Below are 54,643 nucleotides of genomic sequence, written 5' to 3' on the forward strand. Positions count from 1 at the left end.
GCTCGCGGTGAGGATCAGCACCGCGCGGCCGTCGGGCAGTTGAAAGGCGGCCTGCCGCTGGTGCAGCGCCTGGCCGTTCTGCCTGAAGCGGGTGGCGATCTCGATGGCAGCCAGGCTGCGCATCGCGGGGCCCACGCCGATGGGGTTGCGCGAGGTCTCCTGCAGCTGGCTCACCTGGCGCTTGAGGTCGTTCATCTGGCGCTCGACGAACTGCGCCAGGGTTTCGTGCGCGCGCAAGGCGTCGCGGCTGACGATGAAGGTGACGCCGCTGCCGTCGGGCATGGCGAGCACGTTCATCGAGCGGTCGATGCGGCCGTCGTCGGGGAGGTCGAAGTGGCCTTCTTGGATGTGATAGCGCATGGGCGTCCTGCAGTTCAGTGGGGCGCGAAGACGATGTAGGCCAGGCAGTCGCGGCGGCGTTCCTTGAAGCCGAACGACAGCCGTCCCCATGTCGTCTCGGCGCTGAGGGTGATCGCCTCCTCGGGCGAACGGCCGCGCGGCACGCCGGTGAGCGACAGCAGCTGATGGCGCGCCCTCACCTCCTCGAGCGGGACGCAGCGGCCCTGCAGCTCGATGACGAGAAATCCGGGGTGCCCGGGTTCACGCCGGATCCTCAGGTCGACGCTCGATATCTCGACACCATCGCCGAGGCGGATCGGCCCGCCCTCGAAGAAGCGGAACGGTTCGTCTTCGGCCGACGAGGCTTCTGCCAAGGGCGCCGACAGCAGGCTCGCCACGGCCGGCGCCGAGAACGGAATCTGCGCGGACAAGGCATCGACCATGCTCCACAACGACAACGCAGACGACGGACCGTTCATCGCCGCGCTCACTTCGGGCCCTTCGGATTGCTTTGAGACATGGCCTTGAGGGCCTGGGGGTAGCCCTTGGCGTAGTAGTCGTAGTAGGACTCCTGGGTCGTCGAAGTCTTCCCGGTGCCGTAGATCGTGCCCATGGTCCGGATCGCCGATTCGGTGTCGCCCGTTTTCAAGGCGTTGTCGTAGGCGCCGTTGTAGATGGCCATGTGAATGGGATTGGTCGTCGCCTTGATGTCGTCCGCGCCCATCGCCAGCAGTTCGCGTTGCACCGTGATCTCGTTCATCTGTGCCGCGCCCTCCGACATCAGCATGCTGTCGATGTAGCTCTCCTTCGATTGAAGATCGATTTTTCCCGGATACAGCGCATGCCCGAGCTCGTGGGCGAGGTGCTCGTGGAACATCGCCGGGTTCGTCTTGACGTCGCTGTCGAGCGTGATCCGTTTGGTCTGCAGATTGGTGTGCGAGCCCTTGCCGTTCGGCCCATAGACGATCTTCCAGTTCGCATCCTTCAGCCTCTTCATCTGCTCGGCGAGAACCTTGGACTTGATGGGCGAACCGGAGGTGGCCGCGCTCTGCGGTGTCGCCGGCGCGGCCGCCGCGGGCAAGGCGGGCGCCTGTTCCTCTTCGGTGGCCTCGGGCGGCGCCGCCCCCACCGGCGCCTCGCAGTTCAGGAAGATCTTCCCGCCCCGCTGATCCAGATCCTCCGTGAAGTTCACCAGCCCCTTCACGCCACTGATCCGGATCGTCCCGTCCTCGAGCAGCACGATCGACGACTTGCCGCAGATCAGCGAGATGCTGGTCTTGCCCATCACGAACACGTCCTGGTCCACCGCCTGCACCAGCACCGACTTGCGGCCCACGAGGTTGGCGTTGCTCTCGGTCGAGGTCACCGAGGCATCGGTCTTGGCCACGAGGTTGATCGCGCCCTCGCTCGCATGCGAGACGATGTCGCCGCCCGAGACCACGTTGACCTGCCCGCCCTTGGCGATCTGCGTCAGCATGCCACCCGCCACCAGTTGCGTGAGCTGCGCGCCGGTGGTGAGCGTCATGGCCGACTGCGAGCGCATCGACACGCTCTGGCCCGAGCTCACGACGATGGGCTTGGGGCTGATCATGGTCTGGCCCTCGGGGCTCACGATCGAGACCACGGGCTTGTCGATCCTGCGCGAGAGGTCGAGCATGCGCTGCGCATCCGCCATGGCGGGGTCGGCATCGCCCGAGACGCCGGCCTCGTCGGAAGCATCGCCCCCAGCCAGCGCGCTCACGGCCTGCGCCGCGCCGGCCAGCGACTGCACGCCCTGCACCAGTCCCATGAGCTGCTGGCCCTTGCCCTTGGCCATGGCGCCGACCAGCGCCTTGGTGGCGGCGATGGCCTGGCCGGCCGACTGCATCAGCGCGCCGCTCTGCGCGAGCGCGGCGCCCATGTGCTCGTGGCCGTCGGGGTTGTCGCGCGACACGCGCTGCGTGAAGTCCTGCGTGTAGGTGGTCAACAGCAGGCCCTTGTCGGCGCGGATCGAACCCCACTCGTTGGTGCGCAGCTCGAAGCCGTAGCTGCGCTGCACCTCCGAGCCCTGGTTCATCAGGTAGCCCATGTGCAGGTGGGTGGCGCCATGGTCGGTCGACAGTTCGATGTGCTCGCTGCCGCGCTGGTCCTCGAAGCGCAGCATGTGCTTGCCGCCGCCGCCCTTGCTCCAGTGCGTCTGGATGCCCGACTGCGTCTTGTGGCGCGGCAGCTCCCAGGCCGGCATCTGCGCGGCGTTGTAGACGCAGCCCGTGACGATCGGGTGGTCGGGATCGCCGTTGAGGAAGTCGACGATCACCTCCTGGCCGATGCGCGGGATCTGCATGCTGCCGTAGCCGCCGCCGGCCCAGGTCTGCGAGACGCGGATCCAGCACGAGGCGTTCTCGTCGCGCTGGCCGTAGCGGTCCCAGTGGAACTGCACCTTGATGCGGCCGTACTCGTCGGTGTAAATCTCCTCGCCCGCGGGGCCCACCACCACCGCGGTCTGCGGGCCGGTGGTGCGCGGGCGCGGCGTGAGGCGCGGCACGCGGTAGGGCGCGCTGTCGGGCACCACCGCGAAGGCCTGGCGGTAGCTGGTGCTGCTGGTCGATTCGCCGTAGGCGGCACCGGCGGCGGCCACGCGCAGCGCGTTCTCCTGGAAGTCGTGGCTCGCGGCCTCGATCAGGTAGCGGCGGTTGTCCTCGGCATCGGGATGGCGCGCGAGGTCGAACAGGTAGCCGGGCGCGATGTGGCGCAGGTTGCCTTCGGCCTCGATCGATTCGCGTCGGCCGATCTGCTGTTCGAGCCGCAGCCGTGCGTAGTTCTCGCCGTCGCCGAGTTCGGTGTAGCCGCCGGGCCAGTCGTAGCGCTCGTAGCTGTCGTGGTCATGGCCCGCGGGCTGGCGGCGCAGCGTGTCGATCTCGGCGTGGGGCTTCCTGAAGTCGTAGTCGTCGGTCGCGAAATGGCCCGAGGCGATATCCTCGGCGTGGTGCCAGCTGTCGATGAAGTCCTGCTCGAGGATCTGCGCTGCGAGCACGCCCGCGTGGTAGGGCACCTTCACCGGGCCCGCGGGCAGCGGCGCATGCGAGCCCGGTCCGTCGCACAGCACGAGCTGATGGCTGCCTTTTGCATGCGCGAAGAAGTAGTAGATGCCCTCGGACTCCATGAGCCGGCTCACGAAGTCGAAGTCGGTCTCGCCGTACTGCACGCAGTAGTCCCAGCTGCGGTAGCTGCCACTCAGCCGCGCATCGATGCCGAAGCCGTAGGGCGCGAGCACCTCCTGCACGATGTCGGGCACGGACTTGAACTGGAAGATCTTGAAATCCGAGCGCCGCGTCGCGTACCAGAGCCAGGGGCGCAGCACGGCTTCGTAGACGTGCATGTCGCCGTCGTCCTTGCCCACGCGCGCGAAGCGCGTGACCTGGCCGCTGATGAAGCGCTGCCCCGCGCCGCCGAGCTCGGTGGCGAGGTTGACCTCGATCGTCATGTCCTCGCCGAGCATCTGCCTGGCCGAGATGCCGGGCAGCTCGCTGACCAGCCGCACGCGCGATTCGAACAGCGTGGAGATGCGCTCCTGCCCCGTCATCGAACGGAACTTGAGGCGCTCGCCCAGGGCACTGTGGGCGATGAAGCTGCGGGTCATGGGGGCGGGGACCTTGCGACGAAGCGAATGCAACGCACAGGCGCACGCGGGCCGGCGCACCTCGCGCGCCGGCCCGCACGCGCGGTGCTCAGGCTTCCCTGTTTTCCTTGATGTTCCAGCCGAGCTGGGTTTCGGCGCCCTTGCCGCCCTTGTCGGTCTGTTCCCAGTACTGCTGCTTGACCTTGGCGGCCTGGAACGCGTACTGCACGAACACCGCGTCGCTGCCCTGCTCGGCCGTGTACTGCACCGAGGTGACCAGCACTTCCTCGAGCGTCACGCGCGTGTATTCGATCTGACCGCCACCGGCCTTGCAGACCGAGACCTCGACCTTGCTCAGGTGCTTGCCGCTGGCGCAGTTCTTCATGACGGACGGCGCCGCCTTGTCGATGCGCGCGAGCACCTGCAGGTCGTTGAAGCTGGCCTTGCCCACGCCACCGCCGCCACCGCTGACCATGTTGCCGGGCTGGGTCGCGCCCCATGCGAAGGACTTGATGTCCGTCCAGTCCTTGTGGTTCGCGTCCTTCGATTCGCCATTCGCGCCTTCGACGCGCATGAACATGTCTACCGCCATGAGCTGCTCCCGTGTTGCGTTGAAACCGCCCGAACGGTAGGTGAAGCGCGGCGAGCTCGCCAGTGCAGAAGGTCACGGCGAAAAAAGCACTACGCGGCCCGCACCTTAGGAACAATCGGTTCTTTCAGGGTCTCGGCGCACGGGCGCCGAAACAAGGCGACACAAAAAAGCCCGTCATCTCTCGACGACGGGCCTTGCCTGGCAGGCGCCACCTATCGTCGCGGCGCTTCCGCGAGCCATCGCGCGACCAGCGCCGGCACCTGCTCGGTCGCCTTGCCGCGCATGAAGTCGAAGCCGCGCGGCACCTCCTCCATCTCGAGCGACACCAGCACCTTCTCGGCACTGTGGTGCGCATAGCGCGCGAGCGAGGCGGCCGGCTGCACCGCGAGCGAAGTGCCCACCACCAGCACGCGCGCGGCGCTGGCGACGTGCATCAGCGCCTCGTCGAAGTGCTGCACCGATTCGCCGAACCACACGATGTCGGGCCGCAGCTGCGTGCCGTCCTCGCACAGCTGGCCCATCTCGATCGCCGCGCCGTCGATGCGGTAGCGATGACGCCGCTCCGAGGTGCCGCGCGCATAGGCGAGCTCGCCGTGGATGTGAAGCACCTGCGTGGAGCCCGCGCGCTCGTGCAGCGCATCGACGTTCTGCGTGACGATGACCACCTCGTAGGCCGGCTCGAGCGAAGCGATGGCCGCGTGCGCCGCGTTGGGCTGGGCGGCCCAGGCCTTCTGGCGGCGCTCGTTGTAGAAGGCCTGCACGGTCTCGGGATGGCGCTGCCAGCCCTCGGGACTCGCGAGCTCCTGCCACGGATGGTTGTTCCACAGGCCCTTGGCATCGCGGAAGGTGGGCAGGCCGCTTTCGGCGCTCACGCCCGAGCCCGAGAGCACGACGATCTTGCGGGGTTGAACGGTGGTTGTCATGAAGAGGACTCCGAAGGGAACAAGAAACCCGGGGCGGCGTCGAACGCACACCCCGACCGACCCCGCCATGCGGGATTCTTTCGAGCGGCGACCGAGCGCCGCGAGAATGCCAGAAGCCCGCCGCGGCCCTTTACGCGACCGCGCGCACGCACCCGACCACGAGCCATGAACAGCACCACCACCTCCAACCGACCGCTGCAGCGCGCCTACCTTCTCGCCGTCGCCCTCGTGGTGTTCCTCGGTTGCTGGGTCGCGCCGATCGACACGCCCGCGCGCGCGCAGGTCGAGGACGGACTCAAGCGCGCCCTGACCACCTTCGCCGCGGCACGCGCGCTCGGCGCGGTGGTGTCGGTGGCGCAGGGCACGCAGGTCGACGCCACGCCCGGCGGTATCGGCGTGAGCCTTGCGCCGGGCCAGGCGCTCAAGCCGCTCAACGAACTGATCGAACAGTTCGCGGCCATCATGCTGGCGGCCAGCGTGTCCTTCGGCATCCAGCTCGTGCTGCTCAAGATCGGCGCGCATGCCTGGATGTCGGTGCTGGTCTGCGCGGTGGCGCTGGCGTGGATCGCCTGGCGCTGGCACAGCGGCCGTTCGCCGCGCTGGCTGCAGTCGCTGTTGATCGGGCTGCTGCTGGTGCGCTTCGCGGTGCCGCTGTCGGCCATGGCCAACGAGGCGCTGTACCGCGTCTTCATGGCCGACGAGTACCAGTCGGCCCTCGCGCTGATCGAGAAGTCGCCAGCCGCTGTGGTCGACACCGCGCAGGAGGCACAGCCGAATGCGCAGGAGGGCTGGAAGGAACGCATCGAGCGCTGGCTGCCGAAGCTGCCGAATCTCAAGGCCACCTACGACCAGATCATCCGCTCGGCCTCGGACTGGGCCGAGCGCATCGTGAAGCTGATCGCGCTGTTCGCGCTGCAGACCGTGGTGCTGCCGATCGCGCTGTTGTGGATGGCGTGGCGGGTGGCGCGGGCGCTGGTGCGCGAGCCGGCCAGGCCTGCATGAATGGCCCCACGTGCACGACTCGAACGTACAACCCCCTGCTTCGTAGGCAGGTGCTCTGATCCATTGAGCTAACGCGGGATGGCGATGGTCTGGGTGGCAGGATTCGAACCTGCAGCCTCCTGCTTCCAGGGCAGGCCGTCTACCTGATTGACACTACACCCAGAGAAATTTGGTGCCTCGGGGGAGACTCGAACTCCCAGAATTCCGCTTCTAAGGCGGACACGTCTACCAATTGCGTCACCGAGGCTGAATGTGTTTTCTCTTGCTTGCCGAGGCGAGGGGCCGCGCCATCGCGGCCCCGCCTCGGCGTTTCGAATTTTGAAGGAGCGTGCATGAGGCTTATGGCTTCATGCGCTGCAGCACGATCGCTGCATGGGTCAAGGGTTCGGTGATGAGGCGCCAAAGCAAAAAGGCCCGGAACCTTTCGGTGTCCGGGCCTCTTGGTGAAGAGCGCTTGGGAGGTCGTCGCCTAAGCGCGCCCTCCACCCGGATGCAGCCTGTGGTTCTCGTTCAGCCATGCAGCGACCGTGACGGCCAGCAGAGCGCGCACGAGCGGCCGGACCGGCATGGGTCGGAGGCTGTCGATGCAAATGCGGGCTGCGGTGGTCACGATGGGTCCTGTGGTGCTGTGTGTGGAATCGAAAATGCGCAGTCTGCTGCGCGAAGGAGTCGGACTGTAAATAGTCTTTACGCCGCCGTCAACATGCCGGCTGAAAAAATTTTGAAGTAAGGTTGCCCGCATGGCCGCACCCCATCCCACCACCTCCCATCCGCACTACGACCGCCTGATCGCCACCGCGCGCGGCCTGCCGCCGCTGCGCGTGGCGGTGGTGCATCCGGCCAATGCCGTGTCGCTCGAGGCAGCGCTCGCCTCGGCCGCGCTGGGGCTGATCGCGCCCACGCTGGTGGGCCCGCGCGCGAAGATCGAAGCGGCAGCGCACGAGATCGGCATCGACCTCTCGGGCATTGCCATCGTCGATGCGCCGCACAGCCATGCCGCGGCCGACGCGGCCGTGGCGATGGCCCTGCGCGGCGAGGTCGATGCATTGATGAAGGGCAGCCTGCACACCGACGAACTCATGGGCGCGGTGGTGCGCCGCGAAGGCGGCCTGCGCACCTCGCGCCGCATCAGCCATTGCTTCGTGATGGACGTGCCCGGCCATGCGCAGCCGCTGGTGATTTCCGATGCCGCGATCAACATCGCACCCACGCTCGAGGAGAAGGTCGACATCGTGCAGAACGCGATCGACCTCGCGCATGCGCTGCTGATGCCGGCCGTGCGCGTGGCCATCCTCTCGGCGACCGAAACGGTCAATGCCAAGGTGCCCTCCACGCTCGACGCGGCCGTGCTCTGCAAGATGGCCGACCGCGGCCAGATCACGGGCGCGCAGCTCGACGGCCCGCTCGCGATGGACAACGCGATCGATGCCGAGGCCGCGCGCATCAAGGGCATCGTCTCGCCCGTGGCGGGCCGCGCCAACGTGCTGATCGTGCCCGACCTCGATGCCGGCAACATGCTCGCGAAGAGCCTGACCTTCCTCGGCGGCGCCTATGCGGCCGGCATCGTGCTCGGCACCAAGGTACCGGTGATCCTCACGAGCCGCGCCGATTCGGAAGCGGCACGGCTGGCCTCCTGCGCCGTCGCGTCGATGCTCGCGAAGGCGGGACGCGACCGGCTCATCAAGGCCGTGGGGTAGCCTTCGCCGATGACCATCGCACGCGAAACGCCCGACCAGCCCGAGGTGATCGCCCTGATCGCCGAGCTCGATGCCTACCAGGACAAGCTCTATCCACCCGAAAGCCGGCACCTGCTCGACCTCGCATCGTTGAAGCAGCCCCATGTGCTGTTCTTCGTCGCGCGCGATGAGGCGGGTCAGGCCATGGGTTGCGGCGCGGTGGTGCTCGGCGCCGCGCAGGGTGAGATCAAGCGCATGTACGTCGCGCCCGACTACCGCGGCCGGGGCATCGCGCGCCAGTTGCTGCAGGCGCTGGAGTCCGCATCCATCGACGCGGGCTGCAAGCTGCTTCTGCTCGAAACGGGTCCGTTCCAGCCCGAGGCCCTCGCCCTCTATGCCTCGCTTGGCTACGAGCGGCGCGGCCCCTTCGGCGGCTACACCGACGACCCGCTCAGCGTCTTCATGCAGAAGACGCTCTACGCGTAGTTCAGCAGGATCTTCGCGAAGGCCTCGGGCGCGAGCCGCGGAATGTCGTGCGCGCAGTCGAGGCGGTGCGTGATCCATTCGGGGTCCTGCCGCAGCGCTTCGTACAGCGCGATGAACGGGCTGCCTTCCCAGCCGAAGGCGGCCACGTAGGCCTTGCAGCGGACCTGGCGCCAGTCGCCCGTCAACGCGATCGCCTGCAGGAAGGTGGCCATGGGATGGGCACGGCAGCGCTTGTCCATGTGCCCCGGCGCCGCGCAGCTCAGGCCATCGGCCGCCACGCCTGCGATGAAGCGGTCGCGATAGGACTGACTGGTGAGCGACCACACCGAGTCGCCATGCGCGGGCACATAGGCATCGGCATAGACCAGCGCGCCGACGCGCGACGGCGCCCGGTCCGCCGCGCCCGTGATGACCATGCCCGCATACGAATGGCCGACGAGCACGGCGGGCGCATCGCCTTCGTGCAACACCTGCACCACCTCGTCGACATGGCTGTCGAGGTTGGCGCCGCGCGCGGGCTCGTCGCCCAGCCCCGACAGCGTGAGCGCGCGCACCTCGTGCCCTTCGCCCGCCAGCAGTTGGCCGACGGCCTCGAAGGCCCAGCCTCCGTGCCAGCCGCCCGGCACCAGAACGAATTTCGCCATTCGACGTGTCCTCCATCGCAGCATGCGTTCGACAGGCTCTCATTGTCGCGTCGCGGCCCCGACCGCACAATGAAGCCGGCTCGCCGTCCACGCCCTCCAGGAGACACACGATGAAGATCCGAGAACTCGCCAGCGGCCTGCAGTTTCCCGAAGGACCGATCGCCCTGCGCGACGGCTCGGTGCTGCTGGTGGAGATCGCGCGCGGCACGCTCACGCGCGTGCGGCCCGATGGCCTGGTGCAGGTGGTGGCCGACCTCGGCGGCGGCCCGAACGGTGCCGCGATCGGCCCCGACGGCGCGGTCTACGTCTGCAACAACGGCGGCTTCAAGTGGCACACCGAGGCCGATGGCAGCGTGCGGCCCGTGGGCCAGGCCGAGGACTACTCGGGCGGGCGCATCGAGCGCGTGAACCTCGCGACCGGCCGCGCGGAGCGGATCTACGACACGGTCGAGGGCGGCGCGCTGTGCGGGCCCAACGACATCGTGTTCGACGCGCATGGCGGCTTCTACTTCACCGACCTCGGCAAGGTGCGCGAGCGCGACATGGACCGCGGCGGCCTGTTCTACGGCCATGCCGACGGCGCCGCCGCGCAGGCGATCGCGCGGCCCGTGATGACGCCCAACGGCATCGCGCTGTCGCCCGATGGCCAGACGCTCTACTACGCCGAAACCGAGGGCGCGCGCGTCTGGGCCTTCGACATCGTGGCGCCGGGCCGCGTGCGCAAGGATGGCTGGCCCTCGCCGCATGGCGGGCGCATGCTCTGCGCCTCGCCGGGCGGGCACTACCAGCGCTTCGACTCGATGGCGGTCGATGCGCTCGGCAATCTCTGCGTGGCGACGCTGCTGCATGGCGGCATCAGCATCGTGGCACCCGACGGCGGCCAGGTCGAGCACCTGTCGCTGCCCGACCGCTACACCACCAACATCTGCTTCGGCGGCCCCGGCCTGCGCACCGCCTTCGTCACGCTGTCGGGCAGCGGGCGGCTGATCGCGATCGACGATTGGCCCACGCCCGGGCTGGCGTTGAACAACGAGGCCTGAACCTCCGCGCGCGGCGCGCGCCGCGCAAGCACATTCCCGCCGCTCGCGCTTGTACCGAGTTGCTGTTGTCGCGCCCGCGTCAGCACAGCATCTCGGTACAAGCGTGCGCGCACCTGCGTTCCTACGATGCCGGCTCACTCAACAACCAGGTGCGGAGACATGAAACGTCAGGACAGAGGTACGGGGATCAGGTGGCTGGCGGCCCTCGCTTTGAGCGCGGGCCTCGTGGCATGCGGCGGTGGTGGTGGCGGCGGCGGCGGTGGCTTCATACCGCTGCCGCCGGCATCGGGCGGCGGCGGCAATCCACCGCCGCCCGCGGTGGACGCGAACGCCTACGCCGATCCGATCCAGACCGCATCGGGCAAGGTCTCGGGCGAAACGGTCGGCGACGGCGACACGCGGGTGCACCAGTACAAGGGCATCCCCTACGGCGCGCCGCCGGTCGGCAACCTGCGCTGGAAGCCGCCGCAGCCGCCGGCCTCGTGGGACGGCGTCTATGCCGCCACCAGCTACAGCAAGATGGCGCCGCAGCCCTTCCCCGCGTCGCCCGTCTACGACGCCGTGCCCGAGTCGGGCATGGGCGAGGACGTGCTGCGCCTCAACATCACCACGCCCGCGAAGAAGAAGGGCGAGAAGCTGCCGGTGATGGTGCTGTTCCATGGCGGCGGCCTCACCACCGGCTCGGTGAACCGCGCGAGCGACAACCTGCCGAACCTGCCCAATCACGGCGTGGTGTCGGTCACGGTGCAGCACCGCATCGGCGCGCTCGGCTACATGGCGCATCCGGCGCTCACGGCCGAGTCGGCCAACAAGTCCTCGGGCAACTACGGCCAGCTCGACCTGGTCGCGGCGCTCAAGTGGGTGCAGGCGAACATCGAGGGCTTCGGCGGCGATCCGGGCAACGTCACCATCTGGGGCCACTCGGGCGGCGGCATGAAGACCAACTGGCTCGTGGCCTCGCCGCTGGCCAAGGGGCTGTTCCACCGTGCCATCGCCGAAGCCGGCTGGACCACCGCCGGCACGCCGCTCGCGCAGACCGAGCAGTACGGCGTGAAGCTGATGGCCAAGGTGGGCGCGGCCACCATCGACGAGCTGCGCAAGAAGCCGTGGCAGGACATCGTCGCGGCCTCGTTCGCGAGCGGCAGCGGCTACACCACGGCCTTCACGGTCGACGACTGGTCGCTGCCCGACACCATCGGCAACCTGATCCTCGACAACAAGCACAGCGACGTGCCCTTCATGGTGGGCAACGGCGGCGCCGAGATCACGGCCGCCAACCCGCTGCGCGGCAACTTCCTCAAGCAGATGGTGAAGGTGCAGAAGTCGCCGATCTACACCTACATCTTCACGCACGTGCCGGTGAACTGGGCCAACGCGGGCGTGGCGGCCTACCACGGGCTCGAGGTGTCCTACCAGTACGGCTCGCTCGCCACGGTCGGGCGCATCTACGGCACCTCGCTGCTGCCCGCGAGCCCCGACATCCCGCCCGATCCGGGCGTGAGCGATCGCGACTACAAGCTCAGCGACGAGGTGATGAGCATGTGGACCCGCTTCGCGACCACGGGCGATCCCAACGTCGCCAAGATCGGTGTCACCTGGCCGGAGTACGACGATGCCGACCAGTACCTCGACATCGGCATTCCCTCGATCGTGAAGACCGGCTTCTCGACCGTGACGACGAAGCAGATGCCGCGCTGAACGCGCCGCCATGAAGAAGAAAGCCGCCGCGGGTTTCGCCCCGCGGCGGCTTTTTTGGTGGGCGCGTTCAGGAGAAGAACTTCACCGACTCGCGGTCGCGCGAGTACGACGGGCTCTGCCCATACCAGTGCCGGTAGAAGTGCGAGAGATGGGCCGAGTCGCTCAGGCCCGCCTCGTGCGCGATGTCGGTGAGCGAGCGGCCCGAGTACAAGAGCTTGCACACGCGCACCTGCTTGCGCCAGCCCTGGTAGGCACGGAACGACAGCCCGAGCGAATCGGAGATCAGGTGCGACATGCGGTACGGCGAAAGCTCGAAGGCACGCGCGAGTTCGACCAGCGTGGCCTCGGGTTCCTCGTCGAGGTAGCGCAGCACCTGCAGCACGCGCGTGTCGATGCGCTGCGTGCACGGCAACTGCTCCACCGCCGTCGAGACCAGGTCGCGAAAGATCTCCTCGGCCTGCGCGGGCTTGCGCGCGCCCTCGTACATGCCCGCGAGAAAGCCGTCGAAGGGCCTGAAGGCCCTGCGCTCGAGCACATGCGCGCCCAGCGGCACGATGCCGCTGAAGGCGCTGAAGAAGGGCGAGGACGGCGGCAGGTTGATGCTCACCAGGCCCGCGTTCGACACGCTCAGCGTGCGCACCGTCTGCGGCGCCACCGCGATCGCGCCGCCCACGAACTGACGCCGCGGCGTGCGCAGCGTGAGCGGCGTGCCGTCGACGGAGAACAGCAGCACCGCATGGGGCCTGGAGGTGGCGGGGAAGTCGTCCTTGCGCGAGGCGTAGACGTAGGAATTCGCACTGAAGAAATACAGGTGGTCGGTCATCGGAGGGGGCAACCTGTCGTTCGGAAAGCAACGCGTGTTTGTGCATCACCACCCGGCATCCGGCCAGCGTGCTAACCCCTAGCGAGCCCGACGACGGGCGCTGGTCCTACGACACGACCTGGTAGTACAGGTTCTGCGGATGCCGTGCCTGCGCGAAGAAGAACCAGCGCTCGGCCAGCAAACCCGGCGCCTGCACCAGCACCGCGAGCAGCCACGGCAGCGCGGCCGCGCTCGCGAGGCCCCAGGCCAGCAGCAGCGCGGGCAGCGCGAAGGCCAGCAGCAGGAAGCCCAGCTTGACCTGGCGCAGCGCGAGCTGCGAGGCGCCATGGAAGAACTCGCGCGTGTTGAACGAGCCCGCCGACATGCCCATCGACTTCTGCACCAGCTTGTGCGTGCGGATGCCGGTGGCCGACTGCAGGGTCGAGCGCGGGCGCAGCCGCGCATTGCGGCGCAGCGTGAACGCGCGCACGGCCCAGGCCACGAGCGTGAAGGCCAGCGCCCACGGGCCGAAGGCCTGCACGAAGCGCGCCTCGCCGGCCACGGCGGCGAGCGCGCAGGCCAGCACCAGGCCCGACGACAGCCCGATCAGCATGAAGTTGGCGATGGTCAGCGGATGCGCCCACTCCTGGATGAAGCGCAGGCAGGCATAGATCATCGCGGTGCAGTACCACAGCGCGACGGCGCCCCCCAGCACCAGCACGGGCAGCAGCACCGACCACGGCGCGGCGACCCCGAGCCGCAGCGCGAGCCACCACAGCGCGACCAGCGCGATGAAGGCCGGCAGCACGATCACCTCGCGCGACATCCACGAGGTGCGCCACATCAGCACCGCGCGCCAGGCGCGCGTCTTGCGGCCCAGGTGCATGAACGAGGCCGCGAGGCCCGCGACCAGCAGCAGCTCGGCCAGCGCCAGCGCGCCGCCGATAAAGCCCGGCGACAGCCCGAGGCCGAACAGCACCGCCAGCGCGAGCGCGGCCACCAGGCCCTGCGCGGCACCGGCCAGCGTGGTGAAGAAGAGGATCGAGAAGGCGGGATGCATGCGCGCTACTCCGGCGTGCCCTGCGCGGGCGCGGCCATGTTGCGGCGCGGCAGGTAGCGGTTGGCGGGGTTGGTCTCCCACTCGGGCATCAGCGGATAGCCGCCGCGCTCGCGGATCGCGCGCGAGACCTCGGAGTCGGGATCCTTCACGTCGCCGAACAGGCGCGCGCCGGTGGGGCAGGCCTTCACGCAGGCGGGCTTGCGGTCTTCCTGGGGCAGCTGCTCGTCGTAGATGCGGTCGACGCACAGCGTGCACTTGGTCATGACCTGGCGTTCCTCGTCGAGCTCGCGCGCGCCGTAGGGACAGGCCCAGGCGCAGTACTTGCAGCCGATGCACTTGTCGTAGTCGACCAGCACGATGCCGTCTTCCTTGCGCTTGTAGCTCGCGCCGGTCGGACAGACCGGCACGCAGGGCGGGTCCTCGCAGTGCAGGCAGCTCTTGGGGAAGTGCACGGTGTCGGTGCCGGGGAACGAACCGGCCTCGTAGGTCTGCACGCGATTGAAGAAGGTGCCCGTGGGGTTGGCGCCATAGGGCTCGAAGTCCGCGAGCGGGCCCGCGCTGCCCGAGGTGTTCCACTGCTTGCACGAGGTGACGCAGGCATGGCAGCCGACGCAGACGTTGAGGTCGATCACGAGGGCGAGCTGCCTGGCGAGGGTTTCGCCGGGCTCGGCGCGCTGGCTCGTCGCCGCCCCGCCCGTGGAGGCCGGCAGGAATGCACCGGAGGCGCCGGCCACTGCCTGGGGCTGCGCGGCCCCCGCCACCAGGTCCTTCAACCACTGCATCATTTCCGCCCCCTCCCCGCAAAGTACGTCAACACCTGCGCCGCCTTGCCCCGCACCCCGGGCGCGCTCGGCATGCTCGCGAACTGCGGATAGCTCTGCTCGGGCTCGCCGGGCTCGGCCGGCCGGATGCGCACGCGCACGTCGTACCAGCCGGCCTGGCCGGTGATCGGATCCGAATTGCTGATGCGCCCGCTGGCCGTGCCCGCGCACGGCAGCTCCTCGCTGATCAGGTGGTTGAGCAGGAAGCCCTTGCGCGCCTCGTCGGCGCCCGGTGCGAGCTGCCATGCGCCGTCGGCCTTGCCGATGGCATTCCAGGTCCACACCGTGCCGGGCTCCACCGCCTCGCTGTAGCGCAGCATGCAGCGCACCTTGCCCCACTGGCTCTCGACCCAGCACCAGCCGCCATCGGCAATGCCCGCGGCTTCGGCCGTCACGGGATTCACGTGCAGGTAGTTGTGGCTGTGGACCTGCCGCAGCCACGCGTTCTGCGAATCCCACGAGTGGTACATCGCCATCGGCCGCTGCGTGAGCGCATTGAGCGGATAGGCCGCGGTGTCGGTCGCGGCCTCCTCGAGCGGCGCATACCAGAAGGGCAGCGGATCGAAGTAGGTGGCGATGCGCTCGCGCAGGCCCTCGGGCGGCTGACGGCCCGGGCTCTTGCCCTGCGCGGCGAGGCGGAAGCTCTGCAGCGTGTCGGAGTACAGCGCGAGCTGCACCGGGTCGTTGCGCTGGCGCCAGCCCTTGTCCTTCGCGAAGTCGAGGTACTCGCGGTTCCAGTTGCGCATGTAGTGCATGGTCTCGGGCATGTGGTACTGGAACACGCAGTTGTTCTGCGCATAGGCCTCCCACTGCCTGGGATTGGGTTCGCCGCGCAGGTGCTCGGTGCCGTCCTTGCCGCGCCATCCCATCAGGAAGCCGATGCCCGGCTGCGGCTGGAAGTTGACGACGAAGTCGGGATAGTCTGCGTACTTGCGGCCACCCTCGGCCGTGGTGAAGGCCGGAAACTTGAGCCGCGAGGCCAGCTCGATCAGCACCTCCTGGAAGGGCTTGCACTGCCCCGCGGGCGGCACCACCGGAATGCGCACCGAATCCACCGGCCCGTCGAACTCCGAGATCGGCCGGTCGAGCATGCTCATCGCGTCGTGGCGCTCGAGGTAGGTGGTGTCGGGCAGCACCAGGTCGGCAAAGGCCACGGTCTCGCTCTGGAAGGCGTCGCACACCACCAGGAACGGGATCATGTACTCGCCCTGCTCGTCCTTGCGGTTGAGCATCTCGCGCACGGCCATCGTGTTCATGCTCGAGTTCCAGGCCATGTTGGCCATGAAGATCAGCAGCGTGTCGATGCGGTAGGGATCGCCCTTCACCGCGTTGGTGATGACGTTGTGCATCAGCCCGTGGGCCGACAGCGGATGCTCCCACGAGAAGGCATGGTCGATGCGGATCGGCGAACCGTCGGGGTTGATCGCGAGCTCGTCGGGGCTGGCCGGAAAGCCCAGCGGCGCCGCATTGAGCGGCGTGTTCGGCTGGATCATCCCGGGATCGTTGAAGGCCCGGTAGTTGGGCACGATGTGGCGCGGGTACGGCGCCTTGTGGCGAAAGCCGCCGGGCGCATCGATGGTGCCGAGCACGCTCATGAGGATCGCGAGCGCGCGCACGGTCTGGAAGCCGTTCGAATGCGCCGCCAGCCCGCGCATCGCATGGAAGGCCACGGGCCGCGCCTGCGTGGTCTCGTGCCGCTTGCCCCAGGCATCGGTCCAGGCGATCGGCAGCTCGAAGGCCTGGCGCAGCGCGGTCTCGCCCATCTCGCGCGCGAGCTTGCGGATGCGCGCCGCATCGATGCCGGTGATGGCCTGCGCCCATTCGGGCGTGCAGCTGGCCACGCGCTCGCGCAGCAGCTGGAACGAGGGCGCGACGCGCGTGCCGTCGGCCAGCGTGTAGTGGCCCTCGAGCGCGGGATCGCAGCCATCGGCGATGCCTTCGGGATAGGCGGGCTTCACCGTGCCGCTGGCCTTGTCCCACACCAGCTTGTTGTGCGGGTTGCGGCCGTCGCCCGGCGGGCCGCGCTCGGGGTCGAAGGCGAACAGGCCCTCGCGCTCGCAGTCGTCGAGCACCACCAGCTGCGGCGCATTGGTGAAGCGCTTGAGGAAGGCATGGTCGATCAGCTCGCTCGCGATCAGCTCGTGCAGCAGCGCCATCAGCAGCGCGCCGTCGGTGCCGGGCTTGATCGGGATCCATTCGTCGGCGATGGCCGAGTAGCCGGTGCGCACCGGGTTGATCGAGATGAAGCGCCCGCCATCGCGCTTGAACTTGCTGATGGCGATCTTCATCGGGTTGCTGTGGTGGTCCTCGGCGGTGCCGATCATCACGAACAGCCTGGCGCGCTCGAGGTCGGGGCCGCCGAATTCCCAGAAGCTGCCGCCGATGGTGTAGATCATGCCCGCGGCCATGTTGACCGAGCAGAAGCCGCCGTGCGCCGCGTAGTTGGGCGTGCCGAACTGGCGCGCGAACAGGCCGGTGAGCGCCTGCATCTGGTCGCGGCCGGTGAACAGCGCGAACTTCTTCGGATCGGTGGCGCGGATCTTCGCGAGCCGCTCGGTCAGGATCTCGAAGGCGCGGTCCCAGCCGATCGGCTCGAACTCGCCGGCGCCGCGTTCGCTGCCGGGCTTGCGCAGCAGCGGCTGCGTGAGCCGCGCGGGCGACACCTGTTTCATGATCCCCGAGGAACCCTTGGCGCAGATCACGCCCTTGTTGAGCGGATGGTCGGGGTTGCCGTCGATGTAGCGCACCTCGGGCCCGTTCTCGCCCTCGCGCAGGTGCACGCGGATGCCGCAGCGGCAGGCGCACATGTAGCAGGTGGTGGTCTTGACCTCGGTCCGGTCGGTCGGCGTGGGCGCCGCCAGCGGGTCGTGCACGGGCTCGCGGGACAGGAAACTGAACACTGGCGGTCCTTTGTTTTCAAGCGTGGCCCGGTCGATGGTAGGCAGCATCGATCGAACGGAAAAGCGCAGAATATTGCTCACGATGACCGGAAAATCAGATCAGCAAAGCTCGACCCGCCTGCGCCTCAACCTGCGCCAGCTCGAGGTCTTCGTGGCCACCGCGCGCGGCGGCAGCACGCGTGCCGCGGCCGACCGCATCGCGCGTTCGCAGTCGGCCGCCAGCAGCGCGCTGGCCGACCTCGAGGGCTCGGTCGGCGCCCTGCTGTTCGACCGCATCGGCCGCCGGTTGGTGCTCAACGAGAACGGCCGCGCACTGCTGCCCAAGGCGCAGGCGCTGCTCGACCAGGCCGCGGAAGTGCAGGCCCTGTTCAGCGGCGAGCATGCGGCGCCGCTGCGCGTGGCGGCCAGCTTCACCATCGGCGAATACCTGCTGCCCGAGCGGGTGTCGGCCTGGACCGCGCTGCATCCGCAGAGCCAGGTGCACCTGCACATCGCCAACACGCGCGACGTGATCGACGCGGTGGCGGGCTTCGACGTCGACGTCGGCTTCATCGAGGGGCCGCAGACCCATCCCGACCTGGTGGTGCGCGCCTGGCGCACCGACGAGCTCGTGATCGTGGCCGCGCCCGGCCATGCGCTGGCCGGCCGCGTTGCCACGCACCGGCAGCTGTCGCAGGCCACCTGGGTGCTGCGCGAGCACGGCTCGGGCACGCGCCAGGTCACCGATGCCTGGCTGATCCAGAACCTCGAGCAGGTGCAGGTGGGTTTCGAGCTCGGCAGCACCGAGGCCATCAAGCGCGTGGTGGCCTCGGGCACGGGGCTGGCGTGCCTCTCGCGCTACACGGTGGCGCAGGCGCTGGAGGACGGGCACCTGATCGAGCTGCGCACGAGGCTGCCCGCGGGCACGCGCCGGCTCGCGACCGTGATGCACCGCGACAAGCTGCTGGGCCGCGCGACCGCGGACTTCCTGCGCCATTGCGGCGCGAGCGTGCCGCGCGGGGCGGTGGTGCCGCTGCCGGCTTAGGCGAGCACACGCGCCGTGTGGCGCGCAATCACCGCTTCCTCGTCGGTGCGCAGCACCCACGCGCCGACGCGACTGCTATTCGTCGAGATCCGCGCCCGCCCCCCGGCATTGGCGCCAGCATCGAGCTCCACCCCCATCCAGGCGCAGTCCTCGAGCACCCGCGCGCGCAACCCGGCACCGTTCTCGCCGATGCCGCCCGTGAACACGATCGCATCGACACCGCGCAGGGCCGCCGCGAGGCTGCCCATGTGCTGCACCACCTGCTCGACGAAATGGTCGATGGCCTCGGCGGCCGCGGGTGCGTCCGATGCTTCGAGCGCGCGCATGTCGCTCGACACGCCCGAGAGCCCGAGCAGGCCCGATTCGCGGAACAGCAGCTTCTCGACCGCGTCGGCCGACATGCCGCGCGAGCGCATCAGGTAGAGCACCACGGCCGCATCGAGCCGGCCGCAGCGCGTGCCCATGGTGAGACCGTCGAGCGGCGAGAAGCTCATGGTGGTGGCGACCGAGCGCCCCTGCGCGATGGCGCACATGGAGGCGCCGTTGCCCAGGTGCGCGACGATCACGCGGCCATTCGCCACCTCGGGCGCCTGCCGCGCGAGCTGGTGCGCGATCGATTCGTACGAGAGCCCGTGGAAGCCGTAGCGCCGCACGCCCGCGTCGTGCAGTTCGCGCGGCAGCGCGAAGCGCCGGTTGAGTTCGGGCTGCACCGCGTGGAAGGCGGTGTCGAAGCAGGCCACCTGCGGCACGCCGGCGAAGGCCTGCATCGCGGCGCGCACGCCCGCGAGGTTGTGCGGCTGGTGCAGCGGCGCGAGCGGCTCGAGCGCGGCCAGGTCCTCGAGCACGGCGTCGTCGATGCGCACCGGCGCCACGAAGTCCATGCCGCCATGCACGATGCGGTGGCCCACGCCCGCGATGCGGCCGGCACCGCCCTGTTGCGCATGCCAGTCGAGCAGCGCGGCCAGCGCGCCGCGGTGCGAGCGCGCATCGCCCTCAAGCTTCGCGTCGTGCAGCGTGCGGCCCTGCGCATCGCGGATGCGCAGCCGCGCATCGAGGCCCGCGCCCAGGCCATCGGCCTGGCCCGACCAGTGCGCGGCGGGCAGCGCGCCGTCGGCACCGGCCGCGTCGAACAGCGCGACCTTGATCGACGACGAGCCCGCGTTGAGCGTGAGCAGCTGGTCGGTCATGCGCGGCGCCGCCCGATCAGACGTAGTCCTTGTACTTGTCGAGGAAGCGCACGGGCTTCGACAGCGCATCGCGGCGGAACGGATCGCCGAGCTCGCGCGTGCACATGATCTCGATCACGCAGGTCTTGCGCTGGTTCATCTGCAGGTCGATGGCCTTCTTGAGCGCCGGGCCCACGTCCTCGAGGCGGTCGACCACGATGCCCTCGGCGCCCATGGCCTTGGCGATGCCCGCGAAGCTCTCGCTCTCGAGCTCGCCCGCGACGAAGCGGCGGTTGTAGAAGTCGACCTGGTTCTTCTTCTCGGCGCCCCACTGGCGGTTGTGGAACACGACCGCGGTCACGGGAATGTCGTGCCGCACGGCGGTCATGATCTCGACCATGCTCATGCCCCAGGCGCCGTCGCCCGCATAGGCCACGGCCGGGCGGTCGGGCGCGGCGCACTTGGCGCCGATCATGGTGGGCAGCGAGTAGCCGCAGTTGCCGAAGCTCATCGGCGCGAAGAAGGAGCGCGGCTCCTCGAAGCGCAGGTAGCTGTTCGATACCGCATTGATGTTGCCGATGTCGGTCGAGACCATCACGCGCGGCGGCATCGCCTTCTCGAGTTCGCGCAGCACCTGGCGCGGATGCAGGTAGGTGCCGCCGGTGGGCGTCTTCTCGCCCTTGGCTTCCTCGATGACGTCGAGGCTGAACTGGTCGCGCTCGTGGGTCCAGGCGTCGAGCTCCTTCTCCCAGGCCTCCTTCTCGGCCTTGATCTTCGCGGCGCGCTCGGCCTTGGTGGCGTCGCAGGCCAGGGTCTTGGCCGCGAGGCGCTCGAGCAGGGCCTTGGCCGTGGCCTTGGCGTCGCCGTGGATGCCGACGGTGATCTTCTTCACCAGGCCCAGGTTGGTGTGGTCGGCCTCGACCTGGATGATCTTCGCCTCCTTGGGCCAGTAGTCCATGCCGTGCTGCGGCAGCGTGCCGAAGGGGCCCATGCGCGAACCGAGCGCGAGCACCACGTCGGCCTGCGCGATCAGCTTCATCGCGGCCTTGCTGCCCTGGTAGCCCAGCGGGCCGGCCCACAGCGGATGGCTCGCGGGGAAGGAGTCGTTGCGCAGGTAGCCGTTGGCCACCGGCGCGCCCAGGCGCTCGGCGAGCGCCTTGCACTCTTCCACGGCATCGCCCATGACCACGCCGCCGCCCGAGAGGATGACGGGGAATTTCGCGGTGGCCAGCAGCTCGACCGCGGCGTTGAGGCTGTTCTCGCCGCCGGCGCCGCGCTCCACGCGCATCGGCTTCGGGATCTCGGTCGTGATCTCGCCGTAGAAGTAGTCGCGCGGGATGTTGAGCTGGGTCGGGCCCATCTCGGAGATGGCGCGGTCGAAGCAGCGCGCGGTGTACTCGGCCATGCGCTTGGGGTTGTTCACATGGCCCTGGTACTTGGTGAACTCCTGGAACATCGGCAGCTGGTTGGCCTCCTGGAAGCCGCCCAGGCCCATGCCCATGGTGCCGGTCTCGGGCGTGATCATCACCACCGGGCTGTGCGCCCAGTAGGCGGCCGCGATCGCGGTCACGCAGTTGCTGATGCCGGGGCCGTTCTGGCCGATCACCACGCCGTGGCGGCCCGACACGCGGGCGTAGCCGTCGGCCATGTGGGCCGCGCCCTGCTCGTGCACCACGGGCACGAGGCGGATGCCGGCGGGCGCGAAGATGTCCATCGCGTCCATGAAGGCCGAGCCCATGATGCCGAAGATGTCGGTCACGCCATTGGCGACCATGGTCTCGACGAAGGCCTCGGAGGGCGTCATCTTCTGCACGCCGGTGACGGCTTCGCGGGTGGGTTGCTTGCTCATGGGTCGGTGTCTCCTGCGGATGAAGGGCTGGACGGCGGACTGCAAAAAGCCGGAACGGGAAGTTCCGTATTTCGGGGTTGGCGAATCGGGCGGACTATAGGACGGGTGCCGGGCGGCGTCAAACAAATTCCGAAAATCGGTACGTAATGTTCTATTTTTTGCAAAAGGACTATGATCCGCCGCCATGAAGATCGTCAAGTCGCTTCCGCCCGCCACCGAGGCCACGGGCGCCGACACCCCGGCGATGCGGTTGTTCGCGCTGCTCGAGGTGATCGCCGCCAAGGACCAGCGCTACTCGCTGCAGGGCCTGGTGGAGGAGACCGGTCTGCCCAAGCCCACGCTGCACCGCATGCTGCAGCAGATGGAGGGCGCGGGCCTCTTGCAGCGCGAGGGCGACGGGCGCCACTACGGCATGGGCACGCGGCTGCGCCGGCTGGCCGAGAACCTGCTGTTCAACGACAGCCTGCACGGCGCGCGCCACACGGTGCTGCGCCGGCTGGTCGAGGAAATCGGCGAGAGCTGCAACCTCACGGCCCTCTCGGGCAGCGAGGTGGTCTACCTCGACCGCGTGGAGACCGCGGCGCCGCTGCGCTTCTACCTGCACCCGGGCTCGCGCGTTCCGGTGCACTGCTCGGCCAGCGGCAAGATGTTCCTCGCGCAGATGGGCCAGGCGCAGCGCCGCCGGCTGCTGGCGAATGCCTCGCTCGAGGCCTACACGGCGAGCACGCTGACCGATGCCGCGGCGCTCGAGGCCGAGATCCAGCGCGTGCGAAAGAACGGCTTCGCGATCGACAACGAGGAGTTCCTGCCCGGCCTGCTGTGCATCGCCGCGCTGGTGCCGGCCACGGGCGACAGCCCGTCGAACCTCTGCATCGCGGTGCAGGCGCCCGTGATGCGGCTCGACATCGCGAAGGCGAAGACGCTGCTGCCCGCGCTGCAGCGCGCGGCGCTGGCGCTGAGCCGCATCGATGCCGATGCGGCGCCCGCGCGCCGTGCGCAGGCCTGACACCCCCACACCCACCCGCCCCATGAACGACATCGCCGCCCTCCACCCCACGCGCCTCATCGGCGTGCGCGAGACCTTCGGCATCGACGCCGACCTGCAGGTGCCCGCCTTCGCCGAACGCGACCCGCACGTGCCCGAGATCGACGCGGTCTACCGCTTCAACCCCGACGTGACGCTCGCGATCCTCGCGGGCTTCATGCGCGACCGGCGCGTGATGGTGCAGGGGCTGCACGGCACCGGCAAGTCGACCCACATCGAGCAGGTGGCGGCACGGCTGAACTGGCCCTGCGTGCGGCTCAACCTCGACGGCCACATCAGCCGGCTCGACCTGGTCGGCAAGGACGCGGTGGTGCTGCGCGACGGCAAGCAGGTCACCGAGTTCCAGGAAGGCATGGTGCCCTGGGCGCTGCAGCGGCCGGTGGCGCTGATCTTCGACGAGTACGACGCGGGCCGGCCCGACGTGATGTTCGTGATCCAGCGCATCCTCGAGCGCGACGGCCAGTTCACGCTGCTCGACCAGAACAAGGTGCTGCGCCCGCACCCCTTCTTCCGGCTGTTCGCCACCGCCAACACGGTCGGCCTGGGCAACCTCAACGGCCTGTATCACGGCGCGCAGCGGCTCAACCATGCGCAGATCGACCGCTGGAACATCGTCGCCTCGCTCGACTACCTGCCCACGGCCGAGGAGATCGCGATCGTGCAGGCGCGCGTGCCCTCGCTGGCCGACGCGGCGGGCCGCGCCACGGTCGCGGCGATGGTGGCGGTGGCCGACCTCACGCGCAAGGGCTTCGCGGCCGGCGACCTGTCGACGCTGATGTCGCCGCGCACCGTGATCACCTGGGCCGAGAACCTCGAGATCTTCAAGGACGTGGCGCTGGCCTTCCGCCTCTCGTTCGCCAACAAGTGCGACGAGGCCGAGCGGCCGCTGGTGGCCGAGTACTTCCAGCGCTGCTTCGACCGCGAGCTCGCCGAATCGCACCGGCTCGCGGACGGCTGAGCCCGGCGCGCCATGACGCAGCAGGACATCCGCAAGGTTCGGCAGGAGGAACGCGTCGCCGAGCTCTGCGCGGGCGTGGTGCGCGCCTTCAGCGGCGAGCGCGACCTGCACTTCCGCGGCCGGCGCCTGCACCGCGGCCGCATGCCGCTGCCGTGGTTCGCGCCGCACCTGCATCCCTCGCCCGAGACCGACGACTTCGAATCGTTCCGCGGCGTGGCCGATGGCCTGGCGCTGCGCATCGCCGGCTCCGATGCCGCGCTGCACCGCACGCTGCAGCCCGAGGAACCGGTGGAGCGCATGCTGTTCGAGATGCTCGAGCAGTTCCGCGCCGAGGCACTGGTGCCCGAGGCCATGGCCGGCATGCGGCGCAACCTGCGCCATCGCCACGAGCAATGGTCGCTGGCCTTCCACCACTCGGGCCTGACCGAGACCGCGCGCGGCCTGCTGCTGTACGCGGTGGCGCAGATCTGCCGTGCACGCGTGAGCGGCGAGCAGGTGGTCGAGGAGACAGAGGACATGCTCGAGGCCACGCGCTTCGCGCTGGCGCCGCGCATCGGCCATGCGCTGGGCGGGCTGCGGCGCGATCGCTTCGACCAGGCCGCTTATGCCGTGCATGCACTGGCGATCGCGCGCACGGTCGCCGCGATGCTGCACGAAGCCGGCGGCGATGACGAAGCACCCGATGCGCGCCAGAACGACACCGACGACAAGCGCAGCGTGTTCAGCCTGGTCGCAGAGATGGACCGCGAGATCGTCGAGCAGCATGTCAGCGCGCAGTCGGGGCGCAGCCGGCTGCTCGAGGAGGCCGGCGCCGCCTACCGCGTGTTCACCACCGAGCACGACCGCGAGCACGAGGCCGCCACGCTGGTGCGCCGCGAGCTGCTGGCCGAGCTGCGCGAACGGCTCGACCGCCGCATCGCGGCGCAGGGCGTGAACCTGGCGCGGCTCGCGCGCGAACTGCGCGCGCTGCTGGCCGAGCCCGTGCGCGAGGGCTGGGACGGCGGCCAGGAGGAAGGCCGCATCGACGGCCGCCGGCTCGCCCGGCTCGTGGCCTCGCCGGCCGAGCGGCGGCTGTTCCGCATCGAGCGCGAGGAGCCGCTGGCCGATTGCGTGGTCAGCTTCCTCATCGATTGCTCGGGCTCGATGAAGGAGCATGCCGAATCGGTCGCGATGCTGGTCGACGTGCTCGCGCGCGCCCTCGAGCAGGCCGGCGTGGCCAGCGAGGTGCTGGGCTTCACCACCGGCGCCTGGAATGGCGGCCGCGCGCAGCGCGACTGGCTGCGCGCGGGCCGGCCCGCGCACCCGGGCCGGCTCAACGAACGCTGCCACCTGGTGTTCAAGGCCGCGGGCACGCCCTGGCGCCGCGCGCGCGCGCCGATGGCCGCGCTGCTGCGGCCCGAGCTGTTCCGCGAAGGCATCGACGGCGAGGCCGTGGACTGGGCCTGCGCGCGGCTGCGCGCGCGCGGCGAGGAGCGCAAGCTGCTGCTCGTGATCTCCGACGGCTCGCCGATGGACAGCGCGACCCATCTCGCCAACGATCCGCACTACCTAGACCACCACCTGCGCGAGGTGCTGGCGCACCAGGAGCAGCAGCGCGACATCGCGATCGCGGGCATCGGCGTGGGGCTGGACCTGAGCCCCTACTACAGTCACAGCCACGTGCTGGACCTCGCGGCCTCGACGGGCAATGCGATCTTCCGCGAGGTGATCGGGTTGATGGCGGGGCGGCATAGGCACTGAATACGGGAGCGGACTTCCGGACGCAGAGGACGCGAAGGTTTCGCGAAGGACGCAAAAGGAACGCAAGAAAATTTTTGAAATTCTCTTTCGCGCTCTTCGCGAAACCTTCGCGTCCTCTGCGTCCGGCTACCCGCATTCGACAGCCTCCCAGAGCCCATGTCAGCCGAAAGTGTCGCGTTGACAAGCGTCATCGGCGTTTGTACATTGAGTTTCAATTATCCGAACGCTGTTCCAACATTTGGAACAAGCAAGAAATCGGACGAACGGAGACGCATGGATTCCACGCTCGCCAAAGGCCTCGCCGTCATGGAGTGGATGGCGCGCCAGGCACGCGCCTGCCGCGTGACCGACGTCGCCAATGCCTTCGGCATGGCGCGCAGCAATGCCCATCGCACGCTGCAGACGCTGGTGGAATGCGGCTGGGCAGTGCAGGACGCCGACACCAGCGCCTACCGGCCGAGCCTGCGCCTGTTCGAGCTCGGCGCCATGGTCTCCGAGGCGGCCGACATCGGCGCGCTGCTGCGCCCGCACCTCGCGGCACTGGCGCAGGCCAGCGGCGAGACCATCCATCTCGCGGTGCTCGACGGCGCCGAGATCGTCTACCTCGACAAGTTCGACAGCCCGCTGCCCGTGGCCGCCTATTCGCGCATCGGCGGCCGCGCGCCGGCCTGCTGCGTGGCCTCGGGCAAGGCGATGCTGGCGGCCGCGCGGCTCGATGCCGCCGCGCTCAGGGCGCTGTTCGGCACGCTGCAGCCCCACACGCCGCACAGCATCGTCGACTTCGATGCGCTGCAGGCCGAGCTGGAGCGCAGCCGCGCGCGCGGCTATGCCGAGAACCGCGAGGAATGGCGCCTGGGCGTCTGCGGCCTCGGCGTGCCGGTGTTCGACGCGCGCGGCACGGCCGTGGCCGCCGTCGGCATGAGCGTGCCCTCCATCCGCTTCGCGCGCACCCAGGCGCGCGAACTCTCCGAACGCATCATGGCCTGCGCGCGCGACGCCAGCGCCACGCTGGGCTACCGCCCCGCCACCGCCCCCGCCACCACAACGAGAAGGAGACCCGCATGAGACTGTCCTTGTTCGCCCCCTGGTTGCGCGCGGGGCTGCTGGCCGCCGCGACGCTGGCATCGCCGCTGGCCGCGTTCGCGCAGAACGGGAGCGACTACCCCAGCAAGCCGATCAAGCTGATCGTGCCCTACCCGCCCGGCGGCGGCACCGACGTGATCGCGCGCATCGTGCAGGAGCGCTTCCAGGCGCTGCTGGGCCAGCCGGTCGTGATCGACAACCGCGGCGGCGCGGCCGGCTCGATCGGCACCGAACTCGTCGCCAAGTCGCCGGCCGACGGCTACACGGTCCTGTTCACGCTGTCCTCGCACACCATCAACCCCGCGATCTACGCCAAGCTCTCGTTCGACACCGCGAAGGACTTCGCACCCGTGGGCCTGGTGGCCTCGCTGCCGCAGATCCTGGTGGCGAATCCGCAGTTCCCGGCCAGCACGGTGGCCGAGCTGGTCGCGCTGGCCAAGGCCAGGCCCGACAGCATCTCCTTCGCCTCGGTGGGCAACGGCTCGCCCGGCCATCTGGCGGGCGAGCTGCTGAAGTTGCGCACCGGCACGCAGATGACGCACGTGCCCTACCGCGGTGGCGGCCCGGCGGTCGTCGACGTGATGGGCGGGCAGGTGCCGCTGTTGTGGGTGTCCATTCCCGCCGCGGCGCAGTTCGTGAAGGCCGGCAAGCTCAAGGCGCTGGCCGTGTCGACCACCAAGCGCAGCGCCGCCTTTCCCGAGGTGCCGACGATGCAGGAGGCCGGCGTCCCCGACTTCGACGTCGACTCCTGGTACGCGGTGTTCGTGCCCGCGAAGACGCCGCAACCCGCGATCGACCGGCTCAACCGCGTGATCAACACGGTGGTGAAGGAACCCGATATCCGCGACAAGCTGCTGGCCCAGGGCAGCGAAGGCGTGGGCGGCACGCCCGAGCAGCTCGGCAAGGTGGTCTCCACGGAACTCGTGCGCTGGAGCAAGCTCGCCAAGGAAGCGAACATCCGCGTCGACTAGTTTTTCTTCTTCATGCCATGAATCCCTCCGCATCCTCCTCAGAAGCCTCCAGCCCCATCGTCGACCTCGTGGCACGTGCCCGCGCGGCACAGCGCATCTACGAGACCTGGTCGCAGGCCCAGGTCGACATGGCGGTGACGGCCGCCGGCTGGGCCATCATCGAACCCGCGCGCAACCGCGAGCTGGCCGAGCTGGCGGTGGCCGACACGGGCGTGGGCAACGTCGAGGACAAGGTGCGCAAGAACCACCGCAAGACCTTCGGCCTGCTGCGCGACCTGCAGGGCGCGCGCTCGGTCGGTGTGATCGCCGAGGACCCGGCGCGCGGCATCGTCGAGATCGCGCGGCCGGTCGGCGTGGTGTGCGCGATCACGCCCTCGACCAACCCGGGCGCGACGCCGGCCAACAAGATCATCAACGCGCTCAAGGGCCGCAACGCGGTGATCGTCGCGCCCTCGCCCAAGGGCTGGAGCACCGCGGCGCGGCTCATCGAATTCATCCACCAGCAGTTCGACCGCATCGGCGCCCCGCGCGACCTGGTGCAGTTGCTGTCCGCGCCGGTCAACAAGCAGTCGACGGCCGAGCTGATGCGGCTGTGCGACCTGGTGGTGGCCACCGGCTCGCAGGCCAACGTGCGCGCCGCCTATGCGAGCGGCACGCCGGCCTTCGGCGTGGGCGCCGGCAATGTCGCGGGCATCGTCGACGAAACGGCCGACACCGAAGCCGCGGCCGATCGCATCGTGCGCTCGAAGACCTTCGACAACGCGACCAGCTGCTCGTCGGAGAACAGCCTGGTGGTCGTCGACGCGGTGCGCGCGCGCCTGCTCGCCGCCCTCAAGGACCGTGGTGCCGTGATGCTCGGCGAGGCGCAGAAGGCCACGCTGCAGCAGTTGATGTGGCCCGGGGGCAAACTCTCGCCCGCGGTCATCGGCCAGTCGGCGCGCGCCATCGCCGAGCGCGCCGCCGAGGTCGACGGCGCCAACCGCGCGGCCTGGCAGGCGATCGCCGAGGCCGATCCGCGCATCCTGATGGTGGCCGAGGACGGCGTGGGCCACGACCATCCGTTCTCGGGCGAGAAGCTCAGCCCGGTGCTCGCGGTCTATGCGGCGCGCGACTTCGCGCAGGCGGCCTCGATCGTCGAGCGCATCTACGGCTACGAGGGCGCGGGCCATTCGGTGGGCCTGCATTCGGCCGTGCCCGAGCGCGCGCTCGAGCTCGGCCTCACGCTGCCGGTGTCGCGCGTGATCGTCGACCAGGCGCACTGCATCGCCACCGGCGGCAGCTTCGACAACGGCCTGCCGTTCTCGCTCTCGATGGGCTGCGGCACCTGGGGCCGCAACAACTTCTCCGACAACATGAACTACCGGCACTACCTCAACATCACGCGCGTGTCGCGGCCGATCGCCGAGCAGGTGCCGAGCGAGGAACAGATCTTCGGCGCCTTCTTCGCGCGGCACGGAGCGCACTGAGCATGGCGGCGGGCGACGGCGAGACCGTCCATGGCCTGATCGAGCAGGTCGCCGCGCGCCAGCCGGGCGCGGTGTATGCGCTGTCCACCGAGAGCGAGGCGCGCATCGACTGCGCCGCGCTCGCGCTCGGTTGCCGCCGCGTGGCCGGCGCGCTGCAGGCGGCCGGCGCGCGGCCCGGCGACACCATCTCGGTCGTGATGCCCAACGGCCTTCAGACGCTGCGGCTGCTGCTGGGCGCCATGCATGCGGGCATGGTCGTGAACCCGGTCAACCTGCTGTCGCAGCCCGAGCAGATGCGCTACGTGCTCGCGCACTCCGACTGCCGCGTCGTCTGCGTGGCGCCCGAGTGGGAAGAACGCGTGCGCGCGATGCTCGCGGACATCGGCCGGCCGGTGTCGGTGCTGGTGGCCGATCCCGACGGGCTCGCGCTGCCGGGAGAAGGCGAAGCGAAGGAATATCCCGCGCCCTCGCCCGACGCGGTCGCGCTGCTGATGTACACCTCGGGCACCACGGGGCAGCCCAAGGGCGTGATGCTCACGCAGCGCAACCTCGCGGCCAACGCGCATGCCATCAGCGCCGAGCATGAACTGGGAAGCGCCGACCGCGTGCTCGCGGTGCTGCCGCTCTATCACATCAACGCCTTCTGCGTGACCATGCTGGCGCCGCTCGCGCACGGCGGCAGCCTCGCGATGCCGCCGAAGTTCTCGGCCGGCCGCTTCTGGGAGCAGGCGGCGCAGGCCGGCTGCAGCTGGATCAACGTGGTGCCGACCATGATCTCGTACCTGCTCGAGGGCGAGGCACCGGCGCGCGAACGCACGGCCGCGATCCGCTTCTGCCGCTCGGCCTCGGCCGCGCTGCCGCCCGAGCACCACCGCGCCTTCGAGCGCCTGTTCGGCATCGGCATCGTCGAGACCATGGGCCTCACCGAGACCGCCGCGCCCTCGTTCTCGAACCCGCTCGACCCGGCGCGGCGCAAGCTGGGCTCGGTCGGCCGCGCCTCGGGCTGCGAGGCGCGCGTGATCGACGCGTCACTCGCCGAAGTGCCCGACGGCAGCACCGGCGAGCTCGCGATCCGCGGGCCCAACGTGATGCGCGGCTACTACAAGAACGAGGAGGCCACGCGCGCCAGCTTCACGCCCGACGGCTGGCTGCGCACCGGCGACCTCGGCCACCGCGATGCCGACGGCTTCTTCTTCGTCACCGGACGCATCAAGGAACTGATCATCAAGGGCGGCGAGAACATCGCGCCGCGCGAGATCGACGAGGCCCTGCTGCGGCATCCCGCCGTGCTCGAGGCCGCGGCCGTCGGCGTGCCCGACCGCCACTACGGCCAGGAGGTCGGCGTGTGCATCGTGCTGCGCGAAGGCTGCGCCTGCGGCGAGGACGAGCTGCGCGCCTTCAGCGCCGAGGCGCTCGGTCGCTACAAGGCGCCGGGCCACTACCGCTTCGTGACCGACCTGCCGCGCGGGCCCTCGGGCAAGGTGCAGCGGCTCAAGCTGCTGCCGCTGTTCGCGGCATGAACCCGGCCGACCTGCTGACGCCGCCGCTGGCGCCGCTGCTGCTCGCCTACAGCCTGTGCGTGGTGTTCGCGGCCGGCGTGGTGCGCGGCTTCGCGGGCTTCGGCTTCTCGGCCATCACGGTGGCCGGCATGTCGCTCGTGGTCTCGCCCGCGCTGGTGGTGCCCGCGATCTTCATGCTCGAGATCCTCGCGAGCCTGAGCCAGCTGCGCGGCATCGCGCGCGACGTCGACATGCCCTGGCTGGGCTGGCTGATGCTCGGCAACCTGCTGTTCATCCCGCTCGGCGTGGCGTTGCTGGCCTGGCTGCCCGAGACGCCGCTGCGGCTTCTGATCGGCGCGCTGCTGATGGCCGCCGCGCTGCTGCTGCGCAGCGGCGCGCGCGCCACGCTGGTGCCCACGCGCGCGGTACGCTTCGGCGCCGGCCTGGCCTCGGGCTTCATCAACGGCGTGGCGGCCATCGGCGGCATCGCCATCGCGGTCCTGCTGAGCACCACCGCGATGGCACCGGCCGCCCTGCGCGCCACGCTGATCGCACTGCTGCTGTTCAGCGACGTGGTGTCGCTCGCGAGCGCCGCGCTGATGCCGGCCGCGCATGCCACCGGCAGGCTGCTCGGGCCCGACACCTTCAAGTGGGCGCTGTGGCTCGCGCCCGCGATGCTGGCCGGCATCTGGTGGGGGCAGCGCTCGTTCAAGGGGGTGTCGCCCGAGCAGTTCAGGCGGCATGTGCTGAACCTGCTGATCGTGCTGGCGGCGGTCAGCGTGGTGCGCTCGGTGGTCGGGCTGGTCGGCTGAGCAGCGCGCCCGCGTCGTAGGCCTCGCAGTACAGCGCCCAGTCCGTCGCCACCTGCGCGGCGCACTGCTGCGCGGCGTCGAGCAGGTCCGCGCGCCACGACTTCGCCGAAGCGCCGAAGTCGACCAGGGCGTCCGCGATGGCCGAGCCCTGCCGGCCCGCGCTGCGCAGTTGCGCCCAGGCCATGAGCTGCCCCATGTCGTCGATCACCGCGCGGATGTCGGCGGGCCGCGTGCGGTGCGCGTCGAGGCTCACGCGGTCCTCGCTGGGCTGCAGGCCGCGCAGCACATACGAGCTCTTGCGCGTCACGATGGGATGCAGGAAGGCCATCGACACGGCCTGCATGCGGCGCTGCAGCGCGACCACGCGGTGCGCCTCCGATTCCCAGGCGGGCTGCGCCGTCTTCCTCAGGTGCGGCGCGAGCGAGGACGGCAGCGCCTGCTTCAGGTCGAGCAGGTAGTTGGCATCGGGCGAGCCCTTGCCCTCGACCAGCACGATGTAGCGCTCCACGCCCAGGCTGCCGGTGCCGGCGATGCGCCGCGCCACGTCGAGCACCTTGAAGAAATCCGGATTCGGCTGCGAGGCCGCGAAGCGGTCGACCAGCTTGACGACGCGCTCGCGCTGCGCGTCGCTCGCCGGCAGCGCATGCTTGCCATCGCAGCGGATCAGGCGCCGGCGGCCCTTGCGCTCGGTGCGCCGGTCGAGGAAGGCGGGACGGGTGCGCGCCTTGAGGGTGTCGAGCAGTTCGCGCACGAGGCCGGTCGCGGTGTCGCGCTCGACCCAGCGGGCCTTGCCGAGTGCGAGCGCGCCCGCATAGGCGTCGACGAAGACCCTGCACAGCGCGGCGGACTCGGCGGCGCCGCGGCCCAGGCCATCGCCGGCCACGAGGATGCTCGTGAGGAAGCGCACCAGTTCCCAGGTCACGGGCGCGAGCGCGGCCTCGTCGAAATCGTTGAGGTCGAAATAGACCAGCCGGTTGTCGCCCTTGTAGCTGCCGAAGTTCTCGAGGTGCGCGTCGCCGCAGAGCCAGGCCGGCGGCGCCTTGGCGAACAGCGCGCCCGAGGGCAGGCGGTCGTAGAACAGGTGGCAGGTGCCGCGCAGGAAGACGAAGGGGCTCGAGCGCAGGTTGGCGTATTTCATCGCCAGGCGCTCGGGGTCGCGGTCGGCGTTGAAGGCGCGGATGGTCTTGACGGCATTGGGCATGGTGCTTTGCTTCCCGCATTCTTGGTGACGGGATTCTGCGGCCCCCATGCCCAGCCGAAGCTGACCGGCGCGTCACACCTTGTCAGGCGATGCCGGCGGCCGTGAGCGGGTCGTAGTCGGCCGCGCGCAGCAGCGCATGCAGTTGCCGCCGGCGCACGCCCATGTTGCCGCCGTCGAACAGCGGCAGCGCGATCGCGTCCTGCAGCAGGCCCGCGAGCGGCAGCTCGTGGTCGTAGCTGTCGATGCCCACCACGCGCATCAGGTCGGTGATCACGCGCACGGCCGCCTCGGAGCCGAAGATCTTCGACTGCAGCGCGAGCTCGAGCGCGCCGGGCAGCTGGCGGTCGATCGCATCGCAGGCCTTCCAGCCCAGATAACGCGCGGCCTCGATGGTGGTCTTGGCATCGGCCAGCGCATAGCCCACGGCCTGGTGCTCGACGATGGGCAGCGCGCCGCCGCGGCATTCGGTCTTCGCGAAGCGCAACGCCACGTCGAAGGCCGCGCGCATCAGGCCCACGCCCATGATGCCGACCAGCGCCGCCGTGCCCGAGAAGCTGGCCTCGACGATGTCGCGCGCCCCGCCCACCGGGCCCACCACGTCGGCATCGGGCACGGCCACGCCGTCGAGCCGGAAGCGCGGCACGAGGTGCGCGCGGTGGCCCATGGCATCGATGTCGTGCAGCGGCACCAGGCCCGGGGCGCCGCGCCGCACCACGAGGATCGAGAGCGCGGCCTCGGGCGGTGCCTCGGGGTCGGTGCGGCAGACCACGCTGAGCAGGTCGGCGCCCTCGCCGTCCCAACCGGTGGCGGCCGACACCCACTGCTTGGTGCCGTGGATGCGCCAGCCGCCCTCGCCACCTTGGTCTCTGACAGCCGTCGTGCGCACGCCCTCGCCAGGGCGCGGCGCGGCGAAGTTCGCGCTGCCGCCCGGCTCGCTGTTGGCCAGCGCGGCCAGCGGCGCGCCCTCGCAGGCGAGGAAGGGCGCGAGCAGGCGCCGGTGCTGCTCGGGCGTGCCCGCGATGAACAGCGGCGCCAGGCCCAGCAGGTTGGCGAACAGCGTCAGCGAGACATTGCAGTCGACCGCATGGAACTCCTCGGCCACGATCGCGAGGTCGACCATGCCCGTGCCCTCGCCGCCGAAGGGCTGCGGCATGAGCCGGCGCAGGAAGCCGCGGCGGATGATCTCCTCGTACATCGGCCGCGTGGCGCGAAAGCGCTCGCCGGGCGTGTGCAACTCGCGCGTGGCGCCGCGCACCTGCGAGAGCACCTCGCTGGCGGCACGCCGCGCATCGAGCTGGAGCGCGCGGCGCGCGGGGTCGAGGGTGAAGTCGATGGTCATGGGAAATCCGGTCGGGTGATGGGTGGGGCCGCAGTCTGGCCGCGCCACCCCCGGTCGGCCTTGTCGTTTCGTGCACGGCGCCTTGCCGGAACGCGCAGCACGGGCGCGCGGCTTGCAAGGCCCGCGTGCCGTCGCGATGATGGGTGTCCCAACCGCCCGCCCACAGGTGCGCACATGAAGTCCTGGTCCACCGAAGCCGTCGCCGCGCCCGAGCAGTTCGCCTACTGGCGCGAGGTGGTGTGCGAAGCCTTCGCGGCGCTCGATCCGCGCTCGGCCGAGCGCGGCGCGGGCTTCGCGAGCCGTGTCGACATGGAAGGCATCGGCGCTATCAACGTGGCGCGCATCCGCGCCGAGGCCCACACCGTGGTGCGCGACTTCTCGCAGATCCGGCGCGATCCGCAGGACCGGCTGTTCGTCAACCTGCAGGTCGCGGGCCAGGGCATCGTGTGCCAGGGCCACCGCGAGACGCGCGTGACGCCCGGCGCCTTCAGCATCGTCGACACGGCGCGGCCCTACACGCTGCATTTCGACGAGCGCTTCGAAGTGCTGTCGCTGCGCGTGCCGCGCGAGCTGCTGCTGCCGCGCGTCAGCGAGCCGCGCGCCCTGTTCGCGCGCGCGCTCGGCGGGCCGGCCGGCATCGGGCGCGCGGCCTCGGGCTTCATGCAGTCGCTGATGGACGGCGGCGGGCTGCCCGCGGGGCCGGCGGCCGAGCGGCTGGCGGCGCTGCTGTGCGAACTCGTGGCCGAGTCGGCACGCGCGGCGGATGCCGGCGTGGCGCCTGCGCCGCCGATGCGCGATGCGCACCGCCAGCTGCTGGTGCGCCGGGTCAAGGCCCACGTGCTCGAGGCGCTCGATTCACCCGAACTCGACGTGCCCTCGATCGCGCGGCGCTTCGGTGTCTCGGTGCGCTACCTGCACCTGGCCTTCGCGCACGAAGGCAGCACGCCGGCCGCATGGATCCGCGCGCAACGCATGGCGCGCTGCGCGCAGGACCTCGCGAACCCCGCGGACCGGCGGCCGGTCTCGGCCATCGCGCTGCGCTGGGGCTTCCAGGACATTCCGCATTTCACGCGCGCGTTCGGCGCGGCCTTCGGCTGCACGCCCTCGGCCTATCGCCTGCGGCACGGAGGCAGCCCCCCCGGCGACGAAAGCAGCGTGCGCCTCAGGGCAGGTTGAGCTGCCACGAGACGCCGAAGCGGTCCTGCACCCAGCCGTAGAGGCGGCTGAACGGATAGGCATCGACCGGCATCAGCACCTGGCCACCCTCGGCCAGCCCGTCGAACAGGCGCCGCAGCTGCGCCTCGTCGTCGCAGTCGATGAACAGCGAGATCGACGGCGTGAAGCCGAAGGCATGCACGGGCGGGCTGTCGATGCACAGCAGGCTGTGGCCGCCGAGCTCGAAGCGCGCCTTGAGCACCGTGCCCTCGGCGCCCGGGCCCGCGGGGCCGTAGCGCTCGATCTCGGTGATGCGTGCCTCGGGAAACAGCGAGAGGTAGAAGTCCATCGCGGCCTGGGCCTGGCCGGTGAACATCAGGAAGGGCGTGAGCCGCATGGCGGGTCTCCTCGAAGAAGGTCAATAGGGCGGTGCCTTGCGCGCGCGCTGTTCGCGCGCCGCTTCGGTCCACCACGCGAGGTCGTCGGCGAAGCGGCCGAAGGCCCGGTCGAGCGAGGCGCCGGGCGCGCCGGTGGGCTGGCCCTGCGCGTCGAGCGTCTGCGAGATCGGGCCGACCGAGAGCGTGCTCGACACCACGATCATGCCCATCTCGGAGAGGATCGAATGCCACACCGTGCCCGAGCGCACGCCCGAGAAGCGGCCGGCCGAATAGCTCGCGATCGCCGCGGGCCGCCAGAACCACTCCTCGAGGAAGTGGTCGGTGAGGTTCTTGAGGCCGGGCTGCGGGCCCCAGTTGTATTCGCCGGTCACGAAGACGAAGGCGTCGGCCACGCGGATCTTGCGCGCCAGCGTCTCCATCGCCTCGGGCGCCGTGCCCGCCGGGTACTCCTTGTACATGCGGTCGAGCATCGGCAGGTCGACGGCCTTGGCATCGATCAGCTCCACCTCGGCGCCGCGCGCGGCCAGCCGCTCGACCAGATAGTCCGCGAGCCGCACGCCCATGCGGTCGGCGCGGTAGGAACCGTAGAACACCAGGATCTTGTCTGCCATCGTTGCTCCGTTTCGCAGGGCCGCCGGGGTGCGGCCTCGGAGCGAAGGGTAACGCGCCGAGGTGGCAGCTCGATGCTTCGCCCACCCGCATGCCGGGCTATGCTTGCCCGGCATGCCGCTGCCTCGCCGCCCTTCTCCTTCGATGCGCTCCTGGCTGCTGGCCGCGTGCCTGTTCGTCGGTGCGCCCGCCTTCGCCGCGACATCCTGCCTGGCCACGGCCGAGGCCCCGTCGCCGCCACGCGCCCTCGCGATGGCCGCCGCCGCGCAGCGCGAGCACGAGGCCTTCGGCGCGCAGACCCTCGATGCCGAAGGCCGCATGGTCGATGCGGGCAGTTCCGAGGCCGAGGACGGACGCGTCTCGCGCTTCGCGCCCGCGCCGTGGCAGCGCGTGCTCGGCTACTGGGACGCGGTGGACCAGCCGCGCGTGAAGCTGCCCTCGCTGGTGCGCTTCGGTGCCCTGCGGCCGGCCGATCGCACGCTGCTGCTGGAGGCGCTGAACCAGGCCAGCGCCTCGCGCCTGATGGGGCTGGGCGTCGGGCCCGACCAGGGCCTCGACGCGGCCGAGCTGCATGCGATGGCGACGGCCGTGAACCGGGTCGCTGTGATCGACACGCCCTGGTCGGCCGCCTTCATCAGCTGGCTCGCGCGGCAGGCGGGCCTGGGCGCGGACGAGTTCGTGTTCTCCGAGGCGCACGTGGACTACGCGGGCGCGGCCTGGAAGGCCGGCGCCGACGAAGCGGCGGGCCGCGCCACGCGCTTCGCGCTGCGGGCCTGCGATCTCGCACGCACGCCGCCGCGCGTGGGCGACCTGGTGTGCCAGACGCGCGGCGCGCGTTCGGCGCTCGACAGCTTCGCCAAGATCGGCACGGTGCTCGCGACGCGGCCCACGGGCGGCGCGGCGCTGCCGATGCATTGCGACGTGGTGACGGCCGTCGACGCACGCGGCTTCGACGCGGTCGGCGGCAATGTGCTGCAGTCGGTCACCTTGCGCCGGCTGGACTTCGCGCCGGGCACGCGAACGCTCGATCCGAGCTACCTGCCCGAAGGCTGCGCGACGGACGCGGCGGGATGCATCGATCGGCACATGAGCCGGCAACCCTGGTCGCTGCTGCTGCAGTGGCGCTGAAGCGGGCGCCTCAGCAGTTGTTTCGGCGCAGCCCCGCCATGTGGGCGCAGGGCCGGCGACCCGGACCGGGGTCGTGCACATGCGGGGGCGGAGGCTGCACGCGCCGCCTCGGCGGCGGGTAGGCGTACGGATCGGGGCCCCAGAGATAGACCGGCTCGGGATCGGCCTGTGCCGCGCGCCCTTCGTCGGGATAGCGCGGAATGATCGACAGCCCCGGGTTCGAGGGCGGCGCCGGCGCGGCGGCGGCAGGCGGCGGCGCGTAGTCGGGCGCGCGCGCGGGCGGGGCCGGCTGCAGGGCCGAAGGCGGCGGCGGCTCGGCGATCTGCACGGGCCGCGACGAACGCGTGCCGCTCGGGCAGGCACCGTCGGTGTAGACGGTGGCGCCATTGGCATCGAGGCAGCGCACCACCTCGGCCGAGCTCGCCGATGCGCCCAGCACGAAGACGGCCGAGACGATCAGCGTGCGCAACGGGGTGGCGGCGAGCAGAGGGGTTCGCATGAAGATGAGAGGAAGACCGTGCCGGAACGACGCACGGACAGGTTCATTCTGTGCGCTTTGTCGCGGCCCGCCAAGCGCCCCAGGCCCCGTCGCTCACAGCAAGCCGCCCATGCGCAGCGCCGCGGCCTTCAGCGCATCGATGCGCCGCTCGGCATCGGCCATCGACATGCGCGCGGTCGGCGCATGCACGGCGAGCGCGGCGCGCACCGCGCCGGCCGCGTCGCGCACCGGCACGGCCACGGCCACCAGGCCGGCCATGAACTCCTCGCGGTCGCGCGAGAAGCCGTCCTGCGCGATCGCGTCGCACTCGGCGCGCAATGCGGCGGGGTCGGTGAGGGTGCTGGCCGTCATGCGCGGCAGCGGCAGGCCGTCGATCATCGCGTCGCGCGCCTTCTTCGGCATCTGCGCGAGAAAGAGCTTGCCGCTCGCGGTGCAGTGCAGCGGCACGTGCGAGCCCACGTCGAGCGTGAGGCGCAGCGGCCACTGGGCCTCGACGCGGTCGAGGTAGAGCACGCGCGCGCCGTCGAGCGTGGTGAGGTTGCAGGTCTCGCCGACCTCCTGCACCAGCGCGGCCAGCACCTCGTGGCGCAGGCCGCGCACGCTGCCGTGGTTCAGCGTGTCGAAGGCGAGCTGGCGCAGCGCGGGGCCGACGACGAAGGAGCGCTCGTCGAGGTCGCGCGCGAGAAAGCCGGTGGCCAGCAGCTGGGTGCAGATGCGGTGCGCGGTGCCCTTGGGCAGGCCCAGCTGCGCCGCGAGATCGGCCAGCGACAGCGCGCGGCCCTCGTGGGCCAGCAGCGCGAGCAGGCGCAGGCTGCGCTCGGCCGAGGAACCGGAAACGGGCTCCTCGACAGGGGCAACCACGGGCGCGGCAACAGGGGCGGCAGCGGAACGCGCGGGACGGGGCATGCGGGTAAACCTCTAAAGTGGAACATTGCGTTCCGAAAATCAATAACCTAGGATGCGACGGACCGAGGCCATTGTTCCATCGCCGGACCGCACGCATGCCTGACTCTCGCAGTGAAGAAGTCTTCGACTACATCGTGGTGGGCGCCGGCTCGGCCGGCTGCGTGCTGGCCGCGCGCCTGAGCGAGGACCCGGCCACGCGCGTGCTGCTGCTCGAGGCCGGGCCGCGCGACAGCTCGCCGTGGATCCACCTGCCGATCGGCTACGGCAAGACCATGTGGAGCCCGGTCTACAACTGGCGCTTCGAGACCGATCCCGATCCCAACATGAACGGCCGCCGCATCTACTGGCCGCGCGGCAAGACGCTGGGCGGCTCGAGCTCGATCAACGGCCTGATCTACATCCGCGGCCAGCGCGAGGACTACGACCACTGGGCCGCGCTCGGCAACCCGGGCTGGGGCTACGACGAGGTGCTGCCCTACTTCGTGCGTTCCGAGGGCAACCAGCGCGGCGCGAGCCAGTTCCACGGCGGCGACGGGCCGCTCAAGGTGTCGGACATCGGCGCGCGGCACGAGCTGATCGAGGCTTTCATCGAAGGCGCCCGGCAGACCGGCGTACCGCGCACCGAGGACTTCAACGGCGCGGTGCAGGAAGGCGCGGGCTACTACCAGCTCACCACGCACCGCGGCCTGCGCTGCAGCACCGCCAAGGCCTACCTCGCGCCGGCGCGCCACCGCCCCAACCTGCGCATCGAGACCGAGGCGCTGGCCACCGGCCTCGTGTTCGAGGGCCGGCGCGCGGCCGGCGTGCGCTATCGGCAGGGCGGCGTGGAGAAGACCGCGCGCTGCCGCGCCGAGGTGCTGCTTTCCGCAGGCTCGATCCAGTCGCCGCAACTGCTGCAGCTCTCGGGCGTGGGCCCGCGCGCGCTGCTCGACCGCTTCGGCATCGCGCCGGTGCACGAACTGCCGGGCGTGGGCGAGAACCTGCAGGACCATCTGCAGATCCGTCTCGGCTACGAGTGCACCAAGCCCATCACCACCAACGACCAGCTCAACTCCTGGGTCGGCCAGCTCGGCCTGGGCCTCGAATGGCTGCTGCACCGCAGCGGCGCGCTCGCGATCGGCATCAACCAGGGCGGCTGCTTCATGCGCGCGCTCAAGGACGAGGCGGGCCGCCCCGTGGCCGCCACGCCCGACATCCAGTTCCACGTGGCCACGCTCTCGGCCGACATGGCCGGCGGCAAGGTGCATCCCTACTCGGGCTTCACCTTCTCGGTGTGCCAGCTGCGGCCCGAGTCGCGCGGCCACATCCGCATCCGCTCGACCGACGCCGCCGAGCCGCCCGAGATGCAGCCCAACTACCTCGCGACCGAACTCGACCGCGCCACCGCGGTGGCCGGCGTGAAGGCCGCGCGCGCCATCGCCGAGGCGCCCGCGATGCGCCCCTACGTCAAGCGCGAGGTGAAGCCCGGCGCGCAGGCCGCGAGCGATGCCGAGCTGCTCGAGTTCTGCCGCAACAACGGCGCCACCATCTTCCATCCCACCGGCACCTGCCGCATGGGGCACGACCCGCTCGCGGTGGTCGATGCGCGGCTGCGCGTGCACGGCATCGGCGGCCTGCGCGTGGTCGACTGCTCGGCCATGCCCACGCTGGTGTCGGGCAACACCAACGCCCCCGCGGTGATGATGGCCGAGAAGGCCGTCGACATGATCAGAGAGGACCACAGGGCGGCTTCGGCCGCGCACTAGCAGCAACGCATCCCGCACGGCCCGCCGAGAGCGAAGACCAAGAGGCCGCCACGACAACACTCATCGGAGACAACACATGAGCAGTGCACGCGACGACGAGAAAACGATTCGCAGGGTGGTGATTTCGGCGCTGGTGGGCGCCACCATCGAGTGGTACGACTTCTTCCTCTACGGGGTGGTGGCCGGCATCGTGTTCAACAAGCTCTACTTCCCGGGCAGCGACCCGGTGGTGGCGACCTTGCTGGCCTACACCACCTTCGCCGTGGGCTTCGTCACGCGGCCGCTGGGCGGCGTGATCTTCGGCCACTTCGGCGACAAGATCGGGCGCAAGAGCATGCTGATCATCACGCTGATGATCATGGGCGTGGCCACCTTCCTGATCGGCCTGGTGCCCACCTACGCGCAAATCGGCATCGCGGCGCCGCTGCTGCTGCTGGTGCTGCGCGTGGCGCAGGGCATCGGCCTGGGCGGCGAATGGGGCGGCGCGGTGCTCATGGCCTACGAATACGCACCGAAGGAGAAGCGCGGCTTCTATGCCTCGCTGCCGCAGATCGGGCTGGCCATCGGCCTGTGCCTGGCTTCAGGCGTGGTCGCGCTGCTGTCGTGGCTGCTGACCGACGAGCAGTTCATGGCCTGGGGCTGGCGCATCGCCTTCCTGATCTCGGGGCTGATGGTGGCGGTGGGCATGTACATCCGGCTGCACGTGAAGGAAACGCCCGAGTTCGCCGCGGTGAAGGCGCGCAACGCCGAGCTGCGCATCCCGTTCATGGACATGCTGCGCCGCTACCCGGGCAATGTGTTGAAGGGCATGGGCGCGCGCTACATCGACGGCGTGTTCTTCAACATCTTCGGCGTGTTCTCCATCGCCTACCTCACGGGCACGCTCAAGCTCGGGCGCACCGACGCACTGCTGGGCGTGATGGCCGCGGCCATCGTGATGTGCTTCGCCATCCCCTTCTTCGGCCGCATGTCGGACCGGCTCGGCCGGCCCCGGGTCTACATGTGGGGCTCGCTGATCACGGCGGTATCGGCCTTCCCGGGCTTCTGGCTGATGACGCACAGCGAGGGCAACGTGCTGCTGGTGTGGCTGTCGATCGTGATCCCCTTCGGCATCCTCTATGCCTCGGTCTACGGCCCCGAGGCCGCCCTGTTCTGCGACCTGTTCGACGCCAAGGTGCGCTACACCGGCATCTCCTTCGTCTACCAGTTCTCGGGCATCTTCGCCTCGGGCATCACGCCGATCATCGCCACCGCGCTGCTCAAGTCGGGCGGCGGCGAGCCGTGGCAGATCTGCCTGTACGTGCTGTTCGCGGGCGTGGTGTCGGCGCTGTGCGCCTGGATGATCGGGCGCAGTCCGTCGCCGGCGGATGCGCCGGTGGTGGCGCCCGCGCGCTGACGCGGCGCAGGACCACTACCTGCGCGCCGCCGCGACCCGCTCGATCGTGCCCAGCGGCATGAGCTCGCGCAGCGCCTCGCGCGCACCGGCCACCAGGGCCTCGTCGCACAGCTCGGGCCGCCCCGTGCCATAGGGTGGCTGCGGCGCGTATTCCATCAGCAGCTCCACCATGCGGCCCGTGGCCTCGCCGGCGATCTCGCCAACAACGCGCACGCCGAAGTCGATGCCGGCGGTCATGCCGCCGCCGGTCATGCGGTTGCGGTCGATCACGATGCGGCCGGGGCTCGGGATCGCGCCCAGCAGCGCGAGCCGGTCGCGCGCATGCCAGTAGCAGCCCGCACGGTAGCCGTCGAGCAGCCCGGCCGCCGCCAGCAGCAGCGAGCCGTTGCACACGCTGGTGATCCACGTCGAACGCGCGCCGATACGGGCGAGGAAGGCCTTGGTCTCCTCGTCCTCGAGCAGCGCGAACAGTGCCTTGGTGTTGCCCGGTACGAACAGCAGGTCAGGCGCCTCCCAGCAATCGTCGAAGCCATGCGTGGCGACGACGCTGACGCCGGCATCCGAGGGCAGCGCGCCGGTGCGCTTCCACGCGAGCTGCGACTCGAAGCCGGGGATGAAGGACAGCGCCTGCAGCGGACCCGCGAGGTCGATCAGGGTCATGCCCGGAAAGACCAGCGACAGCACCTTGAAGCTCATGACGGGATCCCCGCCAGCAGTTCGAGCACCTGGGCCGGGGTCTGCGCCACGCCGGTCGTGTTGCGCTGCTCGAACAGCGTGTACCAGCCCGAGGCTTCGACGCCCTGGCAAAAGCCCGCGACCGCCTCAGCGCTGTCCATCTCCCACACGGCCCAGAACGAGACGGCGGGATCCGCATGGTCGACGCCGCGGTCGGCCACGCCCCAGCCCAGCGTGCGGATGCCACCGGCCTTCATGGCCTCGATGGCGCCGAGCACGGCGTCGGCGAAGACCCGGCGCTCGGCCGGCGTGCGGGCGATCCAGGCCGGCCTGGGTGTCCATTGTTCGATGAAGAGATGCTTGCTGCTCATGGGATTCCTCGGGTTGGATGAAGGGGCCGGCCGACGATAGCCAGCGCAGCGCCGGCGGCACGACTGCCGGTGCACCGTGTCTTGCACCAGCGTGCACGGCGTGGGGCCGCACGGCCCCGCCTCGCTTGTGGGGCGCCGCCAGACCGGCTGTAATGCCCGGACCATGCACGCCCAGTCCTGTTCCACGCTCGACGTTCCCGCCGCCCAGCGGATGCGCTACTGGGAAAACGCGATCGCGCCCTACTTCGGCCGGCTGCGCGGCGACGACGATGCGGGCGGTCCGGACTTCGAGGCCCGCTGCGACATCTACGACGTCGGCGGCCTGGGCGCGGTGCGCATGCAGGTGCCGCTCTCGCGCGTGACGCGCGAGGCCCGCGATGCGCTCGACAGCGGCGGCGGCTATTTCAAGCTCTCGATGCAGATCGCCGGCGCCGCCGACGTGCACGCGGCCAACCGCACCGTGCACCTGGGGCCGGGCGACTGGATCATGCTCGACCAGCGCCTGCCCTACACCTGGGAATCGGCCGCGCCGGCCTCGCTGTTCGGACTGCAGATTCCGCGCGAACGCCTCGCGGCGCTGGGCCTGCCGTCCCTGGTGTGTTCCAGCGACGAGGCGCTGGCCGACAGCGGCATGGCACCGATCCTCGGCGGCCATCTGCGCACGCTGAACACGCAGCTCGCGCACGTGACCGGGGATGCCGCCCACCTGCTGGCCGAGGCCTCGATCGGCCTGCTCGCGACCACCCTGTCGAGCGGTCGCCCGCATGCGCGCGCGCCGGTCGATGCGCTGGCCGCCGTGCGCCTGCGCGCGGTGCAGTACGTGCGGCTGCATGCGAGCGAGGCCACGCTCTCGGTCGATGCGATCGCCCATGCCCTGCGCTGCTCGCGGCGCTACCTCTACAAGGCCTTCGACGGCAGCGACGCGAGCCCCGAGCGGCTGATCTGGCAGACCCGGCTCGAGCGCTGCCACGAGGCGCTGCGCGATGCGCGCAACCATGCGCGCCCGGTCTCGTCGATCGCCTTCGAGAACGGCTTCAACAGCGACGCCCACTTCGCGCGCATGTTCCGCGCGCGCTACGGCCAGTCGCCCGCGCGGCTGCGGCGCAGCCTGCGGGCGCAGGCTCAGGGCAGCCGCTCCTCGTAGGCCTCGGCCGGCCGGTCGTTGGGCGACTGGAAGGCCGCCTTGAGCGAATCGCTCAGCGGGATGTTGATGACGGCGTTGCGCGGCGGGATCGGCGCCATGAACCAGCGCGCATAGAGCTTCTCGAGCGCGCCCGAGGCCATCGCGCTCGCGAGGTAGCCGTCGACCGCGCGCTTGAAGGCCGGGTCGTCCTTGCGGATCATGATCGCGATCGGCTCGATGCCCAGCGGCTTGCCGACGATGCGGAAGTCCGCCGGGTTGCGCGCGTTCGAGATGTTGCCCGCGAGCGTGTTGTCGTCCATCGCGAAGGCATCGGCGCGGCCGCTCTCGAGCAGCAGGAAGCTCTCGGCATGGTCCTTGGCCAGCACGATGTTCAGCGCCATGCCCTTGTTGTCCTGCTCGAGCTTGCGCAGCCGCTGCACGAGCGTGGTGCCCACGGTCGTGACCACAGTCTTGCCCTTGAGCTGCTCCGCCGACTCGATGCCGCTGGCCGCGCGCACCGCGAAGCGCGCCTCGGTGATGTAGGTGGTGCTGCCGAAGGCCACCTGCTGCTGGCGCGCGGCATTGTTGGTGGTGGAGCCGCACTCGATGTCGACGGTGCCGTTCTGCAGCAGCGGCACGCGGTTCTGCGAGGTCACGACCATCGGCCGCACCGCCACGCCAGGCAGCAGCTTCGCGAGCATCTGCTCGCAGAGCTCGACGTGGTAGCCGACATAGCCGCCGCCCACCGCGTACGACAGCGGCGGCGAGGCTTCGCGCACGCCCATCACGAGGGTGCCGGCGGCCTTCGCCTTGGCGAGCGTGCCGCCGGGTTCCTGCGCGAGCGCGGCCAGCGCGGCGGTCGCGAGCAGCGCGCCCGCGAGCATCCGGTTCGGGGTCTTCATGGCGTCCTCCGGCGCGTCAGGCCGCGAGCGCCACCGGCGCGGGATGGGCGATCTCGTCCAGGCTCTCGCGCAGCGCGCGGTCGAGGATCTCGATGGCGCGGTCGATCTGCTCGTGCGCCACGTTGAGCGGCGGCGCGATGCGCCACACCGAGCCGCGCTCGGGCCGGCGCCGGATGTTCATGCTCAGGCCGAGCTCGAAGCACTTCTTCGTGGTGCGCGCGCCGAGCTCGTGATGGGGCAGCCGCGACTCGCGGTCCTGCACCAGCTCCACGCCGAGCAGCAGGCCCTCGCCGCGCACGTCGCCGATCGCCTCGTAGCGCCGCTGCAGCTCGAGCAGTTGCCCGCGCAGGTAGGCGCCGGTGGTGCGCGCGCGCTCGATCAGGCCTTCGCTGCGGATGGTGTCGAGCACCGCCAGGCCGACGGTGGCGGGCAGCGGGTCGGAAACATGGCTGGTGTAGAAGGTGAAGCCCTTCTCGTGCACGTCCTGCTCGATGCGCGGGCTGGTCGCCACGGCGGCCAGCGGCAGGCCGCCGCCCATGGTCTTCGACACCGACATGATGTCGGGCACCACGCCGTAGAAGTCGGAGGCCGTGCGATGGCCGATGCGGCCGAACGCGGTCTGGGCCTCGTCGAAGATCAAGAGCATGCCGCGCTCGTCGGCGGCGCGGCGCAGCGCCTGCATGTACGACCGGGGCGGCACCAGCACGCCGCCCGCGCTGATGATCGGCTCGATGATGATCGCGGCGCGCCGGCCGGTCGAGGCCATGTCGTACATCTTGAGGCCGAGCTCGAGGCAGGCCAGCGCCGATTCCTCGCCCGACATGCCGCGGATGTAGGGCCGGTAGGCGTTGGGCTCGGGCATCAGGTAGACGCCGGGCACGTGCACGCCGTAGCCCTTGCGGTCGCTCGCGAACGACACCGCGCTGGTGCCGCCGGTCACGCCGTGCCAGGAGCCGCCGACGGCCAGGATCTCGAAGCCGCCGGTGTACATCTTCGCCATGCGCAGCGCGACCTCGTTGCTCTCGGAACCGGTGTTCACGAACAGCGACTTGGTGAGCGGCGCGGGCATCCAGTCGGTGGCCATCTTCTGCGCCAGCTCGGCCACCACCTCGGGGATCATGCCGCTGAACAGGTGGAAGGCCTTCTCGCCGGCTTCGTGCACCGCGCGCACGATGGCCGGATGGTTGTGGCCGATGGTGGCGCACATCTGGCCCGAGGTGAAGTCGAGGATCTCGCGGCCCGTGTCGTCGACCACCACCGCGCCGCGGGCGCTGCGGAACAGGTTGGGGAAGGTGTCGCCGCCGTAGCGCACCATGTATTCCTTGGCGGCCGCGCGCAGTTGTTCGCTCATGTCCGAATCCTTTGCTGAAGTGGTGAGTGGATTCGCCAATGGTCGCGAGGCCCGCGCACGCGGTCCAATGTCGAGTTTGCATCCGGGCGCGATGCGCCGCACGCATCGCCCATGCACGCAACCGATGGGCACGCGGCTTGCAGAATGCGCCGCACGCAAAGGAACAGAGAGCAGAGGGCGCGATGGACACACGCTGGTTTCAGGATTTCGTCACCTTGGCCGAGGTGCAGAACTTCACGCGCGCGGCCGAGATGCGCAACGTCTCGCAGGCCGCGTTCAGCCGCCGCATCCAGGCGCTCGAGCAATGGCTGGGCGCCAAGCTGATCGATCGCGCGGCCTATCCCACGCGGCTCACGCCCGCGGGCGAGCGCTTCCGCAAGGTGGCCGCGGGCCTGCTCGACCAGATCGCCGATGCGCGCGCCGAGATCGGCGACGCGCCCGCGCGCAACCACGTGCGCATCGCCTCGACCTATGCGCTGGCCAGCACGCGGCTGCCGGGCTGGTGGGCGCGCTGGTCGGGCGCGGGCGACCTCAGTTGCAGCCTCGAGGTCGGCAACGTGCACGACACGCTGACGGCCTTCAGCGCGGGCTCGGCCGACGTGCTGATCGGCTTCCACCAGGCGGCGCATCCGCTGCAGCTCGATGCGGCGCGCTTCGAGCGTCGCGAGCTCGGCCTCGAGCGCGTGCGGCCCTACGTGTCGCGCGCGCTCGCCGCCTCGGAACGCTTCGCGCTGCCGGGCAGCGCGACCCATCCGCTGCCGCTGTTGATGTACTCGCCCAGCGGCTACTTCGCGCGCGTGGTCGCGACCGCGATCGAGCAGTCGGCGCAACCGCTGACCGGCTACCGGGCTTTCGAATCAGAGATGACCGACGTGCTCGGCGACCTCGCGCAGCAGGGCATGGGCATGGCCTGGTTGCCCGACAGCTCCTTCGTCGCGGACCGGCTCGGCGAGCTGGTGCCGGTGGGCGACGGCGCCTGGGACGTGGAGGTCGCGATCGTGGCCTGGCGCGCGCGGCTCAATGCGCGACCGGCGGTCGCGCGGCTGTGGGAGCGCATCGGCGCCGACGCGCTGCCCGCCTAGGACTCGGCCGGCATGCGCTCGGCGATCACCTCGCGCAACAGCGGCAAGGCCGGCGCCTCGCTGCGGCCGGCCAGGGTCACGAGGCCGAAGCGCGCGCGGCCCAGCGGCGGGTGCACCGGCAGTGCGACGAGGTCGGGCGCCACCGCGCGCACCGCGAGCAGGATCGCGTCGCTGTCGCGCGCGAGCTCGACCAGGTTCGACAGCTCCGAGCAGCGCAGGGTCACGCACTGGTCGGGATGCGCCTCGGGGCCGTAGGCATCGACCATCGCGCGCACCACGTCGCGGCCGAGCCCGGTGGAGGCGAGCGGATAGTCCTTGAGGCTCTGGAACGTCATCGGCCCGCGCTTGCGCGCGAGCGGATGGCCGCGCCGGCACATGAAGGCGCCGCCCATCTCCACCAGCGGCTCGACGCGCAGGTCGATGCTCGGCGTGACGGTGCGGAACTCCACCACCACCGCATCGAGCGCGCGCTGGCGCAACGCCTGCACCAGCCGGTCGGTGTCGCCGCGCAGGATGTCGATGCGCACCGGCGCGCCACGGTAGGCCATGCGCTGCAAGAGCGGCGTGGCCAGCAATGCGCCGGGCCCGGCGCCGAGCCCCACGCGCAGGTGGGCACCACCGCCGCCGCGCGCGCTGGCCACCAGTTCCTGCGCATCGCCGACCAGGTGGCGCGCGCGCTCGAGCATCTCGCGCCCGAAATGCGAGAGCTCGCTGCGCCGGCCCACGCGGTCGAACAGCGCGCGGCCGAGCACCTCCTCGAGCGCATGGATGCTGCGGCTCAGCGCGGGCTGCGTGATCGACAGCGCCTTGGCCGAGCGCGTGAAGGAGCCCGTTTCGGCCACCGACAGGAAGTGGCGCAACTGCACGAAGGTCATGGCATGGAGGGGCCTGTTCATGCATTGGAATTATGGCTGTGGATAGAACAATGCATTGGACGCCTGGCAAGCCATTGCCTAGATTCGCGGCCGGTCCCTTTCCAGAACAAGCAAACACACCTCACCCAGGAGACAGGTCCCTTCATGCATTCACTTCGCCAGCTTTCCCTCGCCGCCTGCCTCGCCTGCGCCGCCGTGCCCGCCGCCATGGCGCAAGGCGCCGCCCCCAACGCCCAGCGCATCGAGTCGCTCGCGCGCGAGGCCTATCCGCAGCTCGACACGCTCTACAAGGACATCCACGCTCATCCCGAACTCGGTTTCCAGGAGGTGCGCACGGCCGGCAAGCTGGCCGAGCAGATGCGCGCCCTCGGCTTCGAGGTGACCGAGCACGTGGGCCGCACCGGCGTGGTCGCGGTCTTGCGCAACGGCGCCGGCCCCACGGTGCTGGTGCGCACCGAGCTCGACGCGCTGCCGATGCAGGAGAAGACCGGCCTGCCCTACGCGAGCCAGGCCAAGGCCACCTGGCAGGGCCGCGAGACCTTCGTCGCCCACAGCTGCGGCCACGACGTGCACATGGCGAGCTGGGTCGGCACCGCGCGCACGCTGCTCGCGCTCAAGGACCAGTGGCAGGGCACGCTGGTGTTCGTCGCGCAGCCGGCCGAGGAGGCCAGCGGCGGCGCCAAGGGCATGCTGGCCGACGGGCTCTACAAGCGCTTCCCCAAGCCCGACGCCGCCTTCGCGCTGCACACCTCGCCCTCGTCGTACGGCTACGTCGGCTACCGCGCGGGGCCGATCACCTCGGCCTCCGACGGCTTCGAGATCGACTTCAAGGGCCGCGGCGGCCACGGCTCGGCGCCGCACCATGCGATCGACCCGATCGTGCAGGCGGCCCATTTCGTGACCGACGTGCAGACCGTGGTGAGCCGCGAGAAGGACCCGGCCGAGTTCGGCGTGGTGACGGTCGGCGCGATCCAGGCCGGCACCGCCGGCAACATCATTCCCGACTCGGCGCTGCTGCGCGGCACCATCCGCAGCTACAAGCCTCAGGTGCGCAAGCAGCTGATCGACGGCGTGCGCCGCACCGCGCTGGCCTCGGCCGCGATGGCGGGCGCGCCCGAGCCGGCCATCGGCCTCGACCCGGCGCGCGGCAACGCCGCGGTGATCAACGACCAGGCGCTCGCGCAGCGCACCGTGGCCGCGCTCAAGGCGCAGCTCGGCGACGCGAAGGTGGTGCAGGTGCCGCCGATCACCGCCAGCGAGGACTTCTCGGACTTCGCGGTGGAGGGCGTGCCCACCTTCTTCTTCTTCATCGGCGTGAACGATCCGAAGGAGGTCGCCAACTCGCAGAAGGAAGGCGGCAAGCCCCTGCCCTTCAACCACTCGCCGTTCTTCGCGCCGGTGCCCGAGCCCTCGATCACGACGGGCGTGCAGGCGATGACGGCGGCGGTGTTGAGCGCGCTGGCCGCGAAGCCTACTTCAACCGGTAGCTGAGCTTCTTGCCGCCACGCACCTGGGCATCGAGGCCCAGCCATTCGCCGTCGGCCACGGCATACCAGAGGTCGATCGGCTGCTCGGGCCCGCTGACGCGCCAGCGCCGGGCCGCCACGCCGCGGCCACGCACCTCGACGCGGCCCTCGTCGAGCGCGGCGATGCGCACCGGCTCGAGCTTGCCGGTCTGCGCATTGAGCAGCTGCTGCTGCGCGCGCATCGCGGGGTTCCAGTAGGCGAAGCTCATCACGCAGCCCGGCAGCGCGCTGCGCCCGCGCGGCGTGACGACCACCAGCGCGGGGCCGTCGCCCTCCGCCTCGCGCTCGGCGCGCACCTCGGAGCGGTCGCCGCCGTCGTTGGTGTCGGCATCGAGCCGGCGCAGGCAGTCGCCGCGCCAGTGCTCGACCGCCGAATGCCGGTAGCGGTAGACCGTGACGCCCAGCAGCTTGACCGCGAACGCGGCCTCGCTGCTCAGCCGGCGCTCGTCGCCCGCGGCCGTGAGCACGAAGCGGTGCTCGCCGATCGGCGCGTCGTCGAGCAGCACGCGGAAGTTCCATTCGCCCGTGGCGGGCGAGGCCACCGGCTGCGCGCCCGCCGCGAAGGCCAGCACGCACAGCAGCGCCAGGCCGGCATGGCGCACCCTCATTTCGGCGGCCGGCGCACCGGCCCCGGCACGAAGGCGTTGGTGCGCGCGATGTAGTCGCGGTAGGCCGGCCGCCGGTGGCCGATGTCGGCCTCGAGCAGGCGCACGCCCGACACGCGCAGCAGCAGCCAGGTCATGAGCAGCGGCGAGACCACGCTCCAGGCGCCGCCGAGGCCGGCCGCGCCCAGCGCCATCAGCCACAGTCCCCACCAGACGCAGGCCTCGCCGAAGTAGTTGGGATGGCGGCTGTAGCGCCACAGGCCGCGGTCCATCACCTGGCCGCGCTGCGAGGGGTCGGCCTTGAAGCGCGACATCTGGGCATCGGCGATGGCCTCGAAGCCGATGCCGAAGGCCGCCAGCGCGCCGCCCGCGATGTCGAGCCAGCCCAGCGGCCGCGCGCCCGCCATGCCGACGAACAGCGGCGCCGAGACGATCCAGGCCAGCACCGCCTGCAGCCCGAACACCAGGTACAGGCTCTTGAGGCCGAAGCCCGGCTGGTTGCGCGCGCGGATCGCCTGGTAGCGCCGGTCCTCGCCGTGGCCCCAGTTGCGCGCGGCCACATAGAGCGCCAGCCGCAGCCCCCACAGCAGCGCGAGCACGGCCATGGCCAGGCCGCGCGGCTCGTGCAGCGGCGCGTTCGGCAGCAGCACCAGGTAGACCAGGCCCGCGCCCGCGATCAGCACCGGCCAGAAGCGGTCGATCAGGCTTGCGTCGCGCCGCGCCAGGCTCTCGAGCCAGACCACCAGCGCGACCGCGGCGGTGAAGGCGAGGCCGGCGAAGGCGGCTTCCGGGGCGCTGAATCTCATCGGTCCGGCTTCAGGCGCGCCGCTCGAACAGGTAGTGGCTGACCCACCAGCGCTGCCCGTGCTCGTAGCCGAACAGCTCGGCCACCGACATGAAGAACAGGCGCCAGCGCGTCCACCAGACGTTGGCCTGGTCGCCGTAGGTGGCCTGGAACAGCGGGCGCAGCGCCTCGCGGCGCTGGTCCATGTTGCGCAGCCAGGCCTCGGCGGTGCGCTGGTAGTGGCGGCCTTCCCAGCGCCAGCGGCGCAGCAGCCGCAAATCGTCCTGGCAGTGCAGCGCGAGGTCGTCGCTGGGCATCATGCCGCCCGAGAAGAAGTGCTCGCTCATCCAGTCGCTGGCGTCGCGCACCTCGAAGGGATAGGGCGCCTCGCGGTGCACGAACACGTGCATGAAGAAGCGCCCGCCGGGCCGCAGCCAGCGCGCCACGTTGGCGAAGGCCTGCGGCCAGTTGCGCAGGTGCTCGAACATCTCGACCGAGACCACGCGGTCGAAGCGCTCCTCGGTGTCGAACACGTTGATGTCGCGCGTGAGCACCCGCACATTGGCCAGCCCGCGCCGCGCGGCCTCGGCCTCGATGTATTCGCGCTGCGAGGCCGAGTTCGACAGCGCCGTGATCCGGCTGCCCGGGTAGTGCGCGGCCATCCACAGCGTGAGCGAGCCCCAGCCGCAGCCCAGCTCGAGGATGTCCTGCCCGTTGTCCAGCCCGGCGCGCTCGCAGGTGCTCGCCAGCGCGGCCGATTCGGCCTCCTCGAGCGTGCGCGTGCCCTCGGGCCAGTAGCAGCTGCTGTACTTGCGGTGGTTGCCGAGCACCTGGCCGAAGAAGGCGGCCGGCACCTCGTAGTGCTGGGCGTTGGCCTTCTCGGGCAGCGGCGCCAGGCTGGCCGAGCGCATGCGGCCAACGAAATCCTGGGTCAGCTCGGCCACGGCCGGGGTGTTGCCGGCATACAACTCCGACAGCCGGTCCTTGAGCAGGCGCCGGATGCCGCGGCGCACCACGGTATCGGGCACCAGGCCCTTCTCGACCCAGCGGATGGCGAACGCGATGTCCTGCGGCATGGCTTCTTCTTCCTTCTCGTGCGTGTTGGCGGGCCCCGCCGTCCGGGACCGATCACCCCCTGTACGCAGCCGGCGGCGATCCGGATGCAACCGGATGCATCCGGCGGGCGCAAACCAAAGTTGCGCCATGCCCCTGCGCCGGCGCGGGCCTCTGGCCGAACTGGAACAATGCGCCCACTCTCATGGACGGACTCGATCTCATCAAGACATTTCGCGAAGTCGCGTTCCGGCGCAGCTTCTCGCGCGCGGCCCTGTCGCTGGGCATGTCGAAGGCCACCGTCAGCCGCTACGTGGCCGAACTGGAGGAGCGCAGCGGCGTGCGGCTGCTCAACCGCTCCACCCGCTCGCTGAGCCTGACCGACGCCGGCGAGGTGCTGCTCGAGCGCAGCACCCAGCTGGTCGACATGGCCGAGAACACCCTCAACGACCTGCAGGCCCACGGCGCCCACCCGCGCGGCCGGCTGCGCATGAGCGCGCCGCACGGGCTGATCGCCGGCTGGCTCTCGGACGTGATCGCCGAATTCATCAAGCGCTACCCCGACGTCTACGTCAGCCTGGTCTTCACCAACAGCGCGGTCGACCTGATCGGCGAGGGCATCGATATCCACCTGACCGGCGGGCGCATCGACGACATGAACCTGATCGTGCGGCGGCTGGTGCAGTTCGACATGGTGGTCTGCGCCACCCCGGCCTACTGGGCGCTGCGCGGCATGCCGCGCGTGCCGGCCGACCTGAGCCGGCACGACGTGCTCAGCTATTCGGCCGCCCCCACCACCCACCTGCCCTTCGAGACCGAAGGCGAGGCCTACGAGGTGCCGGTGCACAGCCGCATGGAGGCCAACGACGCGGTCGCGCTGATCGAGCTGGCGCTGCGCAGCGTGGGCGTGGCCTACGTGCCCGAGCCGCTGGCCCAGTCGCACCTGGAGCGCGGCGCGCTGGTGCCGGTGCTGCGCGAGCACATGCCGCACGACCACTGGCTCTATGCCGCCTATTCGCAGCGGCGCCACAACAGCGCGGCGATGCGCGCGATGCTCGACTTCCTCGAGCAGTCGATGGGACCCGACGGCGGGTTGCCCTCGCCGATGCCGCCGGCGGTGCCGGTCTCGCCGCCCGCCGCGCCTTCCGCTACATGCGCCCTTTCCAGGGAACCAGGCGCCGCTCGAGCCAGCGCATCAGCAGGTCGAACAGATACGCCACCACCCCGATGACCACGATCCCCATGATCACGATGTCGGTACGCAGGAAGTTCGACGCGTTGAGCACCATCTGACCCAGCCCCATGTTGGCCGCCACCATCTCGGCGGCCACCAGCGTGGTCCAGCCGAAGCCGATCGCGATGCGCATGCCGACCAGGATGTCGGGCAGCGCCGAGGGCAGGATCACGTGGCGGATCACCTGCAGGTAGCTCGCGCCCATCGAGTAGGCCGCGTTGATCTGCTCCTGCGAGGCGCTGCGCATGCCCGAGCGCGCGGCCAGCGCCAGCGGCGCGAAGCAGCTCAGGAAGATCAGCAGCACCTTGGGCAGCTCGTCGATGCCGAACCAGATGATGATCAGCGGCAGGTAGGCCAGCGGCGGCAACGGCCGGTAGAACTCCAGCGGCGGATCGAAGATGCCGCGCCAGAAGCGGCTCATGCCCATCGCGATGCCCACGGGGATGGCCGTGACGCAGGCCAGCAGGAAGGCCGAGAACACGCGGAACATGCTCGCGAGGAAGTGCTGCCACAGCGGCTTGTCGTTGGCCTGGCCGGTCAGGTATTCGTAGAACTGCTGGAACACCGCCTGCGGCGTTGGCAGGAACAGCGGCTTGACCCAGCCCATGTTGGTGACCAGGAACCACAGCGCGATCAGCGTCAGCACCGTGACCACGCTGATCGTGAAGCTCGAGCCCTCGCCCGGCACCTTGAAGGCGCTGGTCTTGAGCTTGGCGCCGGGCGCGGGCGGCGGGACGGCGGTGGGCTTGGTGGGAGGCGTCATGGGAACCGGCGATGCGATGCTGGCCTCAGGCATGGGCGGCCTCGCGGTGGTGGATGATGGAGAGCACTTCCTCGCGCATGCGGATGAACTCGGGCTCGGACTTCACCTTGCGCGAATCGCCGTGCGAGAGGTACTGGCGCGAGAACGGCACCTCGTCGTAGACGTGCGAGATGCGCCCCGGGCTCGGGCTCATCACGATCAGCCGGGTGGCGAGGAACAGCGCCTCCTCCACCGAGTGGGTGATGAAGAACACCATCTTGTTCGAGGTCGACCAGGCCTGCAGCAGGATCTCCTGCACCTGCTCGCGCGTGAAGGCGTCGAGCGCGCCCATCGGCTCGTCCATCAGCAGCACGGCCGGATCGCTGGCCAGCGCGCGCGCGATGCCCACGCGCTGCTGCATGCCGCCCGAGAGCTCGTACACCGCGCGGTCGGCGTACTTCTGCAGCCCGACCAGCGCGAGTTTTTCTTCCGCCACGCGGTCGCGCGTGGCGCGGTCGACGCCCGCGAGCCTCAAGCCCAGCGCCACGTTGTCGCGCACATTGAGCCAGGGCATCAGCGCATGCTTCTGGAACACCACGCCGCGGTCGGCGCCCGGGCCGGCCACGGGTTGGCCGTCGAGCAGGATCTCGCCGGTGGACGGCGGCAGGAAGCCGGCGATGCAGTTCAAGAGCGTGGTCTTGCCGCAGCCCGAGGCGCCGAGCGCGACCACGAAGTCGCCGTCGTGCATGC

General features: G+C 70.3%; 50 protein-coding genes and 3 tRNA genes (2 of these 53 running past the window's edge). 22 read left to right on the top strand and 31 right to left on the bottom strand.

The window, feature by feature from the left end; genetic code table 11:
- The 5 genes from AC1HIL_RS27445 to AC1HIL_RS27465 all read right to left on the bottom strand — a co-directional run.
- Window positions 1–360, bottom strand: the 5' portion of a protein-coding gene (locus tag AC1HIL_RS27445) for a DcrB-related protein (RefSeq protein WP_057594923.1). Its footprint begins 75 nt before the window's first position; the window shows 360 of its 435 coding nt (coding positions 1–360); it begins with the start codon at window positions 358–360; the stop codon falls past the left edge of the window.
- Between the two features lie 14 nt (window positions 361–374).
- A complete protein-coding gene (locus AC1HIL_RS27450) occupies window positions 375–818 on the bottom strand; it encodes a hypothetical protein (protein WP_479670498.1) in 444 nt (147 codons plus the stop codon).
- Window positions 819–826: 8 nt separating this feature from the next.
- Window positions 827–3,958, bottom strand: a complete 3,132-nt coding sequence (locus AC1HIL_RS27455) for a type VI secretion system Vgr family protein (RefSeq protein WP_479670499.1) — start codon at window positions 3,956–3,958, stop codon at window positions 827–829.
- Window positions 3,959–4,046: 88 nt separating this feature from the next.
- On the bottom strand, window positions 4,047–4,529 hold the full coding sequence (locus tag AC1HIL_RS27460; protein WP_208509750.1) for an Hcp family type VI secretion system effector: 483 nt from the start codon (window positions 4,527–4,529) through the stop codon (window positions 4,047–4,049).
- 212 nt (window positions 4,530–4,741) lie between these two features.
- Entirely contained in the window at window positions 4,742–5,452 is a 711-nt protein-coding gene (locus tag AC1HIL_RS27465; protein ID WP_479670500.1) for an SIR2 family NAD-dependent protein deacylase, read from the bottom strand.
- 165 nt (window positions 5,453–5,617) lie between these two features.
- On the opposite strand from AC1HIL_RS27465, the gene AC1HIL_RS27470 reads away from it, so the two are divergent.
- The gene (locus AC1HIL_RS27470) at window positions 5,618–6,454 is read left to right on the top strand and encodes a hypothetical protein (RefSeq protein WP_479670501.1); all 837 of its coding nucleotides are present in this window, start codon (window positions 5,618–5,620) and stop codon (window positions 6,452–6,454) included.
- A 1-nt stretch (window position 6,455) separates the two neighbouring features.
- On the opposite strand, the gene AC1HIL_RS27475 is transcribed toward AC1HIL_RS27470, so the two are convergent.
- From AC1HIL_RS27475 to AC1HIL_RS27485, 3 genes are all read right to left on the bottom strand, one after another.
- Window positions 6,456–6,532, bottom strand: a tRNA-Arg gene (locus AC1HIL_RS27475).
- A 7-nt stretch (window positions 6,533–6,539) separates the two neighbouring features.
- Window positions 6,540–6,617 (bottom strand) — tRNA-Pro (locus tag AC1HIL_RS27480).
- A gap of 7 nt (window positions 6,618–6,624) precedes the next feature.
- Window positions 6,625–6,701, bottom strand: a tRNA-Leu gene (locus AC1HIL_RS27485).
- A gap of 493 nt (window positions 6,702–7,194) precedes the next feature.
- Between AC1HIL_RS27485 and AC1HIL_RS27490 the strand changes: the two genes are divergently transcribed.
- Window positions 7,195–8,151, top strand: a complete 957-nt coding sequence (locus AC1HIL_RS27490; RefSeq protein WP_057597032.1) for a phosphate acetyltransferase — start codon at window positions 7,195–7,197, stop codon at window positions 8,149–8,151.
- Window positions 8,152–8,160: 9 nt separating this feature from the next.
- Complete coding sequence (locus AC1HIL_RS27495; protein ID WP_422096275.1) at window positions 8,161–8,616, top strand: GNAT family N-acetyltransferase; 456 nt, start codon at window positions 8,161–8,163, stop codon at window positions 8,614–8,616.
- Here the strand turns inward: AC1HIL_RS27495 and AC1HIL_RS27500 are convergent.
- Window positions 8,607–9,260 (bottom strand): alpha/beta fold hydrolase, encoded by a 654-nt coding sequence (locus AC1HIL_RS27500; protein ID WP_479670502.1) that lies wholly within the window; start codon window positions 9,258–9,260, stop codon window positions 8,607–8,609. The genes AC1HIL_RS27495 and AC1HIL_RS27500 overlap by 10 nt on opposite strands.
- 110 nt (window positions 9,261–9,370) lie before the next feature.
- On the opposite strand from AC1HIL_RS27500, the gene AC1HIL_RS27505 reads away from it, so the two are divergent.
- Both AC1HIL_RS27505 and AC1HIL_RS27510 read left to right on the top strand, forming a co-directional pair.
- The gene (locus AC1HIL_RS27505; RefSeq protein WP_479670503.1) at window positions 9,371–10,300 is read left to right on the top strand and encodes an SMP-30/gluconolactonase/LRE family protein; all 930 of its coding nucleotides are present in this window, start codon (window positions 9,371–9,373) and stop codon (window positions 10,298–10,300) included.
- Between the two features lie 210 nt (window positions 10,301–10,510).
- Window positions 10,511–11,998 (top strand): carboxylesterase/lipase family protein, encoded by a 1,488-nt coding sequence (locus AC1HIL_RS27510; protein ID WP_479670504.1) that lies wholly within the window; start codon window positions 10,511–10,513, stop codon window positions 11,996–11,998.
- 67 nt (window positions 11,999–12,065) lie between these two features.
- Here AC1HIL_RS27510 and AC1HIL_RS27515 read toward each other — a convergent pair whose 3' ends face one another.
- From AC1HIL_RS27515 to AC1HIL_RS27530, 4 genes are all read right to left on the bottom strand, one after another.
- Entirely contained in the window at window positions 12,066–12,821 is a 756-nt protein-coding gene (locus AC1HIL_RS27515) for a helix-turn-helix domain-containing protein (RefSeq protein ID WP_422096272.1), read from the bottom strand.
- 106 nt (window positions 12,822–12,927) lie between these two features.
- Window positions 12,928–13,860 (bottom strand): dimethyl sulfoxide reductase anchor subunit family protein, encoded by a 933-nt coding sequence (locus AC1HIL_RS27520; RefSeq protein ID WP_479670505.1) that lies wholly within the window; start codon window positions 13,858–13,860, stop codon window positions 12,928–12,930.
- Window positions 13,861–13,865: 5 nt separating this feature from the next.
- Entirely contained in the window at window positions 13,866–14,645 is a 780-nt protein-coding gene (locus AC1HIL_RS27525; protein WP_412179642.1) for a 4Fe-4S dicluster domain-containing protein, read from the bottom strand.
- Window positions 14,642–17,581 carry a molybdopterin oxidoreductase family protein gene (locus AC1HIL_RS27530; RefSeq protein ID WP_479670506.1) on the bottom strand — a complete coding sequence of 980 codons (2,940 nt, stop codon included), beginning with the start codon at window positions 17,579–17,581 and terminating at the stop codon, window positions 14,642–14,644. Before AC1HIL_RS27530 ends, AC1HIL_RS27525 begins: the two co-directional genes overlap by 4 nt.
- An 82-nt stretch (window positions 17,582–17,663) precedes the next feature.
- On the opposite strand from AC1HIL_RS27530, the gene AC1HIL_RS27535 reads away from it, so the two are divergent.
- Window positions 17,664–18,605, top strand: a complete 942-nt coding sequence (locus tag AC1HIL_RS27535; protein WP_057597040.1) for a LysR family transcriptional regulator — start codon at window positions 17,664–17,666, stop codon at window positions 18,603–18,605.
- Here the strand turns inward: AC1HIL_RS27535 and AC1HIL_RS27540 are convergent.
- Both AC1HIL_RS27540 and xsc read right to left on the bottom strand, forming a co-directional pair.
- Entirely contained in the window at window positions 18,602–19,792 is a 1,191-nt protein-coding gene (locus AC1HIL_RS27540; protein ID WP_479670507.1) for an acetate/propionate family kinase, read from the bottom strand. The genes AC1HIL_RS27535 and AC1HIL_RS27540 overlap by 4 nt on opposite strands.
- A 16-nt stretch (window positions 19,793–19,808) precedes the next feature.
- Window positions 19,809–21,620: a sulfoacetaldehyde acetyltransferase gene (gene xsc, locus AC1HIL_RS27545; RefSeq protein ID WP_057597042.1), complete on the bottom strand. Its 1,812-nt coding sequence runs from the start codon at window positions 21,618–21,620 to the stop codon at window positions 19,809–19,811.
- A 184-nt stretch (window positions 21,621–21,804) separates the two neighbouring features.
- Between xsc and AC1HIL_RS27550 the strand changes: the two genes are divergently transcribed.
- From AC1HIL_RS27550 to AC1HIL_RS27585, 8 genes are all read left to right on the top strand, one after another.
- Window positions 21,805–22,626 carry an IclR family transcriptional regulator gene (locus tag AC1HIL_RS27550; RefSeq protein ID WP_296738351.1) on the top strand — a complete coding sequence of 274 codons (822 nt, stop codon included), beginning with the start codon at window positions 21,805–21,807 and terminating at the stop codon, window positions 22,624–22,626.
- 22 nt (window positions 22,627–22,648) lie between these two features.
- Window positions 22,649–23,623 carry an AAA family ATPase gene (locus AC1HIL_RS27555; protein WP_479670508.1) on the top strand — a complete coding sequence of 325 codons (975 nt, stop codon included), beginning with the start codon at window positions 22,649–22,651 and terminating at the stop codon, window positions 23,621–23,623.
- Between the two features lie 12 nt (window positions 23,624–23,635).
- Window positions 23,636–25,363: a cobaltochelatase CobT-related protein gene (locus AC1HIL_RS27560; protein ID WP_479670509.1), complete on the top strand. Its 1,728-nt coding sequence runs from the start codon at window positions 23,636–23,638 to the stop codon at window positions 25,361–25,363.
- A gap of 273 nt (window positions 25,364–25,636) precedes the next feature.
- The gene (locus AC1HIL_RS27565; protein WP_057594976.1) at window positions 25,637–26,428 is read left to right on the top strand and encodes an IclR family transcriptional regulator; all 792 of its coding nucleotides are present in this window, start codon (window positions 25,637–25,639) and stop codon (window positions 26,426–26,428) included.
- Window positions 26,425–27,417, top strand: coding sequence for a tripartite tricarboxylate transporter substrate binding protein (locus AC1HIL_RS27570; protein WP_261217494.1), 993 nt, complete (start codon window positions 26,425–26,427; stop codon window positions 27,415–27,417). Before AC1HIL_RS27565 ends, AC1HIL_RS27570 begins: the two co-directional genes overlap by 4 nt.
- A 17-nt stretch (window positions 27,418–27,434) precedes the next feature.
- Entirely contained in the window at window positions 27,435–28,883 is a 1,449-nt protein-coding gene (sauS, locus tag AC1HIL_RS27575) for an acylating sulfoacetaldehyde dehydrogenase (protein ID WP_479670510.1), read from the top strand.
- Between the two features lie 2 nt (window positions 28,884–28,885).
- Window positions 28,886–30,403: an AMP-binding protein gene (locus AC1HIL_RS27580; protein WP_479670511.1), complete on the top strand. Its 1,518-nt coding sequence runs from the start codon at window positions 28,886–28,888 to the stop codon at window positions 30,401–30,403.
- Window positions 30,400–31,194, top strand: coding sequence for a sulfite exporter TauE/SafE family protein (locus AC1HIL_RS27585; RefSeq protein WP_057594980.1), 795 nt, complete (start codon window positions 30,400–30,402; stop codon window positions 31,192–31,194). The genes AC1HIL_RS27580 and AC1HIL_RS27585 overlap by 4 nt, the downstream gene beginning before the upstream one ends.
- On the opposite strand, the gene AC1HIL_RS27590 is transcribed toward AC1HIL_RS27585, so the two are convergent.
- Together AC1HIL_RS27590 and AC1HIL_RS27595 are read right to left on the bottom strand one after the other, a co-directional pair.
- Complete coding sequence (locus AC1HIL_RS27590) at window positions 31,157–32,395, bottom strand: DUF2252 domain-containing protein (RefSeq protein ID WP_479670512.1); 1,239 nt, start codon at window positions 32,393–32,395, stop codon at window positions 31,157–31,159. The two genes, AC1HIL_RS27585 and AC1HIL_RS27590, sit on opposite strands and share 38 nt — an antisense overlap.
- Window positions 32,396–32,477: 82 nt before the next feature.
- Entirely contained in the window at window positions 32,478–33,734 is a 1,257-nt protein-coding gene (locus AC1HIL_RS27595) for an acyl-CoA dehydrogenase family protein (RefSeq protein WP_479670513.1), read from the bottom strand.
- 174 nt (window positions 33,735–33,908) lie between these two features.
- On the opposite strand from AC1HIL_RS27595, the gene AC1HIL_RS27600 reads away from it, so the two are divergent.
- Window positions 33,909–34,910, top strand: a complete 1,002-nt coding sequence (locus tag AC1HIL_RS27600) for an AraC-like ligand-binding domain-containing protein (protein ID WP_479670514.1) — start codon at window positions 33,909–33,911, stop codon at window positions 34,908–34,910.
- Here AC1HIL_RS27600 and AC1HIL_RS27605 read toward each other — a convergent pair.
- Window positions 34,897–35,286: a VOC family protein gene (locus tag AC1HIL_RS27605; protein WP_261217506.1), complete on the bottom strand. Its 390-nt coding sequence runs from the start codon at window positions 35,284–35,286 to the stop codon at window positions 34,897–34,899. The genes AC1HIL_RS27600 and AC1HIL_RS27605 overlap by 14 nt on opposite strands.
- A 21-nt stretch (window positions 35,287–35,307) precedes the next feature.
- Window positions 35,308–35,898 (bottom strand): NADPH-dependent FMN reductase, encoded by a 591-nt coding sequence (locus tag AC1HIL_RS27610; RefSeq protein ID WP_057594985.1) that lies wholly within the window; start codon window positions 35,896–35,898, stop codon window positions 35,308–35,310.
- A 142-nt stretch (window positions 35,899–36,040) separates the two neighbouring features.
- Between AC1HIL_RS27610 and AC1HIL_RS27615 the strand changes: the two genes are divergently transcribed.
- Complete coding sequence (locus AC1HIL_RS27615) at window positions 36,041–37,024, top strand: DUF2272 domain-containing protein (protein WP_479670515.1); 984 nt, start codon at window positions 36,041–36,043, stop codon at window positions 37,022–37,024.
- Window positions 37,025–37,034: 10 nt separating this feature from the next.
- On the opposite strand, the gene AC1HIL_RS27620 is transcribed toward AC1HIL_RS27615, so the two are convergent.
- Both AC1HIL_RS27620 and AC1HIL_RS27625 read right to left on the bottom strand, forming a co-directional pair.
- Complete coding sequence (locus AC1HIL_RS27620; RefSeq protein ID WP_296738282.1) at window positions 37,035–37,523, bottom strand: DUF4124 domain-containing protein; 489 nt, start codon at window positions 37,521–37,523, stop codon at window positions 37,035–37,037.
- Between the two features lie 93 nt (window positions 37,524–37,616).
- The gene (locus tag AC1HIL_RS27625) at window positions 37,617–38,429 is read right to left on the bottom strand and encodes an IclR family transcriptional regulator (RefSeq protein ID WP_409976600.1); all 813 of its coding nucleotides are present in this window, start codon (window positions 38,427–38,429) and stop codon (window positions 37,617–37,619) included.
- A 95-nt stretch (window positions 38,430–38,524) separates the two neighbouring features.
- Between AC1HIL_RS27625 and AC1HIL_RS27630 the strand changes: the two genes are divergently transcribed.
- Both AC1HIL_RS27630 and AC1HIL_RS27635 read left to right on the top strand, forming a co-directional pair.
- Window positions 38,525–40,174: a GMC family oxidoreductase gene (locus AC1HIL_RS27630; protein WP_261217514.1), complete on the top strand. Its 1,650-nt coding sequence runs from the start codon at window positions 38,525–38,527 to the stop codon at window positions 40,172–40,174.
- A 76-nt stretch (window positions 40,175–40,250) separates the two neighbouring features.
- Window positions 40,251–41,570, top strand: a complete 1,320-nt coding sequence (locus AC1HIL_RS27635; RefSeq protein WP_057594990.1) for an MFS transporter — start codon at window positions 40,251–40,253, stop codon at window positions 41,568–41,570.
- Window positions 41,571–41,585: 15 nt separating this feature from the next.
- On the opposite strand, the gene AC1HIL_RS27640 is transcribed toward AC1HIL_RS27635, so the two are convergent.
- Together AC1HIL_RS27640 and AC1HIL_RS27645 are read right to left on the bottom strand one after the other, a co-directional pair.
- Entirely contained in the window at window positions 41,586–42,266 is a 681-nt protein-coding gene (locus tag AC1HIL_RS27640; protein ID WP_479670516.1) for a DJ-1/PfpI family protein, read from the bottom strand.
- Window positions 42,263–42,616: a DUF6616 family protein gene (locus tag AC1HIL_RS27645; RefSeq protein WP_296738273.1), complete on the bottom strand. Its 354-nt coding sequence runs from the start codon at window positions 42,614–42,616 to the stop codon at window positions 42,263–42,265. Before AC1HIL_RS27645 ends, AC1HIL_RS27640 begins: the two co-directional genes overlap by 4 nt.
- Before the next feature lie 163 nt (window positions 42,617–42,779).
- On the opposite strand from AC1HIL_RS27645, the gene AC1HIL_RS27650 reads away from it, so the two are divergent.
- Window positions 42,780–43,760 (top strand): AraC-like ligand-binding domain-containing protein, encoded by a 981-nt coding sequence (locus tag AC1HIL_RS27650; RefSeq protein WP_296738271.1) that lies wholly within the window; start codon window positions 42,780–42,782, stop codon window positions 43,758–43,760.
- On the opposite strand, the gene AC1HIL_RS27655 is transcribed toward AC1HIL_RS27650, so the two are convergent.
- A complete protein-coding gene (locus AC1HIL_RS27655; protein WP_413762722.1) occupies window positions 43,739–44,641 on the bottom strand; it encodes a transporter substrate-binding domain-containing protein in 903 nt (300 codons plus the stop codon). The genes AC1HIL_RS27650 and AC1HIL_RS27655 overlap by 22 nt on opposite strands.
- Before the next feature lie 16 nt (window positions 44,642–44,657).
- Window positions 44,658–45,992 (bottom strand): aspartate aminotransferase family protein, encoded by a 1,335-nt coding sequence (locus AC1HIL_RS27660; protein ID WP_479670517.1) that lies wholly within the window; start codon window positions 45,990–45,992, stop codon window positions 44,658–44,660.
- A gap of 182 nt (window positions 45,993–46,174) precedes the next feature.
- Here AC1HIL_RS27660 and AC1HIL_RS27665 point away from each other — a divergent pair, with 182 nt between their 5' ends.
- Window positions 46,175–47,074, top strand: a complete 900-nt coding sequence (locus tag AC1HIL_RS27665; RefSeq protein ID WP_479670518.1) for a LysR family transcriptional regulator — start codon at window positions 46,175–46,177, stop codon at window positions 47,072–47,074.
- On the opposite strand, the gene AC1HIL_RS27670 is transcribed toward AC1HIL_RS27665, so the two are convergent.
- Entirely contained in the window at window positions 47,071–47,970 is a 900-nt protein-coding gene (locus AC1HIL_RS27670; RefSeq protein ID WP_479670519.1) for a LysR family transcriptional regulator, read from the bottom strand. The genes AC1HIL_RS27665 and AC1HIL_RS27670 overlap by 4 nt on opposite strands.
- A 123-nt stretch (window positions 47,971–48,093) precedes the next feature.
- On the opposite strand from AC1HIL_RS27670, the gene AC1HIL_RS27675 reads away from it, so the two are divergent.
- Window positions 48,094–49,440 (top strand): amidohydrolase, encoded by a 1,347-nt coding sequence (locus AC1HIL_RS27675; protein WP_479670520.1) that lies wholly within the window; start codon window positions 48,094–48,096, stop codon window positions 49,438–49,440.
- On the opposite strand, the gene AC1HIL_RS27680 is transcribed toward AC1HIL_RS27675, so the two are convergent.
- From AC1HIL_RS27680 to AC1HIL_RS27690, 3 genes are read right to left on the bottom strand one after another with little or no spacing between them, the layout of a single operon-like run.
- Window positions 49,421–50,083 (bottom strand): DUF6134 family protein, encoded by a 663-nt coding sequence (locus AC1HIL_RS27680; RefSeq protein WP_479670521.1) that lies wholly within the window; start codon window positions 50,081–50,083, stop codon window positions 49,421–49,423. The genes AC1HIL_RS27675 and AC1HIL_RS27680 overlap by 20 nt on opposite strands.
- A complete protein-coding gene (locus tag AC1HIL_RS27685) occupies window positions 50,080–50,886 on the bottom strand; it encodes a DUF1295 domain-containing protein (RefSeq protein ID WP_261217528.1) in 807 nt (268 codons plus the stop codon). Before AC1HIL_RS27685 ends, AC1HIL_RS27680 begins: the two co-directional genes overlap by 4 nt.
- A 10-nt stretch (window positions 50,887–50,896) precedes the next feature.
- Entirely contained in the window at window positions 50,897–51,940 is a 1,044-nt protein-coding gene (locus tag AC1HIL_RS27690) for an SAM-dependent methyltransferase (protein ID WP_057595005.1), read from the bottom strand.
- 182 nt (window positions 51,941–52,122) lie between these two features.
- Here AC1HIL_RS27690 and AC1HIL_RS27695 point away from each other — a divergent pair, with 182 nt between their 5' ends.
- Window positions 52,123–53,148 (top strand): LysR family transcriptional regulator, encoded by a 1,026-nt coding sequence (locus AC1HIL_RS27695; RefSeq protein ID WP_057595006.1) that lies wholly within the window; start codon window positions 52,123–52,125, stop codon window positions 53,146–53,148.
- Here AC1HIL_RS27695 and AC1HIL_RS27700 read toward each other — a convergent pair.
- Window positions 53,066–53,947: an ABC transporter permease subunit gene (locus tag AC1HIL_RS27700; protein WP_057595007.1), complete on the bottom strand. Its 882-nt coding sequence runs from the start codon at window positions 53,945–53,947 to the stop codon at window positions 53,066–53,068. The genes AC1HIL_RS27695 and AC1HIL_RS27700 overlap by 83 nt on opposite strands.
- Window positions 53,940–54,643 carry the 3' portion of a taurine ABC transporter ATP-binding protein gene (locus tag AC1HIL_RS27705; protein ID WP_057595008.1) on the bottom strand. The gene runs 85 nt beyond the window's last position, so only the last 704 of its 789 coding nucleotides appear in the window; its start codon lies beyond the right edge, outside the window; its stop codon occupies window positions 53,940–53,942. Before AC1HIL_RS27705 ends, AC1HIL_RS27700 begins: the two co-directional genes overlap by 8 nt.

The sequence above is a fragment of the Variovorax sp. ISS6 genome, assembly GCF_056523145.1.

Bases quoted from the DNA above. Each gene is read 5' to 3' on its own strand.
- AC1HIL_RS27625 (WP_409976600.1), bottom strand. From the start codon at position 38,429: ATGCCCCGTCCCGCGCGTTCCGCTGCCGCCCCTGTTGCCGCGCCCGTG.
- sauS (WP_479670510.1), top strand. From the start codon at position 27,435: ATGAATCCCTCCGCATCCTCCTCAGAAGCCTCCAGCCCCATCGTCGAC.
- AC1HIL_RS27550 (WP_296738351.1), top strand. From the start codon at position 21,805: ATGAAGATCGTCAAGTCGCTTCCGCCCGCCACCGAGGCCACGGGCGCC.
- AC1HIL_RS27520 (WP_479670505.1), bottom strand. From the start codon at position 13,860: ATGCATCCCGCCTTCTCGATCCTCTTCTTCACCACGCTGGCCGGTGCC.
- AC1HIL_RS27675 (WP_479670520.1), top strand. From the start codon at position 48,094: ATGCATTCACTTCGCCAGCTTTCCCTCGCCGCCTGCCTCGCCTGCGCC.
- AC1HIL_RS27605 (WP_261217506.1), bottom strand. From the start codon at position 35,286: ATGCGGCTCACGCCCTTCCTGATGTTCACCGGCCAGGCCCAGGCCGCG.
- AC1HIL_RS27455 (WP_479670499.1), bottom strand. From the start codon at position 3,958: ATGACCCGCAGCTTCATCGCCCACAGTGCCCTGGGCGAGCGCCTCAAG.
- AC1HIL_RS27565 (WP_057594976.1), top strand. From the start codon at position 25,637: ATGGATTCCACGCTCGCCAAAGGCCTCGCCGTCATGGAGTGGATGGCG.
- AC1HIL_RS27665 (WP_479670518.1), top strand. From the start codon at position 46,175: ATGGACACACGCTGGTTTCAGGATTTCGTCACCTTGGCCGAGGTGCAG.
- AC1HIL_RS27580 (WP_479670511.1), top strand. From the start codon at position 28,886: ATGGCGGCGGGCGACGGCGAGACCGTCCATGGCCTGATCGAGCAGGTC.
- AC1HIL_RS27470 (WP_479670501.1), top strand. From the start codon at position 5,618: ATGAACAGCACCACCACCTCCAACCGACCGCTGCAGCGCGCCTACCTT.
- AC1HIL_RS27695 (WP_057595006.1), top strand. From the start codon at position 52,123: ATGGACGGACTCGATCTCATCAAGACATTTCGCGAAGTCGCGTTCCGG.
- AC1HIL_RS27460 (WP_208509750.1), bottom strand. From the start codon at position 4,529: ATGGCGGTAGACATGTTCATGCGCGTCGAAGGCGCGAATGGCGAATCG.
- AC1HIL_RS27690 (WP_057595005.1), bottom strand. From the start codon at position 51,940: ATGCCGCAGGACATCGCGTTCGCCATCCGCTGGGTCGAGAAGGGCCTG.
- AC1HIL_RS27525 (WP_412179642.1), bottom strand. From the start codon at position 14,645: ATGATGCAGTGGTTGAAGGACCTGGTGGCGGGGGCCGCGCAGCCCCAG.
- AC1HIL_RS27615 (WP_479670515.1), top strand. From the start codon at position 36,041: ATGCGCTCCTGGCTGCTGGCCGCGTGCCTGTTCGTCGGTGCGCCCGCC.
- AC1HIL_RS27610 (WP_057594985.1), bottom strand. From the start codon at position 35,898: ATGGCAGACAAGATCCTGGTGTTCTACGGTTCCTACCGCGCCGACCGC.
- AC1HIL_RS27495 (WP_422096275.1), top strand. From the start codon at position 8,161: ATGACCATCGCACGCGAAACGCCCGACCAGCCCGAGGTGATCGCCCTG.
- AC1HIL_RS27490 (WP_057597032.1), top strand. From the start codon at position 7,195: ATGGCCGCACCCCATCCCACCACCTCCCATCCGCACTACGACCGCCTG.
- AC1HIL_RS27465 (WP_479670500.1), bottom strand. From the start codon at position 5,452: ATGACAACCACCGTTCAACCCCGCAAGATCGTCGTGCTCTCGGGCTCG.
- AC1HIL_RS27670 (WP_479670519.1), bottom strand. From the start codon at position 47,970: ATGAACAGGCCCCTCCATGCCATGACCTTCGTGCAGTTGCGCCACTTC.
- AC1HIL_RS27585 (WP_057594980.1), top strand. From the start codon at position 30,400: ATGAACCCGGCCGACCTGCTGACGCCGCCGCTGGCGCCGCTGCTGCTC.
- AC1HIL_RS27655 (WP_413762722.1), bottom strand. From the start codon at position 44,641: ATGAAGACCCCGAACCGGATGCTCGCGGGCGCGCTGCTCGCGACCGCC.
- AC1HIL_RS27570 (WP_261217494.1), top strand. From the start codon at position 26,425: ATGAGACTGTCCTTGTTCGCCCCCTGGTTGCGCGCGGGGCTGCTGGCC.
- AC1HIL_RS27645 (WP_296738273.1), bottom strand. From the start codon at position 42,616: ATGAGCAGCAAGCATCTCTTCATCGAACAATGGACACCCAGGCCGGCC.
- AC1HIL_RS27620 (WP_296738282.1), bottom strand. From the start codon at position 37,523: ATGCGAACCCCTCTGCTCGCCGCCACCCCGTTGCGCACGCTGATCGTC.
- AC1HIL_RS27650 (WP_296738271.1), top strand. From the start codon at position 42,780: ATGCACGCCCAGTCCTGTTCCACGCTCGACGTTCCCGCCGCCCAGCGG.
- AC1HIL_RS27450 (WP_479670498.1), bottom strand. From the start codon at position 818: ATGAACGGTCCGTCGTCTGCGTTGTCGTTGTGGAGCATGGTCGATGCC.
- AC1HIL_RS27680 (WP_479670521.1), bottom strand. From the start codon at position 50,083: ATGAGGGTGCGCCATGCCGGCCTGGCGCTGCTGTGCGTGCTGGCCTTC.
- AC1HIL_RS27640 (WP_479670516.1), bottom strand. From the start codon at position 42,266: ATGAGCTTCAAGGTGCTGTCGCTGGTCTTTCCGGGCATGACCCTGATC.
- AC1HIL_RS27595 (WP_479670513.1), bottom strand. From the start codon at position 33,734: ATGACCATCGACTTCACCCTCGACCCCGCGCGCCGCGCGCTCCAGCTC.
- AC1HIL_RS27700 (WP_057595007.1), bottom strand. From the start codon at position 53,947: ATGCCTGAGGCCAGCATCGCATCGCCGGTTCCCATGACGCCTCCCACC.
- AC1HIL_RS27635 (WP_057594990.1), top strand. From the start codon at position 40,251: ATGAGCAGTGCACGCGACGACGAGAAAACGATTCGCAGGGTGGTGATT.
- AC1HIL_RS27590 (WP_479670512.1), bottom strand. From the start codon at position 32,395: ATGCCCAATGCCGTCAAGACCATCCGCGCCTTCAACGCCGACCGCGAC.
- AC1HIL_RS27630 (WP_261217514.1), top strand. From the start codon at position 38,525: ATGCCTGACTCTCGCAGTGAAGAAGTCTTCGACTACATCGTGGTGGGC.
- AC1HIL_RS27535 (WP_057597040.1), top strand. From the start codon at position 17,664: ATGACCGGAAAATCAGATCAGCAAAGCTCGACCCGCCTGCGCCTCAAC.
- AC1HIL_RS27515 (WP_422096272.1), bottom strand. From the start codon at position 12,821: ATGACCGACCACCTGTATTTCTTCAGTGCGAATTCCTACGTCTACGCC.
- AC1HIL_RS27600 (WP_479670514.1), top strand. From the start codon at position 33,909: ATGAAGTCCTGGTCCACCGAAGCCGTCGCCGCGCCCGAGCAGTTCGCC.
- AC1HIL_RS27540 (WP_479670507.1), bottom strand. From the start codon at position 19,792: ATGACCGACCAGCTGCTCACGCTCAACGCGGGCTCGTCGTCGATCAAG.
- AC1HIL_RS27560 (WP_479670509.1), top strand. From the start codon at position 23,636: ATGACGCAGCAGGACATCCGCAAGGTTCGGCAGGAGGAACGCGTCGCC.
- AC1HIL_RS27660 (WP_479670517.1), bottom strand. From the start codon at position 45,992: ATGAGCGAACAACTGCGCGCGGCCGCCAAGGAATACATGGTGCGCTAC.
- AC1HIL_RS27685 (WP_261217528.1), bottom strand. From the start codon at position 50,886: ATGAGATTCAGCGCCCCGGAAGCCGCCTTCGCCGGCCTCGCCTTCACC.
- xsc (WP_057597042.1), bottom strand. From the start codon at position 21,620: ATGAGCAAGCAACCCACCCGCGAAGCCGTCACCGGCGTGCAGAAGATG.
- AC1HIL_RS27505 (WP_479670503.1), top strand. From the start codon at position 9,371: ATGAAGATCCGAGAACTCGCCAGCGGCCTGCAGTTTCCCGAAGGACCG.
- AC1HIL_RS27500 (WP_479670502.1), bottom strand. From the start codon at position 9,260: ATGGCGAAATTCGTTCTGGTGCCGGGCGGCTGGCACGGAGGCTGGGCC.
- AC1HIL_RS27555 (WP_479670508.1), top strand. From the start codon at position 22,649: ATGAACGACATCGCCGCCCTCCACCCCACGCGCCTCATCGGCGTGCGC.